We start from the raw sequence: 55,861 nt of genomic DNA, 5'->3' as shown, positions 1-55,861 counted from the left end.
CACCGGGACGGGGAGGCGGCGGCGGTGGGCGAAGTGGCCCGCCGCGACGACGGCCGTGATCACCAGGCCGCCCAGCACCAGCGCGCCGCGCGCCCCGGCCAGCTCCATGAGCAGGCCCAGCGCCGGCGGCCCGGCGAGGCTCCAGACCGTGCGGATGCTGCTCCACACGCCCAGCACCCGTCCCCGCAGGTGCGGGGGCGGGTCGGTCTGCAGGAGGGTCGTCCCGGCGGTGTCGGAGACCGACTCGACCACGGCCATCGGCAGGACGAGCACCAGCAGCACCGCCAGCGACGGCGACAGGCCCGCCGCCACCTGCAGGAGGCCGCCGGCCGCCGCGAGGACGCCGACGAGCCGCACGGACGGCCTGCGCAGCCGGGCCCCCAGGACGGCGCCGACGATGCCGCCGGCCGCGAGGACGGTGGACACGGTGCCGAACGCCCCGGCGCCGCCGGCGAGCGGCCCGGTGACCAGCACGGCGAGCGTGAGCCCGTAGTTGCGGCCGAACACGGCGCTGACGCCGGAGACGACGGCCAGGCCCACCAGGCGGGGGCGGCGGGCGAAGAACGCCAGTCCCTCCCGCACGGTCATCCGGCCGTCGTCGGACCGGGCGGCGGCCTCCTCGGCGGGCCCGCCGGCAGACCGGGCGGCGGGCGCCGCCGGGGCGGCGTCGCGCACGGGCCGCAGGAACGGGATCACCGCCGTCACGAACAGGAAGGACAGCCCGTTGGCCGCGTACGCCGCGCCCGTGCCCAGGAAGGCGACCGTGAGGCCGGCCAGGCCGGCGCCCGCGAGACGGCCCGCGTTGTGCACGAGGGAGCCGACCCCGATGGCCGACGGCACGTCCTCGGTGCGCACCAGGTCGTTGCCGAGCAGCGCGCAGGCGGGCCCGTCGACGGTGGCGACGAGACCGGTGACGGCGGCGAGCGCCATCAGCACGCCGAGGTTCAGCTGGTCGAACGCCACGAGGAGGGCCGTGGTGAAGGCGACCAGGCCGAGCAGCGCCTGGCTCACGGCGGCGGTCAGCTTGCGGGGCCAGCGGTCGACGGCGGCGCCGCCGGCCATGCCCATCAGCAGGCCGGGCGCGGCCTGCACGGACAGGGAGAGGCCGGTCGCGGCGGCGGAGCCGGTGATCTGCAGGACCAGCAGGTTCTGCACGGTCAGCTGCATCCACGTACCGGCGTTGGAGACGAAGTTCGCGACGGACCACCAGCGCATGCTGCGGTACCTCAGCGAACGCCAGGGCGAGGCGGTGGAGGACGGGGCGGGCGCGGTGACCGGGGCGGGCGCGGTGACCGGGGAGGGCGCGGTGACCGGGGAGGGCGCGGTGGCCGGGGAGGGCGCGGTGGCCGGGGAGGAAGAAGACACAGGTGAGGTGGGGGGCTCGAATGGCGGATCGCGGCGGGTTCTCGACGCCGGCTTCGCTGCGCGGCCGCTCCACCGGGACGGGTGCGCCGACCATCGTGGCAGCCGGCGGCCGCGCCCACCGTGACCTGCGCCTCCCCCGCCGCGGCCGGGCACCGCCGAGGGCCGCGCCGCCCTTGCGGCGAAAGGGCTCGGGCCCGGCCCGTGGGCTTGCTCACAGTGACCGTCCGGAGTGCCGGACGCCGTCGCGCGGGTCACAGTGAGGAGGTCAGTGCACCACACCCGAGGAAGGCGGAGGCTGCGGCATGGGCAGCGGTGGAGTGCGGGTCGACCTGCGCGGCAGGCAGGCCCTGGTGACCGGCGGAGCGCGGGGCCTGGGCGCGTCGATCGTCCGGCGGCTGGCCGGGGCGGGCGCGTCGGTCCTGGTGGCGGACGTGCGCAAGGAGCTGGCGCGGGAGCTGTGCGACGAGCTGAACGGGGTCGGCGGCGAGGCCCGCTTCGTGGAGCTGGACGTGCGCGACCCGGAGGCGGTGGCCGGGGTGTTCCGGGAGCTGGACGGCTCCGGCCGGGCCGTGGACGTCCTGGTCAACAACGCGGCCGTGGACGTGTCGAAGCCGATCGAGCACCTGACGGCCGACGAGGTGACGCGCGTGGTCCAGACGAACCTGCTGGGCCCGGTGTACCTGTGCCTGGAGGGCTACCGCCGGATGGTGGCGCGGGGCGGCGGCCACATCGTGAACATCCTGTCGACGGCGGCCAACCGCACCTGGACGGAGGCCGGCCCGTACGCGGCGGGCAAGTCGGGGCTGCGGGCGTTCACGCACACGCTGTTCAAGGAGGCGCAGCGGGACTGCCCGGGCATCGGGGTGACGGGCGTCGTGGCGGGCGGCATGGAGACGCCGTTCATCATGGACCGCTTCCCGGACACGGACGTGTCGATGCTGCAGAGCCCCGACGTCGTCGCCGACGCCGTGCTGTACGCCCTGTCGGTGCCGGAGGGCAGTGTGGCGGGCGAGATCGTGGTCGTACCGCGCCGGGAGCCGTCCTGGCCCTGAGCGGGACGCGGAGCCGGCCGCCGGGCGGGCGCGCGGCGGGCCCGGCGCGCGGACGGACCAGCGAGGCGGCCCCGGTGCGGGCGCCCCGGCGCGGGAGGGGTGTGCGGGCGGCGCCGCTCAGGCCGGCTTCAGCGGGTCGTGGCCGATGTTCATCAGGCCGTGGCGCCAGGCGGTGCCGCCGGCCTTCGGTTCCAGGTCCGGGTCGCGCTGGGAGCGGACGACGTCGCAGACGCGGCGCATGACGGCGACGTCGTCCTCGGTGAGGTCGGTGCGCCGCTTGCCGAGGATCTCCAGGACGCGGCGTCCGGTGTGCGGCCCGGCGCGGTCGGGGAGCTCCTCGGTCTCCTCGCCGGCGGCCCCGGTGCTCAGCCACTCCTGGAGTTCGCGCGAGGTCATGTTGACGACGGTGTGGAACTCGTCCCACAGCTCGGCGCTGATCTGGTCGGACGCTGCCATGGCGTGCCTCCCTGCGTTTCCGGCGGCTTCTTCGGACGTCGTGCCCTCGGGTGCCGTGCCCTCGGGCGCCGTCCCCCCGAGTTGCCGACGCCCGGGACGGCAAACCCGCGTCACGGCGTGGGCAGCGCCTGCTCGGCCCAGATGGTCTTGCCGGTGGCGGTGTAGCGGGTGCCCCAGTGCTGGGTCATCTGGGCGACGAGGAACAGTCCGCGGCCGCCCTCGTCGTCCGTGGCGGCGCGGCGCAGGTGGGGCGCGGTGTGTCCGGTGTCGGAGACCTCGCAGATCAGGGTGCGGTCGTGGACGAGCCGCAGCTGGACGGGGCCGGAGGCGTAGCGCAGGGCGTTGGTGACGAGCTCGCTGACGACGACCTCGGTGGTGAAGGCCAGCTCCTCCAGGCCCCAGGCGGCGGTCTGGCGGGCGGCGAGGGCGCGGGCCCGGCCGACCTCCTCGGGACCGGTGGCGAGCTCCCAGGTGGCGATGCGGTCGCCGTCGAGCAGGCGGGTGCGGACGAGGAGGAGCGCGGCGTCGTCCTCGAAGGGGCCGGGGAGGAGGGCGGTGACGGCCCGGTCGCAGAGTTCGGGCAGGGGGCGGTCGCGGTGGTGGGCGAGGAGGGCGGACAGCCGGTCCAGCCCGGCCTCGGGGTCGCGGGCCCGGTCGCGGACGAGGCCGTCGGTGAACAGGGCGACGAGGCTGCCCTCCGGGAGGTGGAGTTCGGCGCTCTCGAAGGGCAGGCCGCCCAGGCCGAGGGGTGGACCGGCGGGGACGGCGGGGACGGTGGCGGTGCCGTGCGCGGCGTCGAGGACGACGGGGGCGGGGTGTCCGGCGCGGGCCATGCGGCAGACGCCGGTGACCGGGTCGTACACGGCGTACAGGCAGGTGGCGCCGACGGCCTGGTCGTCGGGGACGTCGTCGGGGCCGCGGGCGGGGCCGGGCGGGACGGCGCCGGTGACGGAGCCGGGGGTGGCGGCCTCCTCGTCGGCGGCCTGCGTGATGAGGTCGTCGAGGCGGGCGAGGAGTTCGTCGGGGGCGAGGTCCTGGCGGGCGAGGACGCGGACGCTGGTGCGCAGCCGGCCCATGGTGGCGGCGGCGCCCAGGCCGTGGCCGACGACGTCGCCGACGACGAGGCCGACCCGGGCGCCGGAGAGGGTGATGACGTCGAACCAGTCGCCGCCGACGCCGGACTTGCCGTCGGCGGGCAGGTAGCGGTGGGCGAAGTCGACGGCGGTGATCCGGGGCAGGTTGCGGGGCAGCAGGCTGTGCTGGAGGGTCAGGGCGGCGGTGTGCTCGCGGGTGAAGCGGCGGGCGTTGTCGATGCAGACGGCGGTGCGGGCGACGAGTTCGTCGGCGACGGGCAGGTCGTCGGCGTCGAACGGGGTGGGGCGGCCCGCGCGGTGGAAGGTGACCACGCCGAGGGGGGCGCCGTCGGTGCGCAGCGGTACGACGAGGGAGGCGGCCGCGCCGCCGGTGAGGATCGGGCGCCCGGAGTCGAGGCAGCGCAGTTGCGGCGCGTCGGGCGGGTACGGGACCGGTTCGGGCGCGGGGTGGGCGCCGTCGGGTCCGGCGGCCGGGCCGTCGGGGGGCGCGGCCCAGACGCGGACGAGGCGCCCGGTGCGGGTGGTGGGCGGGTCGCCCCGCAGGACGGCGTCGACGAGGTCGACGGTGACGCCGTCGGCGAACCGGGGGACGGCGACGGAGGACAGTTCGCGGGCGGTGCGGCTCATGTCGAGGGTGGTGCCGACGAGCCCGCCGGCCCTGACGAGCAGGTCGAGTCGCTGCTGGGCGAGGTAGCGGTCGGTGATGTCGACGGTCTCCTCGCAGACGCCGAGGCCGGCGCCGCCGGCGTCCTGGAGCCGGTAGTACGAGCAGGACCAGACGTGGTCGTGGTCGGGGTCGACGGGCGGGCGGCCCCGGTAGTGCAGCTCGATGACGGCCTCGCCGGTGGTGAGGACCCGGCGCATCGTCTCCTCCAGGGTGGGCGGGTGGCCGGCGGACAGGACCTCGCCGGCGGCGACCATGTCGTCGGGGCCCAGGCCGACGTACTGGGAGGTGCCCATCTCCTCGTAGAGGGCGCTGTTGGTCCAGACGACGCGCAGGTCGGTGTCGTAGATGGCGAGGCCGACCGGGGACTGGGTGGCGAGGCCGCGGAGCATCGCCTGGAGGGCCTCCCAGTGCTCGGTCTCGTCGGCGTCGGCGACGGCGAGGAGGCGGGCCGGGCCGGCGCCGGCGTGGGAGAGCGGCAGGGTGGCGGTGACGACGCGGACGACCCGGCCGTCGCGGTGGCGCAGGTGGAGGACCTGGCGGCGGGCGCGGGCGGCGCCGGGCAGGTCCGCGGCGGCCCGGTGGACGCCGGGGCGGTCGACGACGAGGCCGTCGACGGGCCGGCCCAGGATCTCGCCGGGCGGGTAGCCGAGGAGCCGTTCGGCCGCCGCTCCCCAGCCGATGACGGTGCCGTCGTCGTCGAGCACGGCGGTGGCGGCCCGGGCGGCGTCGAGGGGGCCGCGGGGGTCGGGGCCCCCGGGCGGGTCCACCGGGCCGGCGGGGTGGGTCCCGTCGTTTCCCCTCACGGCCGGTCACCCCCTTCGGACGGGCCGGGCCTCGGCCAGCGGGCGGCGAGGAGCAGGGCGATGTCGTCGGGCCGGTCGCCGTCCTGGGCGGTCACGTCGATGAGCCGGTCGGCGGCGGCGGACAGCGAGGCGGGCCGGAGCGCGGACAGGGCGCCGCGCAGCCGCTCGACGCCGAGGTCGATGTCGGTGCCGGGCTGTTCGACGAGGCCGTCGGTGAACAGGGCGAGGACCCCGCCGCGGGGCAGGCGCAGTTCGGTGACGGGGTACGTGGCGTCCGCGTCGACGCCGAGGACGACGCCGCCGGACAGGTCGACGACCTCGGTACGGCCGTCCGGGTGGCGCAGCAGCGGCGGCAGGTGTCCCGCGCGGACGGCCTGGAGGAGCCCGGTGCCCGGGTCGAGGACGCCGTAGCAGCAGCTGGCGAACTGGCCGGGGTCGAGGTCGATGAGGAGCCGGTTGGTGCCGCTCATGACCTCGCTCGGGTCGTGCCCGGCGAGGGCGAAGGCCCGTACGGCGCTGCGGAGCTGGCCCATGGTGGCGGCGGCGGACACGCCGTGGCCCTGGACGTCGCCGATGGCGAGGGCGAGTCCGCGGGGCGTCTCGACGACGTCGTACCAGTCGCCGCCGACGTCCATGCCCTGGGTGCCGGGCAGGTAGCGGCCCACGGTGTCGACCTGGGCGAGGCGGGGCAGCCGGTGCGGCAGGAGGGCGTCCTGCAGGCCGCGGGCGAGCGCGGCCTCGGAGTCGTAGCGCCGGGCCCGCTGGAGGGCCTGGGCGATGAGTCCGGCGAGGGCGGTCAGGACGGTGCGCTCCTCGGGGCTGAAGCCGCGGGGCTGGTCGAAGCCGAGGATGCACGAGCCGACGGGGCGGCCGGAGGCGATGAGGGGGAGGAAGGCGCGGGCGCCGACGTGCGCGTCGAGGGGGATGCCGGGGTAGGCGGCGGCGAGGCGCTGCATGGACTCGAAGAAGAGGGGCCGGCCGGAGGTGAGGGTCTCGACGCCGGGCAGCCGGGCGTCGAGGCCGACGCCGTCGAACCGGTCGAGGAAGCCCTGCGGGAAACCGGTCTCCCAGGCGAGGTGGAGGTGGCGCTCGCTGAGCAGGTAGATCGCGAGCTGGCGGCCGCCGAAGGCGGGCAGCAGCTCCTCGGTGACGACCTCGGAGACCTGCCGGGCGGTGACGGCCTCGGTGAGGGCGATGGCGAGGGCGACGGGCCGGTACAGGACGGCGGCGCGGTCGGCCGGGGAGCCGAGTCCGCCGCCGGGCGCGGCGACGGAGCGGGGCGCGTAGGGGGGTTCGTCGACGGCGGAGAGGAGGACGGTCATCCCGTCGTGGCCCGGGTGGAGGGAGACCGACAGCCAGGACGAGGCGGTGCGGTGGGCGAGGAAGTGGACGGGGTCGTCGGAGATGAGGGCGGCGCGGAAGTGGTCCTCGTAGGCGGGGCGCCCGGTCCAGGGCAGCGCGTCCCACAGGACGCGGCCGAGGAGGGCGGGCCGGTCGAGGCCGAGGAGGGTCTCGGCCCGGCCGCTGACGTAGGTGACGCGGCCGAGGCGGTCGGCGGAGAGGACGCCGGCGGGGAGCCGGTCGGCGGCGGTCGCGAGGGCGGGGCCGGCGCCGGGGTCGACGAGGGTGCCGGCGAGGTGCGCGGGGCGGGGGCGCGGACCGCCGGCGGGGCCGGGCGGCTCGGGCCGGCGGGTGAGTTCGAGGAGGAGGGGGCGGCCGTCCCGGCCGCCCAGCCACAGGTGGCGGGCGGCGGGCCCGGGCTCGCCGGCCTCGGTGACCTGCCGGGCCACGGCCCACAGGCCGTAGACGTCCTCCGGGGCGAGGAGGGCCTCCAGGGCGGCGACCGTGCCGGGGAAGGCGCCGGGGTCGGTGCCGAGGATGCGGCACAGCTCGGCGTCGGCGGTGACGGCGCCGGTGTCGACGCGCCATTCGAGGCGTCCGGTCCGGACGGGGGGCGCGGCGCTCGCCGGGAGCTGGACGGGGGCGGGTTCGCGGTCCCAGGCGACCGGGGTGCCGGCCGCGTCGAGGTCGGCGAGCACGGCGCCGAGGCGGGTGGCCGTGGCGTGCATGCGCCGCCGGTCGGTGTCGTCGACGGGCCGGCCGGGGGTGGCGGTGCGCAGGACGACGAGCACCCCGTACCGGTCGCGGCCGGCCGAGACGGGCGCGAACAGGGAGCCGAAGGGGTACGGCAGTCCGGCCATGAGCTGCGGGAAGCGGCGCATGGCCTCCTCCGCGTCGGCGAGGTGGACGGCCCGTCCGGAGCGGAACGCCTCGGCGACGGGGAAGGGCCGGTTGACGTGCATCCGCCACCACGGCCGGAACAGCCGCACGGGCAGTCCGGCCAGGACGGCGAGGCGCAGCAGCCCCTTGGTGCGGGAGCGCAGGTAGACGCCGCCGGCGTAGCCGCCGACGGACCGGGTCGCGTCGGCGGCCGCGGGAGCGAGGGCCATGGCGAGCGTGTCGGTGACCACGAGCGCGTCGCGGACACGGCCGTCGTCCGTCCTGCTCCCCTCCCCGTCCGTCCCGGGGAGCCGGGGTGGGACGTGCCCGGGAGCGCCGTACCAGGTCACACAGTCAGGATGCGCCCGGTGGGGGGCGCGGCGCACTCCGGTGGGGGGCCGTCCGTCCTGTCTGGCGGTGGCCCGGCGTGAGCTATGTTGTGCGCAATTGGGACGAGAAGGAGGCGGATCGTGCCATCAGTGCCATCCGGGCAGCAGGCACGCGCGCAGGCGGCCGCGATCACGCCGGGGCGGCAGGCCCCGGAGCCGGAGCCGACGCCCGCCGAGCGGGTGCGGGCCCTGTTCACCGGCCACCGGCTGTCCCCGGGGCAGCGGCGCATCGCGCAGTACCTGGTGGACCACCTGACGGAGGCCGCGTTCCTGTCGATCACGGATCTCGCGGAGCGGGCCGGGGTGAGCCAGCCGTCGGTGACGCGGTTCGCGACGTCGCTGGGGTACGCCGGCTTCCCGGCGCTGCGGGAGGCGCTGCAGCCGCTCGCGCTGAGCGCGGTGGCGGGGGCGGCCGACGCGCGGGAGGAGATCCGGCGCAACGAGCTCCAGGCGGCGGTCGACGCGGAGATCGAGAACCTGGAGAGCCTGCGGCGGGTTCTGGCCGATCCGGGGCAGGTACTGGAGGTGGGGCGGAAGCTGGCTCGTTCCGTTCCCCTGACGGTGGTGGGGCTGCGGATCTCGGTGTCGCTGGCGGAGTACTTCGCGTACGCGGCGCGGCGCATCCACCCCGACGTGCGGGTGGTGACGCGGGGCGGGAGCGTCGCGTACGACACGCTGCTCCAGGCGCGGGAGGCGGGCGGCTCGTGGGTGCTGGCGTACGCGATGCCGCGCCACGCGAACGAGACGCTGGCGGCGGTGCGGGCGGCGCGGAGCACGGGGCTGCGTGTGGCGCTGATCACCGACCTGACCATGGGGCCGCTGGTGGAGGAGGCGGACGTGGCGCTGACCGCCCCGGCCGGCTCGCGGCTGGTGTTCGACTCGTACGCGGCGCCGGGGGTGCTGTCGGCGGCGGTCCTCCAGGCGATGGCGGACGCCGAACCGGAGCGCACGCAGGCGCGGTTGGAACGGTACGAGCAGGTCGCGATGCAGCACGACTTCTTCGTCGACGACTGAGGGCGGACCGGCGCGGGCGGTGCCGCGGCGGGGTTTCGGTGGGCCCGGTACGGTCGGGCGGCACCGATTTTTTTCGGCCACCGGGGAGCATGAAACTTTTCATGCCCTTGCCTACTCAACGGTATATATATTTACTGCTCGCACGGCACCGCCGCACCGATAGGCGCGACGCGGTGCCCGCTGACCGAACACGGGTGGGCGGCGCTCCCTCCTCGTGCCGCCCTGCGTGTTCGTTGCCGGGTGTCCCGCTCTCCCCTGCGGGCACCCGTGGCGGCCCCGGTCTACCCCTGGGCCGGGGCCGCCGAACCATCCGCCTCCCCCTCTCAGCCGGCCGCCGTGGCGGCCAGCCTGGCCCGCGCGGCCGCGAGCGCGTGCTCCAGCTTCCGGGTCCCGGTCGTCACGCAGAGCGTGTACGTCACGTCGTCCAGGCGGCGTTGCAGATCCGGCGCGATCGCATGTTCCTGCGCGGCGGCGCAGAGGGATTCGTACCGGGCAACGAGCTCTCGAAGCACAGCCGGATGCGCCAACAGCATGGGCGTACCTGCCTTTCCGACGCCATGAGGTGAGAGGGGGGACGGCGAGGCGCGTCTCCCTTGGGATGGTGCGAAGAGGTCGGGTGACACGGCGGCGTCCCGGACCGGGACATCGCCCCGCGCGGGATATGCCCGCACTGACCGACCTTCACACGACATTGTGATGCAACCGTGATGGGTTCGCCCTGCGGAGCGCCGAGCGGTGTGACAGGACGTGCGGGTGGTACTCGTCGGCCATGGCTGTGAACCCGATCGAGATGCAGAAGAACCTGGGCGGCGTCAGCTACCCCGCCTCCAAGGACGAGATCGTCCGGCAGGCGAAGGAGCACGGCGCCGGCAAGGAGGTCATGGACGCGCTGGCGTCCATGCCCGACAAGGAGTACGACTCCCCCGCGGCGATCAACAAGGAGGTCGGCAGGGATTCGTGACACCGGGGGCCTCCCCCTCCGCCCGCGCCGCCCCCGCGTCAGCCGGGGCGGCGCGCCGTGAGCAGGCGGCAGCGCGGCGCGCCGTCGTCGCGCACACCGAGCGCGGGCAGCTCCGCCAGTTCCACGGCGAAGCCGGCCCGGCGCAGGTCGGCGGTCACGTCGGGGAGCCGGAAGGTGCGGTAGTACATCACGAACCGCGGCCGCCACAGCGCGTTGCGCACCCGCATCGCCGCGTCGAAGCCCCACAGCGCCCAGTACGCCGGCGACCCCACCCGCGGCGGCGCGGCCACCGGGAACGCGAAGATCCCGCCCGGCCGCAGCGCGGCGTGCACGCGCGCGAAGAGCCCCGGCCGCTCGGCGGGCAGGAAGTGCCCGAACGCCCCGAAGCTGACGGCGAGGTCGAACTCCGCGCGGAACGGCAGCTCCCGCACGTCGGCGCGCACCCACTCCGGGACGGGCGGGCCCGGCCGCGCGGACGTCCCGCCCGGCCCGCCCCCGGGGTACCGGGCGCGGGCCCGGGCGAGCATCCCGGCGCTCAGGTCCACGCCGGTCACCCGCTCCCGGCACAGCTCCCGCAGGAGGTCCGTGCCGGCCCCGGTGCCGCAGCACACGTCGAGCCCGGCCCGGAAGGGCCCCAGCGGCCGCAGCGCCCCGGCCACGGCCTCCAGGACGGCGTCGGGGGTGCGGAAGGGGGTGTCGTCGAACTTCGGGGCGAGCAGGTCGTAGCCGCGCTCCAGGGACGAGAGCGCCTGCACGGCCAGCTCCCCGAAGGTGGGTCCGCCGGAAGTGAACACGGCCGCCGAGCCTAGTGCCTCCCGGCGCGGGTCACAGGGGGTCCGCGTCGAGCGCGTCGAGGAACAGCCCGGCGCCGCGCGCGGCGCCGTACGCGCCGGGGCCGGGGGGCGGCTGCTCGGCCCAGATGACCTTGCCCTGCCCGGTGTAGCGGGTGCCCCACCGCTCGGTGAGCTGGGCGACGAGGAACAGCCCCCGGCCGCCCTCGTCGGTGGTCGCCGCGTACCGCAGGTGCGGCGAGGTGCTGCTGCCGTCGGACACCTCGCAGGTCAGGCCCCGGTCGTGGATGAGCCGGACGCGCACCGGGGCGGAGCCGTAGCGGATCGCGTTGGTGATCAGCTCGCTGAGGACCAGCTCCGTCGTGAACGCCATCTCCGACAGCCCCCACGCGTCGAGCTGCTCGCTGGCGGCGGCGCGCAGCCCGGCGACGGCCTCGGGGTGGAACGGCACGTCCCAGTCGGCGACGCGGTCCGGGCCGAGGACCCGGGTGCGGGCGATCAGCAGGGCCACGTCGTCCTTGGGGTGGGCGGGCAGCAGCGCGTCCAGGACGGCGCGGCAGCTCTCCTCGGGGGTGCGGTCCGGGTGGGCGAGGGCCCCGCGCAGCAGCTCCAGGCCCACGTCGATGTCCCGGCTGCGCTCCTCGATCAGCCCGTCCGTGTAGAAGACCAGCTGGCTGCCCTCCTCCAGCTCCAGTTCGGCGGTCTCGAACGGGATGCCGCCGAGGCCCAGCGGGGGCCCGGCCGGCAGGTCGGGGAACTCGACGGTCCCGTCGGGGTGGACCAGCGCGGGCATGGGGTGCCCGGCCCTGGCCAGGGCGCAGTGGCGCGTCACCGGGTCGTAGACGGCGTACAGGCAGGTCGCCCCGGTCATGCCGGCGCCGCCGTCCGCCTCGGCGTCGTCCTGGTCGACGCGGCCGACGAGGTCGTCGAGGCGGCCGAGGAGCTCGTCGGGCGGCAGGTCCAGGGTGGAGAAGTTGTGGACGGCGGTGCGCAGGCGGCCCATGGTGGCGGCGGCGTGCAGTCCGTGGCCGACGACGTCGCCGACGACGAGCGCGACGCGGCTGCCGGGGAGCGGGATGACGTCGAACCAGTCGCCGCCCACCCCGGACTGGGCGGGCAGGTACCGGTGGGCCGCCTCGACGGCGCTCTGCTCGGGCAGGGCGCGGGGCAGCAGGCTGCGCTGGAGGGTCACCGCCAGCGCGTGCTCGCGGGTGTAGCGGCGGGCGTTGTCGATGGCGACGGCGGCCCGGGCGACCAGCTCCTCGGCGAGGGCCACGTCCTCCGCCTCGAAGGGCTCCGGCTTCTGGGAGCGCCAGAAGTTGGCGACGCCGAGGACGGCCCCGCGCGCCTTGAGCGGCACGGTGATCAGGGAGTGGATGCCGTACGCGACGATCCGCCCGGCCCGCTCGGGGTCCTGCGCCTGCCAGCCGGGGGCCCGGGACAGGTCGGGGACGAGTTCGGCGCGCCCGGAGCCGAAGCCGCGGGCCTGCGGTGTGGACGCGACGAAGGTGATCATGCGGCCGGCCGGGTAGAGCGGGTGGTCGTCGCGGATGCCCCGGGAGGCGGTGCGGCGCATGTCGCTGCCGGTGCCGGTGGGCTCCTCGCCGCGCAGCACCGGGTCGGCGAGGTCGACGGTGACGAAGTCGGCGAAGCGGGGCACGGCCACCTCCGCGAGCTCCTCGGCGGTGCGGACCACGTCGAGGGTGGTGCCGATGCCGACGCCCGCGTCGTACAGCAGGTTGAGCCGTTTGCGGGCGACCTGGGCGCGGCCGGACAGGGCGCGCAGCTCGGTGGTGTCGCGGATGGTGACGACGGTGCCGCCGTGGCCGCCGTAGGGGTCGGTGGGGCGCTGGTTGACGGCGAGGAGCCGGCCGGTCGCGGGGACGACCTCGTCGGTGGCGAGGCGGCCGGAGCACAGCAGGTCCGCCATGCGGGGGTCGAGGCCCGGCAGTTCGGAGACGTGCCGCCCCTCGGCGTCGGGCGGCAGCCTGAGGAGCCGTACCGCCTCGTCGTTGGCGAGGACGAGGCGGCCGTCGTCGTCGACGATGACGACGCCCTCGCGGACGGCGTGGAGGACGGCGTCGTGGTGCTCGTACACGCGGGTCATCTCGGCGGGGCCGAGGCCGTGGGTCTGGCGCCGCAGGCGGCGGGTGACGAGGGCCGTCCCCGCCGTCGCCACGGCGAGCCCGGCGGCGCTGGTGCCGAGGATGACGGGCAGCTGGCGGTTGACGACGCCGGTGACGTTCTGCACCTTGAGCCCGGCGGAGACGAGGGCGACGACCCGGCCGTCCGGGTCGGTGACGGGCACGACGGCCTGCACCTCGTCGCCGAGGGGGCCGTCGACGCTCTCGGTGTGGACCTCGCCGGCGAGGGACGGCTCGATGGTGCCGACGAACCGCTGCCCGATGCGCTCGGGCTGCGGGTGGGTGTAGCGGATGCCGTCGGTGTCCATGACGACGATGAAGTCGACGCCGGCCCTCCGGCGGGCGGTCTCCGCGGCCGGCTGGAGCTCCTTCGACGGATCGGGCCGCTCCAGGGCCTCCAGCAGGCCCGGCGCGTGGGCGAAGGTCTCCGCGACGGCGACGGACCGGGTACGGGCCTCGCGGTCGCCGTCGTACCGCGACTGGAGCAGCAGGGCGAGGAGCGCCCCGAGGACCAGCAGCACGACCAACGCCACCTGCAGGACGAACACCTGTCCGGCGACGCTGCGTGGACGCCTTTCGGCCAGCGACCGGACCGGGGTGCCCCGGAGCCGGTCGGAAAAGTTGACCACGTTCATTTGTAACACCGACGCCCATGTCGGGCGCCAGTGCGGAGTCGGGTCGTCGCCTCCGGAGCGCCCGGGAGGCGGGCTCCCTCCTCGGGGAGCGGGCCGGCGCGGGGGCCGGGCGCGCGCCGACGCGGGGGGCGGTGCGGGGATCGGCGCGGACGGGGTGCGCAGGGTGCATTTCTCGCCGTCCTGGCGCGGGTATGGTCCCTCAAAGGCCGGCGTGTGGGTGACTGGGGGCGCAGCGTGGCCAGACGGGAGTTCGAGGAGCGGGGCGTGCTCATCCGGCGGGGGTGGCGCCAGTTGACGACGGCCGGCCGGGTGCGGGTGGCGGAGGGCCGGCTGACCCTGCTGAACAGCAGGGGCAGCGAGATCGACAGCGCGCCGCTGTCGGAGGTGCGGGTGGTGGAGCCCTGGTACGTGCCGCGGGGGGTCGTCCGCGCGGTGCTCGGCGGGACCGTGTACCTGCTGCGGCTGGCCCCGTCGCGGGCCCGGGACGTCGCGGAGGCCGCGCACCGGGCCCGCGGTTAGCGGGCGCGGGTCAGTAGCACCACCAGGTGCCGTCCGGGGGCTGCGGGATCCAGCCGTACAGGCCGCCGTCGGCGGGGCCGCGCCGGTAGACGGCGGTGACCGTGTCGGCCCGGTAGGTCCGCACCCGTTCGGACCTGCCGTGCTGGTCGGTGCGTTCCAGCACGATCTCGCCCGCGGCGGTGCGTCCCGCGGCGTCCGCCTCGACGACGGTGTCCTCGCCGTGGGCCAGCCGCAGTCTGAAGACGGCCATGTTCGTTGTCGCTCCGTGCTCTCGGGGTCGTCGGGGCCTTCGGCCCGGGTTCAGATTCCGACGGGGACGGACGGCAGGTCCTCCCACACCTGCCGCAGTTCGGTGTAGCGGCGGTCGGGCAGCCGCTCGAGGACCTCGCGGACCTCGGAGCGGGCGCCGGCGGCGGCGATCAGCAGATCGCTGCGGCTGACCGCGCCGTTGGCGAAGACGGCTGCCAGGTGGTCGGCGATCTCGGTGCGGGTGACGTCGTCAGCCATGGCTCCCCCAGTGTGAGCGCGCGTGAAGGGTGGCGGCGTGGTGGTGCGTGGTGGTCTGGTGCGGCCGCGACGGGCGGCTCCCGCGCCGCCCCTGGCCGTACGCGGCGGGGTCGGCGAGCGGCACCAATCTAACGCAGCGGCGGAGTCCGACGGCAAGTCAGGACCCTTCTGGCGAAAGCGAGTTGCCCGAATTCCCCGCCCCTTGCCGAGCCCGTCGGACGCCGGCCGCCGGGCGTTAACCCGGGCATCGGGCGAGACCCCTGACCGTCCGCTCGGCGTGAGGGTACGATCGCGGTGAGTGACGATGCGTGGAGGCGGCGGGAGGGACGAGGGCCATGTCGACGGTGACGCGGCAGGAGATCACCGCTTGTACCCGGGGGGCGTTCGGTTCGGGCTGGGTGCGCAGGGACGACCTGTGCGCGGCCGCGCGCGCGGCGGACGCCCGGCCGGAGGTCCTCGCGCTGCTGGCGGGGCTCTCCCCGCACGTGCGGGTGTGCGGGCTGCCGGACCTGCTCCTGCTGCTGCCCGACCTGCCGGACGGGCCGCGGGTCCCGGGGGCCGGGGAGGCCCTGGGGGCCGGGGAGGCCCGCCGCGCGCCGGGGGGCGGCGCGCGCGGAGGGGCGCCCGCCGCCGGGTGACCCGGCCGGGCCGGCGCCGTCAGGCCCCCGGGACCGTCACGGCGGACAGGCCGGCCGGGGAGCCCGGGGTGGTGCCGTCGCCGGAGCCGGACGGCTGGGTGAGGATCGCCGTGAGGACCAGGCCCACGACGGCGACCGCGACGGCGACGAGGGCCAGGATCCTGCGCCAGTCCCGGCGCTCGTCGCGCCCCGCGCGGTGCTCCCCCTCCTCGGCTCCGGTCCCGCGCCCGTCCTCGCGGGCCGTCCGCCCGTGCGGCGCGGCGCCGGCGGCCGGATCCTCGGTGAGCTTCCGGGCGAGCGCGGACATCCGGGCGTCCAGGCCCGGGTCCTCACGGGCGAGGAGCCTCTCGATCTCGGCGAGGAGGCGGTCCTCGTCCCTCCCGGGTGCCATGGGGACCACCTCCACCTTCGGTGCGACGTGCCGGCGGGTACCCGCCGCCTTCCCCGGGTACCCAGCCGGCGCGTCAGTGTGCCCTCCGGGTGCGGGGTTCGCGCGGGACGGTCAGGACGGGGCAGTGCGCGTGGTGCAGCAGCGCGTGGACGACGTGTCCGACGCCCCGGCCGACGCCGAACGCGGGGCGGTGCGCGCCGACGGCGACCAGGTCGGCCTCCTGCGAGGCCTGGACGAGCAGCCCGGCGGTGGAATGGCCGCCCTCCACCTCGACGGTGACGGGCAGCCCGTCGAACTCGCCGCGGACCGCGTCGGCGAGGTCGTGCGTCTCGCGCAGCCGCTGCCGGGCGATGCCGTCGATGTCGTCGAGCATGGTCAGCGCGTCGCCCATGTGGACGAGCGGGTTCCAGACGGTGACCAGGCGCAGGGCCGCCCGGCGCAGTTCGGCCTCGCGGGCCACGTGCCGCACCCACGCGTGGTCGTGTTCGTCGCGCACGCAGGCGACGACGACCCCGGTGGCGGCGTGGTCGCGCTCTCCGCGCACCACGACGACGGGCGCCTGCGCGTGCGAGACGACGCCCAGGCCGACGGAGCCCAGCAGCAGTTCGCCGAAGCCGCCGAGGCCGCGGTGGCCGACGACGACGGTGCCCTCCGTACCGGCCTCGTCGTGCAGGGCGCGCACGGCGTCGCCCGGGGTGAGGCGGCGGACGACGGTCACGTCCGGGAACCGTTCCGCGACCGTGCCCGCCGTCTTCGTGAGCAGGTCGTGGCCGGCCGCGCGGGCCCGCTCGGCGGCCTCGTCGGTCGCGCGGCCCTCCGTGCCGGTGGCGTGCACGAGGTGCAGCGGCCGGCGGCGCCGGTACGCCTCCGCGGCCGCCCACAGGACGGCGGCCCCGGCCTGGGGGGAACCGTCGACACCGGCGATGACCGGCGCCCTGGTCGTGTCGTGGTTCATGGATCCTCCTGGGGGACTCGCGCGGACCGCGCACCGGTCCTCCGGCCGGGTTCCTCGTCCGCGCGGGTCTGGAACCCCCCTTCGGCCCGCGGCCGGATCCGGCGCCGCCCTCGTGGGGGCGGTCAGGTACCGGGCGTGCCGGGCGTCCGGTGGGTGTGGTGGACGCGGATGCGCCGGCCGGAGACGCGGGCCGGGGTGACGGCGACCCACAGGTCCCGTTCGGCGCCGGCCCACGGCGTGGTGAACGCCCGCTCCTCCAGCGCCCGGACCGCGCCGGGTTCGGTGACGGTGCGGGCGGTGCCGACGAGGAGGACGCTCCAGCCCTGGCTGAACGCCTCGTCGATGTGGTCCACCTCGAAGGCGACCTCGCCGCCCGCGGCCCTGCCGGGGAGCGACTCGGGCGAGGTGCGGAACGCGACGTCGTCGCCGGCGACGACGTAGTTGACGGGCAGGATGGCGGGGCCCTCGTGCGTGGTGACGGCGAGGCGGCCCACGCCGTGGGTGCCGAGCAGCTCCCGGCACTCGCCGGGGTCCAGCTCGACCAGCTCGGGGTGGTAGGCCGCGTGCCCCACGCCGGGCGGCAGGTCGGCGGCGCCTCCGGTGAGGGCGCCCACGGTGGTCTCCAGGGCGTCGGCGAGCCGCAGCAGGAAGCCCATGCCGGGGACGGCCGCCTGCTCCTCCAGGTACTGGAGGTAGCCGGGGGCCGACCCCGCGCGCAGGGCGACGTCCTCGCGGGACAGGCCGAGCTGTTCGCGGCGGGCGGCGACGCGGCGGCCGATGTCGCCCGTGTGGTGCTCGGGTCCGGACATGGCATCACGGTAGTCGCGGGGCCCGGTGCCCGCATGGCGGAGCCCTCCGGGCCGGTGGTGAGTAGGCTCGAAAGACACCGTCGTACCGGGTGGGGCGCGGGCGGGACCGGCCGGTCCTCCCCCGGTTCCCGGCCGGTCCCGCCGCCGGACGGTGCGGCGGACGGCGCTCGGTGCGCGGGCTCACCAGGAGGTTCACATGACCAGAGCTCCGAGGATCAACGCCCTGCCGGTTCCGCACCGCGAGCGGCTGATGTCCCTCTCCAGGGAGGCCGTGTTCGAGCCGGAGCACCGGCTCTTCGACGAGGGCCGGCCGGCGGACCGGTTCTGGATCGTCCGGACGGGCGCCGTCAACCTGGACTCGCGGGTGCCGGGCAGTCCGCGCCCGGCCGTGATCGAGATGCTCGGCCACGGCGAGCTGGTCGGCCTGTCGTGGATGTTCCCGCCGTACGAGTGGGAGCTGGGCGCGGTGGCGATGAGCCTGGTGCGTGCCTCCGAGTTCGACGCGGCGGTGGTGCGGGCGCTGTGCGAGGCGGACACCGCCTTCGGGTACGCCCTGACGCAGTGGGTGGGGCAGGTCCTCTCCCACCGGCTGCAGGCGACGCGGGTGCGGCTGCTCGACATGTACGCGCCGCACGGCAGCGGCGTGTTCTGACGGCGGCGCCCGCGGGACCGCCCTTCCCCGGGGGCGGGACGGGGACGCGGCCCGGGGCGGCGGGGACCGGCCGGAGCCGCCCCTTCCCCCGCCGCGGGGCGCGCCGCGGCGTGCCGGGCGCCGGGGCGGGGCGTCCCGCATGCTCGGATGGGGGTCCTACGGAAGGGGAAGGCGAGCGATGAGGCACCGCAGCGTGGCCGATCTGATGACGCCGGAGGCCGTGGCCGTGCAGCCCGGCACCTCCTTCAAGGAGATCGCGCGGCTGCTCGACGAGTACGGCATCACGGCCGTGCCCGTGGTGGACGGGGACCAGCGGCCGGTCGGTGTGGTGTCGGAGGCGGACCTGCTGCGCCGCCACACCTCCGGGGCGCAGGTGCCGAACACCGCCGAGGGGCTGATGACCAGCCCGGCGGTGGTGGCGCGGCCGGAGTGGAGCGCGGTCGAGGCGGCCCGGGTGATGGAGCGCCACCACATCAAGCGGCTGCCCGTGGTGGACGCCTCGGGGCGGCTCATCGGGGTGCTGAGCCGCAGCGACCTGATCCAGCTGTTCCTGCGGCGCGACCGGGCGATCCAGGAGGAGATCCTGGAGGACGTGGTGACCCGCACGCTGGGGCTGCCGCCGTCCGCCGTCACGGTCGACGTCAGCGACGGGACGGTGACGCTCAGCGGCACCCTCGCGCACCGGAGCCTCGTCCCGATCCTGGTGCGGCTGTGCGAGACGGTCGACGGGGTCGTGGCGGTGGACGACCGGCTCGCCCACGAGACCGACGACACGGAGGCCGCGACCCCCTGACGGGCGGGGCGCGGGCGCGCACGGGTACGGACGCGCATGTGTGCGGGCATGGGCGCGCGGGTGGGCCGTCCGGCGGCGTGCGGCGCGGCCGGGCGGCCTGCTCCCGCGGTGGGTCCGGTCCGGTGGGTCCGCGCGGGGCGCGGCGGCTCAGCGGGCCGGTGTCGTCCAGCCGTACGGGGCGTCCCGGTCGGCCTCGCCGGCCATCCCCGCGCCCGCCTCGCCGATGTCCTTGTACGCGAGGCGCATCAGCTGCCGGGCGAGGTCGCTCATCGCGCGGCTGGCGGCCAGCTCGTCGCCGATCAGCGGGACGTCCTCGTCCTCCGGGTTGCGCCGGGCGGATCCGTGGCCGGTGATCGTCGACTTGCCGGTGTCGAGGACGGCACGCGCCTCCGTGGTGCCCTCCTCCTCCAGCAGATCCATGTTGATCTTCCACTCCAGCGTCCGGGTCATGGTGTGCCTCCTCGACGCGTCAGACGGCCGTGGACCGATGGGGCACCGGTCCTGCCTCCAGGATCCACCGGCCGGGCCGCCGGGACGACCGGAGGGACCAGGGGCGTGGCCGGCCGGAGCCGCCGGGCGCCGGGAGCCGGGAGACGGCGTTCGGGGGACGCCGGCCGTCGCCGGCCGGGCCGCCGGTTTGGGGCCGAACGGACGGGGCAGGCGGGCCACCCGGTCCCTGCGGGCGGGCCGGGAGCCGTCCACACTGGGCGGGAGCAGGTCCCGACGCCGCGACGTACGGAGGACGACCCATGGCGCAGGTCCCGATGACCCGAGCGATCACCGCGGGGGTGGACGGCTCGCCCGAGAGCCTCGCCGCGGCCGTCTGGGCGGCGCGGGAGGCCGCGCTGCGCGGGCTGCCCCTGCGGCTCGTGCACGCCTGGCTGGGGCAGCCCCTCGACGTACCGCCGGACCAGGATCGGCAGGCGGAGGCGCGGCGCGCGCAGGGCGTCCTGGACGAGGCGGAGACGGAGGTGCGCCGCCTGCACCCGGACGTCCCGGTGACCTCCCGGCTGGTGGCGGACACCCCGGTGCCGGCCCTGCTGGAGGCCGGCGGGACCGCGGAGATGCTGGTGCTCGGCTCGCGCGGGCGCGGGGCGCTCCTCGGGTTCCTGCTCGGCTCCTACGGGCAGCAGGTGATCGCCACCTCGGCCTGCCCGGTGGTGGCGGTGCGCGCCCGGCGGGACGACGGGGCCGGGCCGCCGGCGGGCGCGGAGGCGGGTGAGGTCGTCGTCGGCCAGCAGGGCGGGCGCGAGGAGAGCGCGGCGGTGCTCGGGTTCGCGTTCGGCGAGGCGGCCGCCCGGGGCGTCGGCGTGCGCGCGGTACGGGCCTGGAGCCTGCCGTCGCTGTACGCGTACAGCCCCGGTTCGCTGGCGCTGGCGGACGAGGCGGGCGGTCTGGAGCCGTTCGAGCGCAAGGTGCTGTCCGACGCGCTGGCACCGTGGCGGGAGCGGTACCCGCAGGTGCCGGTGATCGAGCACGTGGAACTGGGCAGCGGCGGTCAGGTGCTGCTGTCGGTGGCCTCGGACGCGGGACTGATGGTGGTCGGCCGCCGGGAGCGGCAGGGGCCGCTGGGACCGCGGATCGGGTCGGTGGCGCACGCGGTCCTGCACCACGCGCCGTCCCCGGTGGCGGTGGTCCCGCACGAGTGAGCCGGGGTGCCCGCGCCGGGACCGTACGGCGCGGGCACCGGGCTCCACCGACCGCTCCCCCGCCGCACCGGCCCGCCCGGGCGCCGGCCGGGGGCGCGGGTGGCACGCTGGTCGTGGTGGCACCGCGGTCCGGCCGATCCTGGAGGGCGCACTGCCATGGTCCGCTACGTGTACGACTTCGCCGAGGGCGGCCGGGACCGGGCCGGCCTGCTGGGCGGCAAGGGCGCCGACCTGGCCGAGATGGTGCGGATGGGCCTGCCCGTACCGGCGGGGTTCACGGTCTCGACCGAGGCGTGCCGCGTGTACGCCACGACCGGCGCCCCGCCGCCGGAGCTGGACGGGGAGGTGTCGGAGCACCTGGCCCGGCTGGAGCGCGCGGCGGGGCGGCGCCTGGGGCAGGTGGACGACCCGCTGCTGCTGTCGGTCCGCTCCGGGGCGCGGCTGCCCGCACCGGGGGCGCCAGAGGCGGTCCTGGACGTGGGGCTGAACGACTACGCGGTCCTGGGGCTGGCCGGGACCCCGGCGCGGGAGCGGTTCGCGTGGGACTCCTACCGCCGCCTCGTCGAACGGTTCGGCACCGCCGTGATGGGCGTGGAGCCGGAGCTGTTCGGGGAGGTCCGGCACCGGGTCGAGGACCAGCACCACGTGGAGGACGAGCGGCTGGACGCCTGCGACCTGATCCGGGTCGTCGAGACGTACAAGGACCTCGTCAGGGAGCGGACCGGCGAGGACTTCCCGCAGGACCCGGCGGAGCAGCTGCGCCGGGCGGTGCGGGCCGCGTTCACCCGGTGGAACTCCGGGCCGGCGCGGGAGCGGCGGAGGCGTGCGGGCGTCCCCGACGACCTCGGCACGGCCGTGACCGTCCAGACGATGGTGTTCGGCAACCGGGGCGCCGACTCCGGCAGCGGCGTCGCCCTCACCCGCGGCCCGGCACCCGGCGGGCCCGGCGCGGGCGGCGCGTCCGGCGTCTACCTGCCGGACGCGCAGGGCGAGGACGTCACCGCCGGGGTGCGGGACCCGCTGCCGCTGGAGGAGCTGGACCGGCTCGCCCCGGCCGCGTACGCGGAACTGCGCGCGCACCTGCGGCGGCTGGGCGATCACTACGGTGACGTGCGCGCCGTCGAGTTCACCGTCGAGCGCGGCCGGCTGTGGGTCCTGGGCGTCCGGCCCGCCGGGCAGCCCGCGGGCAAGGCTCCCTGACGCCGCGTCAGCCACCGTCGGCGGCGGGTCCCTCCTCGTCCCCCACGTGCCGGACCGCCGGCGCGGCCGTCGTCAGGCCCGGGCGGCCCGCCGTCGTCACGGACTCCCGCAGGATCACGTCCGTCACCACCGCCGTCTCCGTGCCGGGCCGGTCCGTTCGGCCGGGTCGTCCGGCGTGGCGGCGTCGCGCGGCTCCCGACCCGGGCGGCCGGCTCCACACGCCGCTCCTCCGGCTCCGCGAGGGCGCGGACGGACCGCGCGATCTTTCCGTCCCCCCTGCCGTCCATCGCCGCTCCCGCCCCGTCGTCCCCGTCGGTCCCGGACGGGAGAGGGTGTGCGGGTCCTCGGGGCCACGGGTGCGGGTGGGGTGATGACGAGGGACACAACCGGCGGTGTACGGGCCCGGGGCGCCGCCGGAGGCGACCGGTCCGCCGTCCCGGGACCGGTCGGTCGGGGCACGGCGGCGGTGGGCGCCCGGGAGGGAGTCCCGGGTTCCCCCGCCCCGCCCCGGCGCCGGGAACTACTGTCGCGGGCATGGTCGATCACGATGTCCTCAGAGCCACCCGCGAGGCCTACGACGCCGCCGCCCCCGTCTATGCGCGGCAGTTCCGCGACTCGTTGGACGACAGGCCCCTGGACCGCGCGATGCTGGGCGCCTTCGCCGAGGCCGTCCGTGCGGGCGGGGACGGCAGGGTCGCGGACCTGGGGTGCGGCCCCGGCCACGTCACCGCCCACCTGGAGGGACTGGGGCTGGCGGCCTTCGGCGTCGACGTCTCTCCCGCGATGGTCGAGGAGGCCCGGCGGGCCCATCCGGGCCTGCGGTTCGAGGTGGGTTCGATGGCCGCGCTGGACCTCCCCGACGGCGCGCTGGGCGGCGTCCTCTCGCGCTGGTCCGTCATCCACGTCCCGCCGGGGGAACTGCCCGCCGTCCTGACGGAGTTCCACCGCGTGCTGGCACCCGGCGGGCACCTCCTGATCGGCTTCTCGGCGAGCGACGGCCCGTCCCGCCCGACGCAGGTCTTCGACCACGCGGTCGCGCCGGCCCACCGGTGGTGGCCCGACCACCTCGCCACGCTGCTGCGCGGGTCCGGACTGGCCGAGGTGGCCCGGATGGTCCGCGAGCCCCAGCCCACCGACCTGCGGCAGTTCCGGGAGGTCCACCTGCTCGCCCGCAGGGCCTGAGGGGAAGCCGTCCGGCCGTACGGGGGGCCGCGGCGGGCCGGGCTCCGGGGGCGTCCGCGGGGCCCGGCGGACCCGTTCCGGACTCCCCGCGCCCGCCGCCGGGGCCGGGCCCCGGCGGCGAGGGGCCCGGCCGGGCGTTTCGGGCCGGGGAGCGGGGGTTCAGCCGCGGCGGGGCACGACGACCATCGGGACGCGGTCGGGGTGGGCCACCGCGGAGGGGACCTCGCGGGGGGTGTGCCCGGGCACGGGCCGCAGCTGCCACCTGGCGAGGATGGTCGCCAGGGCGATCGTCGCCTCCGTCCAGACGAACGCGTCGCCGATGCACTTGCGGTTGCCGGCGCCGAACGGGATGTACGCGTGCCGTTCGACGGAGGCGCGGCGCTCCGGCAGCCAGCGGTCCGGGTCGAACCGGTCCGGGTCGGGGTACAGGTGCGGGTCCCGGTGCATGGCGTACAGGCTGAAGGCGACCTCCGCGCCCTCCGGGATGTGGTGGCCGCCCAGTTCGACGGGGGCGGTGGCGCGGCGCATCAGCATGGTGACGCCGTGGAGGCGGATCACCTCGTCGAGGACGCGGCGGACCGCGACCAGCCTGGGCACGTCCCCGATCTCCACGGGCCGGTCGCCGACGACCTCCTCGATCTCGGCGACCAGTTCGGCCTCCACGTCGGGGCGTCCGGCCAGTTCGTGGAAGGTCCACGCCAGCGAGGAGGCCGTGGTCTCGGCGCCGGCGAAGAGGATGGTGCTCAGCTCGTCGCGGACCTCGGTGTCGGTGAGCGACTCGCCGGTCTCCTCGTCGCGGGCGGCCAGCAGGACCGACAGCAGGTCGTTGTGGCCGGTCTCCCCGGAGCGGCGGGTAGTGGCGACGACCTCGTCGATGACCTTCCGCAGCCGGGCCGAGGCGGCGTCGAAGTCGCGGTTGGCGCGGATCGGCAGCCGGTCAAGGAGTTTCGGGGAGGCCGCCCGTATCAGCATGTTCTTCAGGACCACGGGGAGGTTCTCGCGGACCGCCTCGACGGCCGGGAGGCCGATGTCGGTGGAGAACAGGCTCTTGGCGAGGGTCTCGACGGCGTACCCCGCCATCGCCTGCTCCAGCTCGATCTCCTGCCCGGGTTCCCAGGAGTCGACGAGTTCGCGGGCGTTCTCGCTCATCACCGACGCGTACATCTCGATCCGCTGCGGGTGGAACATCGGCTGGATCAGCCGGCGGTGCCGGCGGTGCACCTCTCCGTTGGCGGTCGCCAGCCCGTTGCCGGCGAGGGGGCGCAGCCGGTCGAACATGCGCCCCTTCTCGAAGCTGCGCGCCTGACGGACGGTCACCTCGTGGACGAGCTCCGCGGACGTGACCACGTAGACGGGCATGGTCCCCAGGCGGACCTGGACGACGTCCCCGGCCTCCCGGAGGGACTTGAGGAAGCCGAGCGGGTCACGCCACAGCCTCCAGGCGTGCCCGAGGAGCGGTACGGCCCCCGGGGCTCGGGGGACGGTTTCCGAACCGACTGACACCACTGACACCGAAGAATCCTTTGCTCTAGTTCTGCGCGGTCCGGTGCGCCGGACGCCCGGGGGCGGGGTGCGCGTCGCCGCCGGGGGCGAGGAGGTTCCACCACCAGGAGACCGCGGGGATGTCGAGCGGTTCGCCGCTGCCGTCGACGGGGGTGTCGCGGAAGTACGCGGGCATGTCCGCCGGGTCATCGGGAGTCGTGTACCTGACAGAAGTGACGCCCCAGTCCTGGGCCCCGCGGATGAAGCTGCCGAGCGTCCGCAGGTACTGGCGCAGCTGCGGGCTGCCCTGCTCGGCGAGGGCCTCGGTGAGGCGCACGTACAGGCACATCACGCGGTCGCGCTGGGAGATGGCCACGTCGAGCGCCTGCTTCGGCGTCAGCCCCTCGTGCCACTCCAGGACGCGCAGCACGTTGAGGTAGTAGCCGGTGGCGCTCTTCTCCTTCTTCTCCTTGTGGTACGAGAAAATGTCGTTGTCCCAGGTGATGATGAAGGACGCCATCTCGGCCGCGGCGCGCACGGCCGTGCGGTCCCGCTCGTGGGGCTGGAGCTCGTAGCCGTGGCCGATCTCCAGCATGGGCAGGACGACGGACGTGGCGCCGTCGTAGAGCCGCATCAGCGTGTAGTCGTTGAGGTCCGGCACGGTGCCGGCGCGCCGGTGGGACGCCTCCCACACGACGGAGAAGAAGTACTCGCGCAGCGCGTCCACCCAGCGGGCCGCCTGGCCCGGCGTGCCGTACCGGTCCACCCGGAGCCGCAGGTCGCGCAGGCCCGCGGCGAGCGGGTCGTCCAGCAGCATCGGCACCTCGGGGTTCTGCGCGACCCTCAGCAGGCGGTGGAGTTCGGCGGCCAGGTCGCCGGGGCGGCGGCCGAGCTCGCCCTCCTCGCAGTGGCCGTCGTCGACGCCGAACAGCCAGAGGATGAAGTCCGCGAGGAGCGAGACGACCTCCTCGCGGCCCTCGGGGAGGATGCGCGCGGAGAAGGTCCCGATGGCCTGGGAGACGAGCCGCCCGCGCAGCTCCTCCGATCCGATGCGGAACGTCTCGGCCCACGCCGCCGTCTGGACGTCCGCCTCCGCGTGGCAGGGGTGGATCGCCGGCGGAATGGGCGAGAAGATCGGCGGCACTGTCAGACCGGGCCCCACTACGGCCTCCTCTCGTCGCGTCGCGACGTGTTCGCGTGACGCGAGAAGGCGTCAACGAACGCCACTTGCGCCACAGCAGTGATCAACTATGGCGCATAGTAGCCAGCCGATAACTTCGATCCAACGGGGAGATTGCCCCCTGGAAGGGGCAATTCCATGAATTTCAGCGGTCGGAACGGAAGAAGAGGCTCCACCAGGTCCTGCGGGCGGGCGCCGGGGAGCCCGCCGGGGGCTCCGTGCGCGGGGCGGGGGGCGGGACCTGCTCGGGCAGCGGCCCGGGCGCGGTCGACGCGAAGTCCTTCGGCGCGCTCGGGGCCCTCGGCGCCGCCGAGGCGGGCGGCGTGAACTCCACGGGCAGCGCCTCCAGACGCTTCGACAACCACGCGGCGGACCAGCGCAGTTCGCCCTCGGGCACGGCGAGCCGCATGTCGGGGAGGCGGGCCAGCAGCGTGTCGACGCCGGTGTCCGCGATGGCGCGGCCGATGTCCTGGCCGGGGCACTCGTGGGGGCCGCTGCTGAACGCCAGGTGCGCCCGGTTGCCGAGCAGCGGCTTGCCGAGGTCGGGGCGGATCTCCGGGTCGACGTTGCCGGCGGCGACGCCCAGCAGCAGCATGTCGCCCGCCCTGATCTGCTGGCCGCCCAGGACGGTGTCGCCGGTCGCCCAGCGGCCGGTGATCGCCGACAGCGGCGGGTCGTCCCACAGCACCTGCTCCAGCGCGTCCGGCAGCGTCATGTGCCCCCCGGCGAGGTTGGCGCGGAAGCGGCGGTCGGTGAGGACCAGGCGCAGCGTGTTGGCGATCAGGTTGACCGTGGTCTCGTTGGCGGAGATGAGCACCAGGCGCAGGTGCTCCAGCACCTCGTCGTCGCTGAGGTTCGCCTCGTGCCCGAGGAGCCGGCTCGCCAGGTCGTGGCCCGGTTGGGCCTTCTTGCGCTCGGTGAGCGTGCGCAGCGTGCGGACGACGAACTCGTTACTGGAGACGGTCGTCTCGGTGCCCTTCATCAGGTCCAGGGCGGCGTCGACCAGGTGGGGCCCGTACTCCTCCGGCATGCCGAGCAGCTGGGTCATCACCAGCATCGGCAGCTTCTCGGCGAACTCCTCGATGAGGTCCGCGCGGCCCTCGGCGGCGAAGGCGTCCACGAGCTGGTCGGTGTAGCGGATGACGTAGCGGCGCACGCCGCGCCGGTCGAACTGGTCCAGGGCGTCGCGCACCGCCGAGCGGAGCCGCTCGTGTTCGGCGCCGTCGCTGAAGACGCACATGGGCTGCCACTCGACCATCGGGCGCAGCGGCGAGTCGGCGGGGACGCGCCCCTCCCGGAACATCCGCCACAGCCGGGAGTCGTTGGAGAACCGCGACGGCGACCGCATCGCCTCCAGGTTCTCCCGGTGGCCCAGGACGATCCACGCCGGCAGGTCGCCGTGCAGGAGGACGGGTGCCACCGGGCCGTGCTGCCGGCGCAGCTCCTCGTACAGGGCCTGCGGGTCGCGTTCGGCCTCGGCGCCGTAGATGCGGCGCAGGGGGGTGGCGCCGATGCCGTGGGCGGGGCAGCCGGGAGGCGGGGTGAGGCCGGGGGCGGACTCGGCGTGGGGGGCGGTCATGACGCCTCCTGGGTCGTGGCGAGGGTCTGGAGGTAGCGCATCAGCGTCATCAGGACGTCCCGGCTGGAGCCGCGGTTCCGGGCGTCGCAGGGGACGATCGGGACGGACGGCGGCAGGTCGAGGGCGGTACGGAGCTCCTCGACCGGGTAGGCGGGCGCGTCCGGGAAGGTGTTGACGGCGACGACGAACGGCACGCGGCGCTCCTCCAGCCGGCCGAGCACGTCGAAGCTGACCTCCAGGCGGCGGGTGTCGACGAGGACGACGGCGCCGAGGGCGCCTTCGAACAGGCCGCGCCACAGGAACCAGAAGCGCTCCTGGCCGGGCGTGCCGAAGAGGTACAGGACCAGCTCCTGGTTGATGCTGATCCGGCCGAAGTCCATGGCGACGGTGGTCGACGTCTTGCCGTCGACGCCCGAGGTGTCGTCGACGCCGACCCCGGCCTGGGTCATCGTCTCCTCGGTGGTGAGCGGGCGGATCTCGCTGACGGAGCCGACGAAGGTGGTCTTGCCGACGCCGAACCCGCCCACGATCACCACCTTGACGGCCGTCGTGGCCGTCTCCGGCAGCACGTCCTCGCTGCGCGGCCCCCGAACCGCGCCGCCGCCGTGCTGCTCGGAGCCGTCGTGCTCAGAGCTTCTGAAGTCCATCGATCACTGCCTCAATCAACGCGCGGTCGGGGAGTCTGGCGGGGGGAATGGGTGCGCGGGCGACGATGCGGTTGTCGGCGAGGAGGTCGCCGAGCAGCACCGTGACGACGCTGACCGGGAAGCGCAGGTACGCGGAGATCTCGGCCACGGACAGCGGTGACTGGCACAGCTGTACGATCGCCGCGTGCTCCGGCTGCATCCCGGGCTTCGCGCCGGACCTCGCCACGATCAGCGTGACGAGGTCGAGTTCGGCGGGCGCCGACCCGCCACTGCGTCCCCCCGTGATCACATAGAGCCGCTCGGGACTGTTTTCCTCCCAGTCACCGCCGCCCGCTTCGCTCACCTGGCGCCCTGCCCGTCCTGTCGCGGCGGACTGCTCAGGTGTTCTCCGATCCGCAGCACGAGGTCGCGCATGCGCTGGCCCATCAGTCCGGCGTCGACCCCCTCGTCGGCGAGCACGGCCAGGTACGCCCCGGCGCCCGCGGCCATCAGGTAGAAGAAGCCGCCGTCCATCTCGATCACGACGAGCCGCATCCGGCCGTCGCTGTAGGGGAGTTCGGAGGCGACGGCGCCGGCGAGCGACTGGAGTCCGGCGCAGGCCGCGGCGAGCCGGTCGGCGGTGTCGTGGTCGGTGCCGTACTGGGCCATGCGCAGACCGTCGGCGGAGAGCACGACCACGTGTCGGGTTTGCGGCACGCCTTCCGCGAGGTCCTTGAGCATCCAGTCCATATCGGCCTGCTGCTTGATCATCGCTGAGAATTCCCCTTGCTTGCGTCGTTGGGCTCCCCGGACAGGCCGCTCTGGAAGGCGGCCAGCCACATTCCGGGCTGCACCTGAGGTGTCGGCTCCTGGCCGGGAGCCGGGGCCGCGGGCGTCGGCGACGCCTGGCCCGAGGATGCGGCCGGTGCGGCGGCTGCGGCCTGGGGCGGGTCCGCGAGCGGTTGCCTGCGGCGTCGCTGCGGCAGGCCGTTCGCGGTCCGCTCGACCACCGGCAGGCCCCCGGCGTCCACCGCCGGGCCCGTGGCGGGACGCTCCGCCGGGGCCGGGGCCGGGACCTGGGCGGGGACGGGGGCGGCGGGGGAGGCCGCCGGGACGGCGGCGCGGGGCACGGAGGAGGCACCGATGCCGTGGGCGAGACCGGAGGCGGCGGCGACGGTGGTGATCAGCTCCTGCGGGACGACGACGACGGCGCGGACACCGCCGTACGCGGAGGAGCGCAGCGAGACCTGGAAGCCGTACGCCTGTGCGAGTCGGCCGACCACGGCGAGACCGAGGCGCGGGGTCTCCCCCAGGTCGTTGAGGTCGATGCCCTGCTGGGCCTGGCGGAGCATCCGCTCGGCCCGCTTGCGGGCCTCCTCGCTCATGGACACACCGCCGTCCTCGATCTCGACGGCGATGCCGGACTGCACGTCGACGGCGGTCAGGTGGACCTTCGTCTGCGGCGGGGAGTAGCGGGTGGCGTTGTCGAGGAGTTCGGCGAGCGCGTGGATGAGCGGCTCGACGGCGGGGCCGGTGACGGCGACCTCGGTGACGGAGTGCAGCTCCACGCGCTGGTAGTCGATGATCCGCGACATGGCGCCGCGCAGCACGCTGTACAGCGGGACGGCCCTGCTCCACTGGCGGCCCGGGCGGGCACCGCCGAGGACGGCGATGGAGTCGGCGAGACGGCCGATCAGGGCCGTGCCGTGGTCGATGCGGAGCAGGTCGCCGAAGACCTCGGGACGGTGGCCGTGCCGGTCCTCCATCGCGCGCAGCTCCTGTGCCTGCTGGTGGACGATGGCCTGGACGCGGCGGGCGATGTTGACGAAGGCCCGCTGCGCGGACTCGCGCAGGTCCTCCTCCGCGACGACCGCGTCGACGACCACGCGGACGACGGCCTGGTGCTCCTCGGGGGCGGTGAGCGAGCCGAGGACGTCCTCGGGGAACTCGCCCTTCCGCAGCCGCTGGACGGCGTCCGGCAGCAGCGTCCCCGCCAGGTGGGCGGTCTCCGCGTGCCGGCGGGCCAGGGCGGTGTCACGGGCGGTGACGGTGCGGCGCAGTTCGGCGATCACCCGTCCCCGGCGCGCGACCTCGCTGCCCAGCGCGGCGAGGACGAGAGCGGACACCCCTCCGGCGACCGCGACCGGTCCCCGTGCGGAAGCCTCCACCATGGCCACCGAGACCCCGGTGGCGACGGCGATCAGAGCGGCGGGCAGCAGCCACACGAAAGATGCCGCGGACCGCGGGCTTCCACTTCCGGGCGACGATTCCTCACGGACCATCAGCACCCTCAAACCCATCGAACGAGAAAGATCACATGACAACGAGCGCCGAGCATAGTCCCTTTGAGCAAGGGGGTTTGACGCAGGGTCATGTCGTGGCCTGATGTTTGCGCAAGCTTCCGCTTCTCGTACGACAGGGGTGGTCGCGGCGACTCGGTCCTGTTCTCGGGGATCGCCGTGAACCTCCCGGTCCGGCGGCCCGAAGCGGCCGTCGGGGACGCCGGACCGCGGTTGTCCCGGGCCGTCCCGGGCCGGTGAGGGACCCGCGGCCGGTGCTCGGGATGGCCGGGGCCCGACCGCCGGAGGCGGTGGCGGTGGCGGTGGCGCCGTACGGCCGCCCGGAAGGGCCGCCGTACGGCGCGGGGGTCACGGCCGCGCGGAGGGGCGGCGCCTCACCAGTCGCCGTCGCCGACGGGCTTGCCGGGCGGCGCCGCGTCGCCGAGCGGCTGGACCTGGTGCGGCCCCGGCGGCGTCCAGGGCGCGTGGTCGTCGCCGAGCCAGTCCCCGACCGGCTTGACGCCGGACAGCGGCCCGGTCGGCGGCAGGTCGGTGGCGGACGCGTCGTCGTAGTCGTACCAGGGCAGTCCGGCGCGGGTGTAGGCGTCGCGGTCGACGGGGGACGGCGGGGGTTCCTCCCCGGTGATGCGGCGCCACTCCGGCGGCGTGACGAGGTGGACGAAGACGCGGCCCGCCGGTTCGGGCGCCCAGTCGGAGAGCGGCCGGTCGTCCCGGTACACCTCCTGGCGCATCGTGCCGCCCGCGCCCAGTCCCATCGCGACGGCGCGCCGCGGCGCGGCCGCGCGCGCGGGGGCTCCGGGGGCGGGGGCCGCGTACGGGGCGGGGGCGCCCGGCGCGGCCCCGAAACCGCCGCCGTACCCGCCGAACGCGGCCGTCGGGGCCGGCGGCGCGCCCGGCGGGTAGGGGGCGGAACCGTCCCAGGCCGGGGCGGCCGCGGCCCGCCGGGCCGACTCCTCCTGCTCGGCGCGCCACGCGTCGCGGGCCGGGCCGTCCAGCGGGAACGCCTGGAGCTGTACGCCGCCCCAGGTCTCCTCACCCGTCACCTGCCCCTCCACCGTGGCACCCAGCCCGAGGGGCACGGCGACGAACTGGCGCACGGTGCCGCGCCCGGAGTTGATGCCGTCGAGCCAGGGCTGCCGGGGCAGGACGACGTAGTTCTGCGGATCGCGGTCGAGGGTGCCGCTCCAGGGGCGGCCGGAGACCGCGCACACCTTGCCGACGCCGACCTGGAGCGCGGCGGGCTCCGCACTGCCGGCGAAGCTCAGCCACAGCGCCTCGCGCAGGTACATGGGGACGAGGACGCCGCCGCGCGCCCGCCACGCGGGCGGCACGGTGGCGGCGAAGTCCTCGACGCGCCGGACGGGGAACTCCCCGAGCCCCGGCGGCAGCGGATAGGTCCCGCTCTCCGGGAGGCGCAGCGTCCTGATGAACCGGACCCGCACCCCTCCGCCGAGCAGCAGGGTGTTCCCGTCGAGCCGTACGGCTGCCGCGGCCATCGCGCTCCCCTCTCTTCCCCGGGTCGGCCCCGGGTGGCTGGTTCCTTGCTCCGCTGCTATCACGGCGTCCGGCGCTCGGCGGTTCCGCGCGGGACGGCGGACGGCAGCGAGCGGGGACGGCAGCGAGCGGGGACGGGGGGACGGCGGCGGGTGGCGGCGGACGGCGGCGGGGGTGCCCTTCCGGGGCGGGCCCGCCGGCCGGGCACCTCCCGGCGGCGGACCGGCGGGCCGTCCGGAGTAGTCCAGCGGGTGGACCGCCCGCCCGGGGCGGATGGTGAGGAGGGAAGTCCGCCCCGCACCCCGCCGAGGAAACGGAGACACGCGCGTGATCGAGGACACCGTCGCACGACCGCCCCTGGGGCCGCCGCCCGTACGGTTCTGGCCGGCGCTGGACCTGAAGGCCACCGAGTTCGACCCGGTGCTCGAGGAGTTGATGCGGGAGGGGCCGGTGGCCCGCATCCAGCTGCCGCACGGCGAGGGCTGGGCCTGGCTGGTCACCCGGTACGAGGACGTGAAGGCGGTCACGAACGACCCGCGCTTCAGCCGCGCCCCCGTCCCCGGGCTGGCCGTCACCCGGCTCGCCCCGCACTTCAAGCCGAAGCCCGGATCGCTGGCGTTCGCCGAACCGCCGGACCACAACCGGCTGCGCCGCGCCATCGCGCCCGCGTTCTCGGCGCGCGGTGTGGAACGGCTGCGCGAGCGGGCGCGGGAGATGCTCGACGGGCTGGTGGCGAAGATGCTGCGGGACGGGCCGCCGGCGGACCTGGTCGCACGGGTGCTGGGACCGTTCCCGACCACCGTGATCTGCGAGCTGATGGGTGTCCCGTACGCCGACCGGGAGCGGATGAGCGGCTGGGTCCACGAGATCCTGTTCCCGGCGAAGGGAGCGGCGGTGACCGGCCGCGCCAAGGACGAGATGTACGCCTGGTTCGCGCGGGAGATCGCGGCGCGCACGGCGGACCCCGGCGACGGCGAGGACATCCTGTCGCTGCTGGGCGCGGCCGTCGCGGCGGGCGACATCAGCGCCGAGGAGGCGGTCGGGCTGGTGGGGCCGGTGCAGATCGGCGGGGAGGCCGTCACCAACAACTGCGGCAACATGCTGTACCTGCTGCTCACCCGGGAGCGGCTGCGGGAGCGGCTGTGCGAGGAGCCGGAGCTGCGGCCGCGCGCCCTGGACGAGCTGCTGCGGTACATCCCGCACCGCTCGTCGGTGGGGCTGGCCCGGATCGCGCTGGAGGACGTGGAGATCGGCGGCGCGCGGATCGCGGCGGGCGACGCGGTGTACGTCTCGTACCTGGCGGCCAACCGCGACCCGGAGGTGTTCCCCGACCCGGAGAGGATCGACTTCGACCGCGTCTCCAACCCCCATGTGTCGTTCGGGCACGGGCCGCACTTCTGCACGGGCGCGCTGCTCGCGCGGATGGAGATCGAACTGCTGGTGGAGGTGTTCCTGGACCGCTTGCCGCGGCTGCGGCTCGCGGTGCCCGCCGAGGAGGTGCCGTGGCGGCGCAGCGCGCTCATCCGGGGCCCGGAGGCGCTGCCCGTCACGTGGTGACGGCGTGTCCGGCCGTTCGGTTCCGCCCACCGGACGCGCAAGAGCGGGATTCGGACACGTGCCGCGCGGGGCGAAGGGGAGTGATTGACGCATAAAGGGGGCGACGGGCCCGCCAGACCGCTCCCGAGGGCCCGGCGGCCCGGATTGCGAGCGCCACCGTTCCCCCGGCGGGGGCCGGCGTCCGGCGGCGGACGCCGGCGGGCGCCGCCGGAGCCCCACGGTGACGGGCCGTCCGTTCAACGCTGAACAGCCCGAACGGTCGGTCCGTTTCCCCGCCCTCCCGTCTCCCGGGCCCTCGGCGGCGGGAGGGCCGGGCGGACGCGCGCCCCGTCGGCAGCAAACGCTTCCACGGCTTTGCAGCGCCGCCGCGGCCCGCGGCGTGTCCCGGAGGAACCGGCCATTCGGCACCCCCTTCCTCCGAACGCGCGTAGAGCGACCGAAAGACAGCCTTGTGGCAGAGGTGAACCGGACGCGAGGATTCCCAGCGTCACAAGTTGTCAGGCACATGCCGACACCCGGGAACCACCGGTCCGTCGGCGCGGCCTGTCGGGCCCGTCCACCCAACGGGCCCTCGACAATCCCCCACCGGAGGACGCAGTGAACTTCAAGCGCTTCACCCCCCGCGGCGGTTTCGCGAGAGGCGCGCGGCTGACCGCCATCGCCGCCGCTCTGGTCACCGCCACCGCGCTTGCCGCCCCGAGCGCCGGGGCGGAGACCGCCGACGCCACCCGGGCGACCGTCGCCGAACTCACCCAGGTCAGCGAGGCCGTGCTCGACGCCGACGTGCCGGGCACCGCCTGGTACACCGACGCCAAGTCCGGCAAGCTGGTCGTCACCGCCGACTCCACCGTCTCGGCGGCCGAGCTGGCCGAGCTGAAGAAGGCCGCGGGCGACCGCGCCGGCGCCGTGGAGATCAAGCGGACGCCGGGCACGTTCAACAAGCTCATCGCGGGCGGCCAGGCCATCTACGCCTCCGGCGGCGGCCGCTGCTCCCTCGGCTTCAACGTCCGCAACAGCAGCGGCGTGACGTACGCCCTGACGGCGGGCCACTGCACCGAGATCGGCAGCACCTGGTACACCAACTCGGGCCAGACCACGCTCCTCGGCTCCCGTGCCGGCACGAGCTTCCCGGGCAACGACTACGGCCTCATCCGCCACTCCAACGCGTCGGCGGCGGACGGCCGGGTGTACCTGTACAACGGCTCGTACCGTGACATCACCTCCGCCGGCAACGCGACCGTCGGCCAGACCGTCCAGCGCAGCGGCTCCACCACCGGTCTGCACAGCGGCCGTGTCACCGGCCTCAACGCCACGGTCAACTACGGCGGCGGCGACATCGTCTCCGGCCTGATCCAGACCAACGTCTGCGCCGAGCCCGGCGACAGCGGCGGCGCCCTGTTCGCCGGCTCCACCGCCCTCGGCCTGACCTCCGGCGGCAGCGGCAACTGCTCCTCGGGCGGCACCACGTTCTTCCAGCCCGTCACCGAGGCGCTGAGCGCGTACGGCGTCAGCATCATCTGATCCGTCCCCACCCCGGCCGGTGGCCCGCCTCGTGCGGGCCACCGGTCCGCGCGTTCCGGCACGCGGCCGGGACCCCTCACCGGGCCCTCACCGGCCGTTACGCGGAGGTCAGGGGCAGCAGGTCCGCCGACGGGCGCAACCCCTCCACCCGACCCCCCGTCACGACCGCCAGCTCGTAGGGGTGCCGCTCCCCCGGCTGCCACTGGCCGCCCGCCAGGCGGATCGTGGCGACGTTGGGCACCGGGCCCGCCGTCCAGTCGAGGGGTCCCGCGACCGTCTCCAGGCGGGTGCGGGACACGGCGGCCGCGAGGGACGCCGGTTCGGTGGGGTCGTCCGCCGTGGCGAGCGCGTGGTGGGCGACCTCGAACAGGGCGTACGCGAGCCCCAGCGGCTGGAGCCACTGGCGGCCCGTGGCCCGCTCGTACGCCGCCGCCAGGTCCGCCGCCCGTGTGCCGTCGAGCGAGGAGCGGTACGGGTGCGAGGGCGTCCAGTAGACGAGGGTCGCCACCCGGTCCTGGGCCGGCCGGTCCCCGCCGCCCGTCGTGGTCGGCGGGTAGGCGAGCCACCGGGAGCAGGTGATCAGCCGGGGTGTGCGTCCCCGCCCGGCCGCCAGCTCCCGGAACAGCCCCAGGTCGCGGGCGGTGGCGGCGCTGGTCACGATGTCGGCGCCGGCCTCCTCGAACGCCGCGACGTGGCCGTCGAGGGTCTCCGCCGGCTCCCGGTAGCCGCCCGGGTCCACCAGCCGGTGCCCGCGCGCCCGGGCCACCGGGGCGAAGCCCCGCTCGCCGTGGCGCGACCAGGAGCCCTGCGGGCCGTCGTTCCACAGGCAGCCGACCGTCCGGCCGGGGCCGGCCGCGCGCTCCCACAGGTCGGCGAAGGTCTCGGCGATGTCGTCGAGACCCCAGCAGAAGTGGTAGGTCCACGCGAACGGCCGTTCCTCGTCGGCGCCGCGCCCGAAGTAGTAGACCTGCCAGGGGAACGCCGACGACAGGCACGGCACCCCCGCCTCCTCGCACGCGTCGGCGACGGCGGGCAGGACCTGCGTGCCGGCGAGCGTCAGCACGATCCGGGCGTCCTCGTCCGCGGTCAGCTCCCGCACCGCCTCCCGCGCCCCCTCGGCGGTGGAGCGGCTGTCGCGCGCCACCAGCCGCAGCGGGTGGCGGCGCCCCCCGTTGCGCACGGCGTCCAGGCGCGGCCGCAGCAGGTCCAGCACGAAGGCGAGCGGGTCGCCCAGGCTCGCCAGCCGCCCCGTGCGCGCCACGACCACGCCCACCGTCAGGGTCTCTTCCCGATCCGTCACGACGTCTCCCTCACTCCCGGCAGGACAGCGGAATCTCCGCCTCCGCCCGTATCAACCGCCGGGCGGGCGGACCGTCACGCGCGGGGGCCCGGCCCCGGCCGCGCGGGGCGGCCGGGGCCGGGCCGGGAGGGGCGCCGGGAGGGGTCGGACGGGAGCGGTCAGGCGGGCGGGGCGCCCCAGGCGAGGGCGGTGCCCGTGTAGGCGGGGACGGTCCTCGCCTCGGTGTAGGCGGACGACGGGGCGCGGCTGTGGTCGTCGCGCTCGTCGAAGGGCGACCAGTCCGCCTTGCTCATCCGGAGCTGGATGTCGCCGGTGTCGCGGCCCGCCGCCAGGGTGCCGCCGGCGAAGCCGACCTCCAGGTAGGCGTCGGCACCCGCGACCGGGGCGGACAGCGGGACGACCCGCAGCCTCACCTGGGCGCAGCCCACCACCGCGTGGTCGCACCACGCGCTGACGGTGGGGGCGCCGCCGTCCCGGGTGAAGTAGTAGCGGGCGGTCACGGCGGACAGGTCGACGGAGGCGGCGGAGGTGTTGGCGATCCGCAGCTCGGGGCGGATCGCGTTGTCGGTCGGCGAGCCGTCGGTGGTCCGGTGGAGGACCTTCAGCCCGCCCGCGGGGCCGCCGCCGGAGGACGCGGTGGTGACGGCGAGGGAGGCGGAGGGCGCGGAGACGTTGCCGGCGGCGTCCCTCGCCCGTACGGCGTAGGTGTACCGGGTGGAGGGGGTGAGCCCCGTGTCGGTGTGCGCGGTGCCGGTGACCGGCGCGGTGGTGACCTTCGCCCCGTCCCGGTACACGTCGTAGCCGGTGACGGCCACGTCGTCGGTGGACGGCGCCCAGCCGAGGGTGACGGAGGCGGAGCCGGTCGCGGTGGCCGTCAGGCCGGAGGGGGCGGTGGGGGGCGTCGTGTCGTCCGGGTCGCCGCCCCCGTCGCCGTACACGTCGGTGAGGCTGAGGCCGGTGGTGCTCCCGGCGCCGCCGAGCGGGACCTGGTGGTCGAGGCTGACGAACTTGCCGCCGTGCTGCCAGAGGGCCGGCTTGAGCAGGGCGTACTTCTCCTCGTCCCAGCTCTTCCAGTCGTTCAGGAGCAGGCCGCCCGTGTCACCGGAGTTGGGGTTGAGGCACCAGAAGGTGTGGTGGAGGCGCTGCTCGGTGATCAGGTCGCGCAGGGCGGTCATCCACTTCTGGTTGGGTCCGCCGTCCATGAAGCCGCCCCACTCCCCGATCAGGAGGGGCGCGGTGTCCTCCTTGTGCAGGTAGAGCCAGTTGGGGTCCCAGACGTCCCGTTCGAGGGTGGTGCGGTTCCAGTCGCCGGTGAACCACGGCTGGGGCGCGACGAGGGGGCCGTAGTCGTGCGGCGAGTAGACGACCTGGTCGTTGCCGGCGCCGAGGTCGACGGGGTGGTCGCGCACGCCGCGGAGGTTGCCGCCCCACCAGGTGGAGTGGTAGTCGGCGGCGCTGGTCGAGGACCAGTTGCTCCCGTTCTTCGGGTAGATCTGGATGCCCTCGCAGAGGATGAGCAGGTTCGGGTTGATCGCCAGGATGCGCTTGCCGGCCGTCTCGCAGGCGTACTTGAAGTTGTCCTGGTCGGTGGAGCCGTCCCACTTGGCGCGCGGGCTCTCGCCGGCGCCGCCGTGCGGCTCGTTCTTGATGTCCATCGCCACGAGCGTGTCGTCGCCCCGGTAGCGGGCCGTCACCCACTCCCAGGCCGCGTGGAACTGCTCGGTGGTGATGGCGCCCTTCCACCACACCGGGTGGAAGTGGCCGGCGTTGTCGGCCTCGGCGCTGTGCACGTCGAGCATGACCTTGATGCCGTACTGCTTGCACAGCGCCAGCCAGTGGTCGAAGACCTCCAGGGTCGTCTTCCCCGCGATCTCCGGGTTGGCGTACGCGTTGACGGCGCTCGGCACGGAGGCCCGGCCCTCCTTCCACTCCAGGAGCAGCTGGGTGGAGATCGGCACGCGGACGATGTTGATGCCGCGCTGCGCCATGGAACGGGTGATCTCGGTGATGTTGGCGGACCACAGGCCGTGGAAGACGCGCTCGGTGGCGTTGAAGCCGAACCAGTTGGCGCCGGTGAGCCAGACCTCGTTGCCCTGGGCGTCGACGATCCGGTTGCCGCGGGTGTGCAGCCAGTCGTCGCCGGGGGCCGCGGCGGCCGTCCGCGCCTGCGCGGGCACGGCGGTGCGGGTCTCGGGGGCGGCGACCGCGTCGGCGGCCGGTCCCGCGGCCCACAGCAGCGCTCCGGCGAGCACGGCGGCGGCCAGCGCGCGTAACCGCCGGTGGCGTCCGGAGGGCAGGGTGGTGGGTGACTGTCCCACTGCGTCACGTCCCTACTGTTGAGTACATGTCAAAGCGGCTCGGAATGGGAGCGCTCCCATCGCGCGTTCATGAAGCCAGCCCCGAAAGGAGCTGTCAACCTCCCCCGCAGAAACCGTTCACGTCCGCGCGTCCGCTCCGGGTCCGCCGTTCCCGGCGGGGCGTCAGCCGTGCCCGGGCCCGCCCGGCCCGAGGCCGCCCTGGATCCGCTCCAGGTCGCCGGGACGGACCCGGATGACGAGCAGCGCGACCAGCGCGCCGACCACGGCGAAGACCGCCGCCAGGACGAACGCCGCCGACACGCCGGCCGTCAGCACCTCGTGCGCCCAGGGCGGCGGCAGCTCCCCGGTGCGCTGGAAGCGCAGCCGCTCCGGGACGCTCGCCCGGGACAGGAAGTCGGCGGTCTGGCGCCGCGCCTCGTCGCGGCCGGCCGTGCCGAAGACCGTGACCAGGAGGGACAGGCCGAGCGAACCGCCCACCTGCTGGGTGGTGTTCAGCAGGCCCGACGCGGCGCCCGTCTCGTGCGGGGCGACGCCGGACAGCGCCATCAGCGTCAGCGACACGAACTGCATGCCCATCCCGAGACCGAGGACCAGCATCGGGCCGAGGACGCTGCCCGCGTACGTCGAGTGGGCGTCCGTCAGCGTCAGCCAGCCCAGTCCGGCCGCGGACAGCAGCGCGCCGAGCACCATGAACGGCTTCGGGCCGAACCGCGGCAGCAGCTGCGAGGTGACGCCCGCGCCGACCGCGATGACGGCGCTGACCGGCAGGAACGCCAGGCCCGCCCGGAGCGGGCCGAAGCCGAGCACGTTCTGCACGAACAGCGTCAGGAAGAAGAACATCCCGAAGATCGCCGCGGCGAGGCTCAGCATCATCCCGTACGTCCCGGCCCGGTTGCGGTCGGTGAACATGCGCAGCGGGGTGACGGGCTGCCGCGACCGCCGCTCCACCAGGACGAACACCGCGAGGACGACCAGGGCCGCGCCGAACGACGCCAGGGTGAGGGCGTCGCCCCACCCCTCCTGCGCGGCGCGGATGAACCCGTACACCAGCAGGACCACGCCGAGCGTGGAGGTGAGGGCGCCGGCGACGTCGAAGTGCCCGGGCCGCCGCTCCGACTCCCCGATCCAGCGCGGGGCGACGAGGAGGATGAGCAGCCCGATCGGCACGTTGACGAAGAACACCCAGCGCCAGTCGAGCCATTCGACGAGCATGCCGCCCACGAGGAGCCCGATCGCGCCGCCGCCGGCCGAGACGGCGGCGAACACCCCGAAGGCGCGGTTGCGCTCGGGGCCCTCCCGGAACGTCGTGCTGACGAGGGAGAGCGCGGTCGGTGAGGCGATGGCGCCGCCCAGCCCCTGGAGGGCGCGCGCGGCGAGCAGCTGCCAGGAGTTCTGGGACAGCCCGCCGAGCAGCGACGCCAGGGCGAACAGCGCGACGCCGATCATGAACATCCGCCGCCGCCCCAGGATGTCGCCGGTGCGGCCGCCGAGCAGCAGCAGCCCGCCGAAGGCGAGGGTGTAGGCGTTCACCACCCAGGACAGCCCGGTGGTGGAGAAGTCCAGTGACCGCTGGATCTGCGGCAGCGCGATGTTCACGATGGTGATGTCGAGCACCACCATGAGCTGGCAGCCGGCGATGACCAGCAGGGCGATCGTGCCGCCGTCGCCCCTCTTCGGGGCGGCGGTCCGCGACACGGACGGGGAGCGGGGCAGGGTCATGGCGCACACGGCCCTCGGAAGGAGGGGGGTGGACCGGGGTCGTCCACCGTTCAACGCTAAGCCCGCGCTCCCCCGGTCACCACTCGGTCGGGCACCCCGCCGGGACGGCCCCCGGACGCGCCTCCCCCCTTCGGCCGCGGGGCGCCGGGAGGGCGGGGGCCGCTGCGGGGCGGCCGCCGCGGGGCCGGTACGGCCGGGGCCGCCGGACGGCGGTGTGCGCGCGGTCGCCGGGGGAACACGCCCGGTGTTAGAAATGGTCCATGAGGGGCAAGAGCGGACGTCTCGGGCGGACCGGGCGCCGGGGGCGTCTCCTGGGCGTGCGCAGCGTCGCCGGGCAGGTCCTCCTCCTCCAGGTCGTGGTGGCCCTGGTGCTGATCGTCGCCGCGGTGCTGGCCCTGTCGTTCCAGGCGCGGTACGACAGCGAGCGCGACGCGCAGAACCGGTCCCGCGCGGCGGCCGAGACCTTCGCCGACGCCCCCGGCACCCTCGCCGCGCTCCGGTCGGCCGACCCGGCGAGGACGCTCCAGCGGCACACGGTGGACGCCTGGCACGGCTCGGGCGTGGACTTCGTCGCCGTCATGACCACGGACGGCACCCGGATCGCGGACAGCGACCCGAACCTGGTCGGCACCCACGCGCAGGGCGTGCAGGAGGCGGCCCGGGGCCGGACCGTCACGGAGATCTTCGCGGGCACCCCGCACGACGCCGCGCGGGCCGTCGTCCCCGTGATGGACGACCGGGGAAGGGTCGTCGGCCTGGTGAGCGCCGGGGTGTCCATCGAGAACGTCGGTGACGCCGCCGCCCGGCAGCTGCCGCTGTTCCTCGGCGCCGGCGCCGTCGCGCTCGCCCTGGCGACGGCCAGCGCGGCCCTGGTGAGCAGGCGGCTGCGCCGCCAGACGCGCGGCCTCGGCCCGGCCGAGATGACCCGGATGTACGAGCACCACGACGCGGTCCTGCACGCCGTGCGGGAAGGGGTGCTCATCGTCGGGGACGACGGCCGGCTCACCCTCGCCAACGACGAGGCCCGCCGCCTCCTGGACCTGCCGGCCGACGCCGAGGGCCGCCACGTCACCGACCTGGGCCTGGCCGGGGACACCGCCGAGCTGCTCGCCTCGGGCCGCCCGGTCACCGACGAGGTCCACCTCGCGGGCGACCGCCTGCTGGCGGTCAACACCCGGCCGACCGACCCGTTCGGCGGCCCGTCCGGCACCGTCGCGACGCTCCGCGACACCACCGAGCTGCGGGCCGTGACGGGCGTGGCGGCGGTGGCGCGGGAGCGGCTGACGCTGCTGTACGAGGCGGGCGTGCGGATCGGGACGACGCTGGACGTCACGCGGACGGCGCGGGAGCTGTCGGAGGTGGCGGTCCCCCGGTTCGCGGACTTCGTGACCGTGGAGCTGCTGGACCCGGTGCTGCGGGGGGAGGAGCCGACGGAGGTCCACACCGTGATGCGCCGCGCGGCCGTCAGCGGCGTGCGGGACGACCACCCGCTCCAGCCGGTCGGGGACCTCATCCGGTTCGACGTGCCGACGACGCCGATGGCCGCGGCGCTGGCGCGGGGGGAGGCGGTGCTGGAGGCGGACCTGACCGTGGCGCACGGCTGGCGGGAGCAGGACCCGGCGGGCGCCGACGTGGCCCTCGCGTACGGCATCCGCTCGCTGGTGTCCGTGCCCCTCCAGGCGCGCGGGGTCGTCCTGGGCATGGCCAACTTCTGGCGTTCGGCGCCGTCCGAGCGGTTCGAGGACGAGGACGTGGCCTTCGCGGAGGAACTGGCGGCGCGGGCGGCGGTGGCCGTCGACAACGCGCGCCGGTACACGCGGGAGCACGCCATGGCGGTGACGCTCCAGCGGAGCCTGCTGCCCCGGGTGCTGCCCGAGCAGGACGCGCTGGAGACCGCCTACCGCTACCTGCCGGCGCAGGCCGGGGTGGGCGGCGACTGGTTCGACGTGATCCCGCTGCCCGGCGCGCGGGTCGCGCTCGTCGTCGGGGACGTCGTCGGGCACGGTCTGCACGCGGCGGCGACGATGGGCCGGCTGCGGACGGCGGTGCACAACTTCTCCGCGCTCGACCTGCCTCCGGACGAGCTGCTGGGCCACCTCGACGAGCTGGTGTCCCGGATCGACGAGGAGGAGGCCGAGGACACCGGCGCCGGGATCACCGGGGCGACCTGCCTGTACGCCGTCTACGACCCGGTGACGGGCGACTGCTGCATGGCGACGGCGGGCCACTTCGCACCGGCCGTGGTGCGCCCCGACGGGTCGGTGGACTTCCCCGACGTGCCCGTGTTCCCGCCGCTGGGCCTGGGGGGCGGGCCGTTCGAGACGTACGAGGTGCGGCTCCCCGAGGGCAGCCGTCTGGCGCTGTACACGGACGGGCTGGTCGAGCACCGGCAACGGGACCTCGACGCGGGCCTGCGGCTGCTGCGCGACACGCTCGCCGAGGCGCCGGGGCGGACGCCGGAGGAGACCTGCCGGGCGGTGTTCGACGCGATGCTGCCGCCGCACCGCGGTGACGACATCGCCCTGCTGGTGGCCCGCACCCGGCTGCTGCCGCCGGACCGCGTGGCGGACTGGGACGTGCCGCCCGACCCGTCGGCGGTGGCGCCGGTGCGGGCGGCGTGCGTGCGGCAGCTGGAGCGGTGGGGGCTCGACGAGATCGGCTTCACCACGGAGCTGGTGCTCAGCGAGCTGATCACCAACGCGATCCGGTACGGCTCCGCGCCGATCCACGTGCGGATGCTGCGCGACCGGAACCTGATCTGCGAGGTGTCGGACGGCAGCAGCACCTCCCCGCACCTGCGGCGGGCGGCCACCACGGACGAGGGCGGGCGCGGCCTGTTCCTCGTGTCGCGGCTGGCGGGCCGGTGGGGCACCCGGTACACGCCGAGCGGCAAGGTGATGTGGACGGAGCAGTCGCTGACGGGCGGGCCGGCGCCGCTGGAGGTGCCGGCGCTCTTCGACGACGCGGCGTGGTGACGCCCCGCCGGCGGGCCGCCGTCGCCATCATGCGGGGATGACCCACCGCACCCGGCGCGTCCTCCTCCCGCCCCCCCTCGCCCTGGTCGGGGCGCTCGGCCTGCTGTCGGGTCCGGGCCCCGCCCCCGTGCTCGCCACGGGCACCGGCGCGGACCCCGGCGCGCGGGCCGCCCTCGCCGAGGCGCGGACCGCCGCCCGGCTGGAGGAGGTCCGCCGCGACCCGGGCCGGCTGCGGGACTTCCTCCGCCGCCTGCCCAAGGGCGGGGACCTGCACCACCACCTCGGCGGCGCCGTCCCGACCGAGTCCCTGATCCGGCTCGCCGCCGAGGACGGGCTGTGCGTCGTGGCGCGGACCCTGACCGCCGTCCGCCCGCCGTGCGGGCCGGGCGCGCGGCCCGCCGCCGACGCCCGTACCGACGCGGTGTTCCGTACGGCGCTGCTGCGGGCCTGGTCCATGGAGGGCTTCCCGCCCGGGCGGCCCGGCCACGACCACTTCTTCGCCACCTTCGGCCGGTTCGCGGAGGTCATCCGCCGCCACCGGGGCCGGCAGCTCGCCGAGGTGGCCGACTCGGTGGCCCGGCAGCACCAGTTCCACCTGGAGACGATGGTCACCCCGGTCGAGGACGCGGCGCGCGGCCTGGCCGCCGCCACCGGCTGGGACCCCGACCCGGCGCGGCTGCACCGGGCGCTGCTGGCCGGCGGCCGCCTGGACCGGCTCGTCGCCGCCGCCCGCGCGGAGGCCGACGCCGCGGACGCCGGGTTCCGCACGGCCTCCCGCTGCGGCACGCCCCGCCCGGCGCCCGGCTGCCGGCTCGTCGTCCGCCGGATCTCCCACGCGCACCGCAACAGCCCGCCCGAGGTGGTCTTCACCCAGCTCGCGCTGGGGATGCGGCTGGCGTCGCGGGACCCGCGGTTCGTCGCCGTGAACCTGGTCGAGCCGGAGGACGGGGCCGTCGCGCTCCGCGACTACCGGCTGCACATGCGCATGGTGGCCCACCTGCGGCGCGCCTACCCGCGCGCCCGTGTGACGCTCCACGCCGGAGAGCTGCGGCCCGGCCTGGTGAAGCCCGCGGACCTGGCGTTCCACATCGGGGAGGCGGTGGAGGTCGCGGGTGCCGGGCGGATCGGCCACGGCGTGGACCTGGTCCACGAGGACGGGTGGCGCGGGCTGCTCCGCACGATGGCCCGCCGCGAGGTGGCCGTCGAGGTGCCGCTCACCAGCAACGCCCAGGTGCTGGGCGTCACCGGCGCCGACCACCCCTTCCCCGTGTACCGGGCGCACGGCGTGCCGGTGGTGCTCGCCACGGACGACCCGGGCGTGTCGAGGACGGACGCCGGCCACGAGTACGCGCGGGCCGCGACCGTCCACGGCCTCGGCTACCGGGAGCTGAGGGACCTGGCCCGCGCCTCCCTGGAGTACGCGTTCCTGCCGGGCCGGAGCCTGTGGCGGGGCAACCCGACGGCGCACGGCTACCGGCCGGTCCCCGAGTGCGCCGCCGCGCCCCCCGGCCACGCCTCCCCGGGCGCCGCCTGCCGTCGGCTGCTGGCGGCCGGCGCGAAGGCGGCCGTGCAGTGGCGCCAGGAGGTGGCGTTCGCGCGGTTCGAACGGCGGCACGGCGGCTGAGACGGGCCGGCGCCCGGCGGGAGGACGCCTGCCGCGGACCGGCGGCTGAGACGGGCCGGCGACCGGGGAGGCGCCGGCTACAGGTGGCGGCGGACGGCGGACGCCGCCCGCTCGTACGCCTTGCGGGCCTCCACGGCGGCCTCGCGGGAGGCGACCTCCGCGACCGGCACGTCCCACCAGGCGGCCGCGCCGGGCGCCTCCGGTCCCGGCGCGGCCGTCTCGACGTACACGCAGGTGGGCCGGTCGGAGGCGCGGGCCTCGGCCAGCGCCGCCCGTACCTCCCCGACGGTGCGGGGGCGCAGGACGTCCATGCCGAGGCTGGCGGCGTTGGCGGCGAGGTCGACGGGGAGCGGTTCGCCGGTGAAGGTGCCGTCGGCGGCGCGGTGGCGGTAGGCGGTGGCGAACCGTTCGCCGCCGGTCTGCTCGGAGAGGCCGCCGATGGAGGCGTACCCGTGGTTCTGGACGAGGACCAGGTTGATCGGGAGCCGCTCCTGCACGGCGGTGACGATCTCGGTGGGCATCATCAGGTACGTGCCGTCGCCGACGAGCGCCCAGACGGGCGTGCCGGGCGCGGCGAGCTGCACGCCGATGGCGCCGGGGATCTCGTAGCCCATGCAGGAGTAGCCGTACTCCAGGTGGTACTGGCGCGGGGAGCGGGCGCGCCACAGCCGGTGCAGGTCGCCGGGGAGGGAGCCGGCGGCGTTGACGACGACGTCCCGGTCCCCGACGACGGCGTCGAGGGCGCCGACGAGCTGCGTCTGGGTCGGTACGGCGCCCTCGTCGCCGGCCCGCAGGGCGGCGGTGACGACGCGTTCCCAGCGTTGTCTGCCGGTGCGGTACTCCGCCTCGTACGCGGGCGCGACGCGGTGCCCGGCGAGGGCCTCGGCGAGCGCCGCGAGGCCGGCGCGGGCGTCGGCGACGAGGGGGAGGGCGGCCATCTTGTGGGCGTCGGACGCGGTGATGTTGAGGTTGACGAACCGGACGCCGGGCCGGGCGAAGAGGGTGCCCGACGCGGTGGTGAAGTCGGTGTAGCGGGTGCCGACGCCGATCACGAGGTCGGCGGTGCGGGCGATGTCGTCGGCGGCGGCGGTGCCGGTGTGGCCGATGCCGCCGAGGTCGGCGGGGTGGTCGTGGCGCAGGGAGCCCTTGCCGGCCTGGGTGGAGGCGACGGGGATGCCGGTGGCGTCGACGAGGGCCTTCAGGGCGTCCTCGGCCTCGCTGTGGTGGACGCCGCCGCCGGCGACGAGGAGGGGGCGCTTCGCGGCGCGGACGGCGCGGGCGGCCGCGGCCAGTTCGCCGCGGTCGGGGGCGGGGCGGCGCACGGTCCAGACCCGCTCGGCGAAGAACTCCTCGGGCCAGTCGTACGCCTCGGCCTGCACGTCCTGCGGCAGGGCGAGGGTGACGGCGCCGGTCTCGACGGGGTCGGCGAGGACCCGCACGGCGCGGAGCGCGGACGGGACGAGCGCCTCGGGGCGGGTGACGCGGTCGAAGTGGCGGGAGACGGGGCGGAGCGTGTCGTTGACGGACACGTCGGCGTGGACGGGGTGCTCCAGCTGCTGGAGCAGCGGGTCGGCGGTGCGGGTGGCGAAGTAGTCGCCGGGGAGGAGGAGGACGGGCAGCCGGTTGACGGTGGCGAGGGCGGCGCCCGTGACGAGGTTGGTGGCGCCGGGGCCGATGGAGGTGGTGACGGCCTGGGCGGAGAGCCGGTTCAGCTGCCGGGCGTAGCCGACCGCGGCGTGCACCATGGCCTGTTCGTTGCGGCCCTGGTGGAACGGCATGGCCTGCTCGCCGGCCTCCAGGAGCGCCTGGCCGACGCCGGCGACGTTGCCGTGGCCGAGGATGCCCCAGGTGCCGGCGACCAGTCGGCGGCGCACGCCGTCGCGTTCGGTGTACTGGGCCGTCAGGAAGCGCACCAGCGCCTGGGCGACGGTGAGGCGGCGGGTGGAGGGGCTCATCGGTACCTCACTGCGCGGGGGCGGTGTACAGGGGGAGGCGGGGGTCGACGGGCTGCCCGGGCCAGGTGGCGCGGATCCAGGCGTGGTCGGGGTGGTCGCGGATCAGCCAGGCGCGTTCGCCGTCGGGGCCGGCCATGACGTTGAGGTAGTACATGGGGTGGCCGGGCGCGGCGATGGACGGGCCGTGCCAGCCGTCCGGGACGAGGACGGTGTCGCCGTCGCGGACCTCGGCGAGGAGGTCGGTGTCCCGTCCGCGGCCGGACGGGGAGATCCGGTGGTAGCCGAGGCCGGGGCCGCCGCCGTCGCGGGCGGCGATCTCGAAGTAGTAGATCTCCTCCAGCCGCGACTCCTCGCCGGGGCGGTGCTCGTCGTGCTTGTGCGGCGGGTAGGAGGACCAGTTGCCGCCGGGGGTGAGGACCTCGACGGCGATGAGCCGGTCGCAGTCGAAGGTGTCGGCCGCGGCGAAGTTGTTGACCTGGCGGGAGCAGGTGCCGGTGCCGCGCAGTTCGACGGGGACGGCGGAGGCGGGGCCGCGGCGGACGGGCAGGCGGCGCTCGCAGCGGGCGCCGGCGAGGGCGAAGCGGCCGCCGCCGCGGGACGTGATCGTGACGTGGGTGTCGCGGGGGACGTACGCGAAGTCGGTGACGGCGCTGAACACGTCGGGGCGGCCGGCGAGGGGGAGGGTCCGCCCGTCGGCCGTGACGGTGCAGCCGCCGGCGAGCGGCAGCACGATCCACTCGGCGTCGCCGGTGTCGTACGCGTGCCGGCCGCCGGGCGGCAGGCGCAGGACGCGCAGCGCCGCGTGGCCCCAGCCGGCGGACGCGGGGCCGACGTCGACGGTGTACGGGCCGTTCGCGGCCGTACCGGCGGGCAGGTGGTGGCGGCTGGTCACGGGGGTCTCCCTCACAGTGGTGTGGCGGCGGCCAGCAGGGCGTCCACCTCGGCGGCGGTCGGCATGGCGGAGGAGCAGGCGAGCCGGGAGGCGACGAGGGCGCCGGCGGCGTTGGCGTACCGGGTGGTCCGTTCCAGGTCCCAGCCGGCGAGCAGCCCGTGGCAGAGGGCGCCGCCGAACGCGTCGCCCGCCCCGAGTCCGTTGACCACCTCGACCTCGACGGGCGGGACCTCGGCGGTGGTGCCGTCGCGGTGGACGGCGAGGACGCCGGCGGGGCCCTGCTTGACGACGGCGAGTTCGACGCCGGTGGCGAGGAGGGCGCGGGCGCAGGCGCGGGGTTCGCGGACGCCGGTGGCGATCTCGCACTCGTCGAGGTTGCCGACGGCGACCGTGGCGTGCCGCAGGGCCTCGGCGTAGCGGGCGCGGGCCTCGGCGGGGTCGTCCCAGAACGCGGGCCGCCAGTCGAGGTCGAGGACGGTGGTGCCGGCGCCGGCCCGGGCGCGCAGGGCGGCGAGGGTGGCGGTGCGGCTGGGTTCGGCGCTCAGTCCCGTGCCGGTCGTCCACAGGACGCGGGCGGCGCGCAGGGCGTCGTAGTCCAGTTCGCCGGGGTGGATCTCCAGGTCGGGGGCCTTGGGGCGGCGGTAGAAGTAGAGGGGGAAGTGGTCGGGCGGGAAGATCTCGCAGAAGGTGACAGGGGTGGGGAGGGCGTCGACGGGGGTGACCCAGCGGTCGTCGACGCCGAACTCCCGGAGCGCCTGGTGCACGTACGCGCCGAAGGGGTCGTCGCCGGTGCGGGTGACCAGGGCGGCGGACCGGCCGAGGCGGGCGGCGGCGACGGCGACGTTGGCGGCGGACCCGCCGAGGAACTTCCCGAACGTCTCGACCCGCGCCAGGGGCACGCCGGTCTGGAGGGGGTAGAGGTCGACGCCGACGCGCCCCAGGGCGATCAGGTCGAAGGGGCCGCCGGCGTCCCGGCTCGCGGTACCGGGGTCCGGCCCGGGGCCGGCAGCGGGGTCCGGGCCGGGACGGGAGGCGGCGGCCGGGCCGGGGCCGGTGGCGGCGGCCGGGCCGGAGGTGGCGGCGGCCGGATCGGGGCCGGTGGCGGCGGGTTCGGGCATGCGTGTCGCTCCTGGTGCCGGCGGGGCGGTCGGGGCCGGGGTGTCCCCAGGTGTCCTCCCCCGGGCCCGCCCCTCCCATCCCCCGGTCGCACGGCGGGGTGCCGGACAGATGGCCCAAACAGCGCTCGCGGCCCGGCATCATGCCGATATCGTCGGCGACCACCGCCGAACCGCCCGCACCAGACCGTCCGGCACCGCCCGGGCCCCGGGTGAAAGGACCGCGCATGGACACCGCCGGCACCCCGTCCCTCGACCGCATCAGGATCGGTTCCGCGCCGGACTCGTGGGGGGTGTGGTTCCCCGACGACCCCCTGCAGGTGCCCTGGGAGAGGTTCCTGGACGAGGTGGCCGAGGCCGGGTACGAGTGGATCGAGCTCGGCCCGTACGGCTACCTCCCGACCGACCCGGCCCGACTCTCGGACGAGACCGCGCGGCGCGGCCTGAGGGTCTCCGCCGGCACGGTCTTCACCTCCCTGCACCGCGGCCCGGCCGTCTGGGACGCCACCTGGGCGCGGGTGGGCCCGGTCGCGGAGCTGGCCCGGGCCATGGGCGCGCGGCACCTGGTGGTCATCCCGTCGTTCTGGCGGGACGACCGGACCGCCGAGATCGTCGAGCCGCCCGAGCTGAGCGCCGGGCAGTGGGCGGACCTCGCCCGCGGCACGGAGCGGCTGGGCCGCGAGGTGCGCGAGCGGTACGGCCTCGGCATCGTCGTCCACCCCCACGCCGACACGCACCTCGACACCGAGGAGCACGTCGAGCGGTTCCTCGACGCGACCGACCCCGACCTGGTCTCGCTGTGCCTGGACACGGGGCACTACGCGTACTGCGGCGGCGACAGCGTCAAGCTGATCGAGACGTACGGGGAGCGCATCGGCTACCTGCACCTCAAGCAGGTCGACCCGGCCGTCCTGGCGGAGGTCGTCGAGAACGGCCTCCCGTTCGGGCCGGCCGTGCGGCGCGGGGTGATGTGCGAGCCGCCGTCCGGCGTCCCCGCGCTCGAACCGGTGCTCGCGGCGGCGCAGCGGCTCGGCGTGGACCTGTTCGCCATCGTGGAACAGGACATGTACCCGTGCCCGCCGGACCGTCCGCTGCCGATCGCGGCGCGCACCCGCCGGTTCCTCCGCTCCTGCGGTGCCTGACCGGCAAACCCGCCACGACCCCCGATCCCCCCGACCTCCCGGACCCCGGGGAAGGAGACTCCCGACCATGACCCAGCGCGCAACGCTCGGCGTGGCCGTCGTCGGCGCCGGCCGGATGGGCGCCGACCACGTGCGCCGCATCGACCGGGTGATCAGCGGGGCGCGGGTGGCCGCCGTCGCGGACGTGGACGCCGAGCGGGCGAAGGCCGTCGCGGACGGTGTCGACGGCTGCGCGGCGTACACCGACCCGGCCGCCGCGATCGCCTCGCCCGACGTGGACGCCGTGCTCGTCGCCTCCCCCGGCCCGGCGCACGAGGCGGCGCTGGCGGCGGCGTTCCGGCGCGGGCTGCCGGTGCTGTGCGAGAAGCCGCTCACCCCGGACGCGGCGTCCGCGCTGCGGGTGCTGCGGGCGGAGGAGCGGCTGGGCAGGCGGCTGGTCCAGGTCGGTTTCATGCGGCGGTACGACGCCGAGTACCTGCGGCTGAAGGCGCTGCTGGACGACGGCGGGCTGGGGCGGCCGCTGATGCTGCACCACCGGCACCGCAACGCCTCCTCGCCGCCCTGGTTCACCGGCGAGATGCTCCTCGGCGACTCGGTGGTCCACGAGATGGACGTCACGCGGTGGCTGCTGGGGCAGGAGATCACGGCGGTGACGGTGCTGCGGCCGCGGCCGTCGGGGAACGCCCCCGAGGGCGTCGACGACCCGCAGTTCGTGGTCTTCGAGACGGACGGCGGCGCGCTCGCCGACGTGGAGGTCTACGTCAACTGCCGCTTCGGGTACCAGGTGCAGGCCGAGGCGGTGTGCGAGAACGGCACCGCGCGGATCGGCGACGTGCACGGGATGCTCGTCAACACGGCCGGCCGGTGGGGCGGGGTGATCGCGCCGGGGTTCGTGGAGCGGTTCGAGGAGGCGTACGACCGGCAGGTGCGGGCCTGGGTGGACGCCGCCCTGAGCGGTGAGGTCACCGGTCCGAGCTGCTGGGACGGGTACGCGGCGGCGGCCGTCTGCGAGGCGGGGCTCCGGGCGCGGGCGGAGGGCCGCCGGGTGGAGGTCGGGCTGGTGGAGCGGCCGGCCCTCTACCGCTGACGTACGCGGCCGGGCACCCGGCGGGCCGGGGGCCCGGCGCGTCGGGTGCCCGGGGCCGGGTCAGTACGGGCCGTTGACGTTGTCGATGGAGCCGTACCGGTCGGCGGCGTAGTTGCACGCGGCGGTGATGTTGGCGACCGGGTCGAACGGGTCCAGGGACGTGCCCGGCACGTGGTAGGCGCTGAACGTGGGGTCGATGACCTGGAGGAGGCCCTTGGAGGGCGTCCCGGCGGCGGCGTTCGAGTCCCAGTTGTTGATCGCGAGCGGATTGCCGGAGGACTCGCGCATGACGTTGCGGTGAATTCCGTCGTACGTTCCCGGAATTCCGTTGCGGGACATGATGTCCAGCGATTCCTTGATCCAGCCGTCGAGGTTGTCGGCGTACGACTTCACCGCGACGGGAGTGACCACGGCGCGGGCCGCGGAACGGTCGGCGCGCTCCGCGGTGGACGCCTTCGCGGTGGGCTTCTTCGCGGCCGGCGCCTTGGCGCCGACGGTGAGCTTCAGGCCGGGCCGAATGAGTGACGGGTCGTCACCGATGGCCTTCTTGTTGTCCTCGTACAGCTTCTTCCAGCCGCCGCTCACGGAATGGTCGTCGGCGATGCCGGACAGGGTGTCGCCGAGGGCCACGGTGTACGTCACGGGCTTGGCGGCCTTGTCGGCGGCGGTCGGCGCGGCGGCGGGCTTCCCGGCGACGGCGACCACGGCGGGCGCCGCGCTCGGCGCGGCGGTGGCGGTGGCGGCGCCGGTCAGGGGCAGGGCGAGGACGGCTCCGCCGGTGCTCGCGACGACGAGCCCACGGCTGAGGCGGCTGCTCTTGGGACGACGGTGCTTACCCTGTGCGGGCATGGGGCGTTCCTCTCCGACGCCTGCGAGGTGAGCTGTCGGGTTCGGACGGGAGATGTCCGGCCGCGGTCGCCCGCGACTTCACCCCTAGCCGCCCCGGATTCCGGGACGGCGACTTACCTGGTTCCCCCGCTCCTGCCGAGCGTGAATGTGTGAGTGCCGGAGTCCGGAAGGCGGCAGGATTCGGCGTTCCCTCCGGATTGACGGTGACCGTAAACGAAATCAAGCGGGCGGAACAAGGCCCGGAATTCCGGCCGGTGATCCATTGGAGGCCCGCTCGGGGGTGAATTCCGCGGCCCCGCACGGCGACCGGGGAATTCCGCCGTCCGCCCGCCGTGACCGACATCACGGATTACGGCTTCCGTGCGGACTCCCTCCTCGCACCCCAAAAGACCCCAGATGCACCCCATTTGCCGTAAATGCCTAAATGGAATCAAACGGACACAAGCCCTGAACCGCCGCCGTTCGGGTGACCGGAACGCCCGAACGGCGTCCGGGGCGGGCGAGAGCGGTTGCGTCCCCCACCCGAGCCCCGAGGGTGGGGGAAGGGGAATCGAGCGAAAAGGGGCGAAACGTGCAGAAAGCACCGACGAGGTCGTCACCGCGCCGGATTCTCGCGACCGCGGTCGCGCTGCTGGGACTGGCCGCGGTCGCGGCGACGGTCCCCGCGCCGGTGGCGCGGGCGACGCGGGCCGTGCCCGCCGCGCCCGCCCCCGGCTCGGTCATCGCCGACTGGGCCCGGCTGACGGCGCAGATCGTCGACTCCGGGGGCCGCCTGACCCCGCCGGAGGAGGCGGTCTGGCACGCCTTCGTCTCGGCGGGCATGTACAACGCGGTGGTCGGGATCGAGGGCCGCTACGAGCCGTACCGCTGGAACGGGCGGGCGCCCCGCACCGCCTCCCCCGTGGCCGCCGCCGCGACCGCCGCCCACGACGTGCTGCTGCACTACTTCCCGCAGGCGACGGCCCGGCTGAGGACCGCCCACGCCGCCTCGCTCGCCGCGGTGCCGGACGGGCCGGCGGAGGAGGCCGGGGTGGCGTTCGGCCGCCGCGCGGCCGCCCACATCGTCGCGTCGCGCCGGGGCGACGGCATCGGCGCCCCGGTCCCCTTCCCAGCCTCCACCGCCCCCGGCGTGTGGCGCCCCACGCCGCCCGATTACCGGCCCTTCGCCACCGCGTGGCTGGCGCGGCTGCGCCCGCTGCTCATCGACCGGCCCGAGCGCTTCCGCCCCGGTCCGCCGCCCCCGCTGACGTCCTCCCGCTACGCCGCCGACCTGAACGAGGTGAAGGCGTACGGCGCGAAGGACAGCCCGGTGCGCACCCCGGAACAGACCGCCACGGCGCGGTTCTTCACCAACCTCGACCTGCAGGGCGCCCTGGCGGACCGTGCCGCGCGGGACGGCCTCGACCTGGTCGACACGGCCCGCCTGTTCGCCGCCGTGAACACCGTCCAGACCGACGCCGTGATCGTCGCCTGGGACGCCAAGCTGCACTACGGCACCTGGCGCCCCATTACCGCGATCCGCGAGGCCGACCGGGACGGCAACCCGCGCACCCGCCCCGACCCCGCGTGGGAACCGCTCCTGGAGACCCCCGCCCACCCCGACTACCTCAGCGGGCACACCACCACCGCCGGCGCCCTGACCCGGACGCTGACGCTGCTGTCCGGCAGCCCGGACCTCGACCTGCGCATCACGTCGATCACCGCGCAGGAGACCCGCCACTACACCTCCGCCCGCGCCTACGACCGGGACTGCGTGGACGCCCGTACCTGGGCGGGCATCCACACCCGTACGGCGAACACGGTCGGCACGCGGGCGGGCCGGCAGGTGGCCGCCTGGGCGCTCGCCCGCCACTTCCGCCCGCTGGACGGCTGACCCGCGGGCGGCGCCGGCGGCCCGTCAGAGGACGGCGTCGAAGGCGTCCCAGTACCGGGCGACCTGCACGCGCGCCCGGAACGGCGCCGCCGCGTCCCCGGTGCCCGCGTACCGCCACATGACACCGGCCCCGTCGCGGGCGAGCAGCTCCGGGTGGCCGTCCGCCGTGACGTCGCCGTACGCCACGAGCACGTCGTAGACGTTCCAGCCGGTGCCGATCTGCCTGCGGGCCTGGAACGGGGCGCCCGGGTCGCCGGTGCCCCGGTGGAGCCACAGGACGCCGGAGCCGTCGCGGGTGAGCAGGTCGGCCTTCCGGTCGCCGGTGACGTCGAGACCGCCGGTCAGGGAGGAGTAGACGCCCCAGCCGGTGCCGACCTGGCGGCGGGCCTCGAAGGGCCGCGCCGGGTCGTCCGTGCCCGGGTAGAGCCAGAGCGCGCCCGAGCCGTCCACGGCCAGCAGGTCGTGGCGGCCGTCGCCGGTCAGGTCGCCGGCGCCGCGGATCGACCGGTAGACGCCCCAGCCGGAGCCGACCCGCACCGGCGGCCTGAGGGCGGTGTGCGTCCCGCCGGCGAGCTCGTGGTACCAGAGCACGCCGGACGCGTCGCGCGCCACCACGTCGCCGCCGCGGCCGCGGACGTCGATCGGCGCGAGCTTGGTGAGGCGGTCGTAGTGGCCCCAGCCCGTGCCCAGGCCCTTGCCCCACTCGACGTCCAGCGGCCCGCCCTCCCCGTGGTGGTGGCTGTAGGCGCGCAGGGCGCCGTTCCGGTCGCGGGCGAGGACGTCCCAGTCCATCGGCACGGGCTGGACGCCGGCCACGTCGAACCGCCCGGCGGCGGTGGCGTCGGAGGCCCCCGACGCGGAGGCGAAGCGGGCGTCCACGACGACGTGCCAGGAGGGCACGGTGTCGGACGCGGAGACCCGGTAGGCGAGGGTGTGCCGGCCCGCCGGCAGTTCGCAGCGCACCGCGCCGCCGAGCAGGTCGTGCGCCGGATAGGTGCACGGCTGCTCCGCGCCGTCCGGGGCGCCGACGGTCAGGCCGATGGTCCACTCGTCGCGCTGGCCCCAGGGCCGCTGGTCGTCGGCGGTGGCGAAGCCGAGGGTCAGCACGCCGCCCTCCGCCGCGTCGACCGTCACCGTGTGGACGGCCTGGCCGCCCCGGGCGAGTCCGGGCGTGGCGAGCGCCACGGAGCCGGCGGTGCCGTCCGCGGCGTGCGCCGCCGTTCCGCCCGCCCCCGCCAGCCCCGTGGCCAGCAGCGCCCCGGCCGCTCCCGCGACGCCCAGCCGGCGCCGTCCTTCACGCAGAATCGTCCGCATACCGCGGTCCCTCCCCGAACCTCGTGCACGACGTGACCGATGCCGTCGGCGCGCCCGGCGCGACCGACGCCTCGTCGCACCCTACCCGCGCGGGAGGGGCCGGCTGACGCCCGGTCAGGCGGCGGGGGCCAGGTCGGCCAGCCCGAACAGGAGGGCGTAGCCGCGGGGCAGGCCGGCGAGGATCCGCCGGGTGAGGTCGCCGCCCGCGTACGCGCCGACGACGGTCAGGACGGTGGAGGTGGCCCAGCGGGCCTCGGCGGGGGTGAGCGGCGCGAGGGCGCGGGCGACGCGCTCGACGAAGCCGGGCGCGGTGACGGGCTCCGTGACCGGGACCTGGGTGACGAGGAGGGCGCCGGCCTCGGCGGGCAGGACCCGTACCAGTTCGCAGCGCTCGTCGCCGACGACGTGCCCGCCCAGCACCGTCAGCACGGCCCGCAGGACGCGCTCCGCCTCCGCGTCGGAGTCGTAGCGGCCGGCGGTGCGAATGCGGTCCACGAGTTCCTGCCACGTCATGCCGGAAAGCCTTTCCTCCCCGGTCGCCCGCGCGGGGCGACCGTGTGTGTCGTCTGTGGTGGTCAGGCCGCCCGCGGGCGGCCGAAGAGAAGGTCGTACCCCGGGGGGAGCTGGAGCAGGACGCGCCGTACGAGGTCCTCGCCCGCGGCGTCGGCGACGACGCTCAGCACGGCGCCGGCGTCCCACTGGGCGGTCTCCTCGGTGGCTCCCTCGATCCACGCCGCGGTGGCGCGGGTGAACCGCTCCGGGGAGAGGGGTTCGGCGGCCTGGAGGGGGTTGAGCAGGATCAGCTCGAAGGTCTCCGGCAGCCGGGCCGCCAACTCGGCGCGCACCTCCCCGACGAGGTGCGCGCCGAGCAGGGCCAGGACGACCCTGGCGGCGCGCTCCGCCTCGTGCGGGGAGGTGTACTCGCCGCGCTCCCGGACGGCCTCCAGGAACGGCTCCCATCGCATCCGCATCATGTGCCCCTTCCGGCCGGCGGAGGACGGATTCCTCCGTCCTCCGCGTGCGCTGCGAGCGGGGTCGGGTCAGCTCCCGAGCTGCTTGCGCGAGCCGTCACC

General features: G+C 75.8%; 49 protein-coding genes, 1 pseudogene and 1 riboswitch (2 of these 51 only partly in view). Of the genes and pseudogenes, 18 read left to right on the top strand and 32 right to left on the bottom strand.

Annotated features, from left to right (window positions below; translation table 11 throughout):
- Nucleotides 1–1,215, bottom strand: the 5' portion of a protein-coding gene (locus IE106_RS05010; RefSeq protein WP_229840052.1) for an MFS transporter. 60 nt of this gene lie to the left of the window's left edge; the window shows 1,215 of its 1,275 coding nt (coding positions 1–1,215); it begins with the start codon at nt 1,213–1,215; its stop codon lies beyond the left edge, outside the window.
- On the opposite strand from IE106_RS05010, the gene IE106_RS30140 reads away from it, so the two are divergent.
- Both IE106_RS30140 and IE106_RS05005 read left to right on the top strand, forming a co-directional pair.
- Complete coding sequence (locus IE106_RS30140) at nt 1,214–1,489, top strand: hypothetical protein (RefSeq protein WP_229840049.1); 276 nt, start codon at nt 1,214–1,216, stop codon at nt 1,487–1,489. The genes IE106_RS05010 and IE106_RS30140 overlap by 2 nt on opposite strands.
- A 178-nt stretch (nt 1,490–1,667) precedes the next feature.
- On the top strand, nt 1,668–2,417 hold the full coding sequence (locus tag IE106_RS05005; RefSeq protein WP_189530237.1) for an SDR family oxidoreductase: 750 nt from the start codon (nt 1,668–1,670) through the stop codon (nt 2,415–2,417).
- Nucleotides 2,418–2,534: 117 nt separating this feature from the next.
- Here the strand turns inward: IE106_RS05005 and IE106_RS05000 are convergent, their stop codons facing one another.
- The 3 genes from IE106_RS05000 to IE106_RS04990 form a co-directional block, all read right to left on the bottom strand.
- The gene (locus IE106_RS05000) at nt 2,535–2,873 is read right to left on the bottom strand and encodes a DUF3140 domain-containing protein (RefSeq protein WP_189530235.1); all 339 of its coding nucleotides are present in this window, start codon (nt 2,871–2,873) and stop codon (nt 2,535–2,537) included.
- A 110-nt stretch (nt 2,874–2,983) separates the two neighbouring features.
- Complete coding sequence (locus tag IE106_RS04995; RefSeq protein ID WP_229840047.1) at nt 2,984–5,437, bottom strand: SpoIIE family protein phosphatase; 2,454 nt, start codon at nt 5,435–5,437, stop codon at nt 2,984–2,986.
- A complete protein-coding gene (locus IE106_RS04990; RefSeq protein ID WP_373295902.1) occupies nt 5,434–8,007 on the bottom strand; it encodes a SpoIIE family protein phosphatase in 2,574 nt (857 codons plus the stop codon). Before IE106_RS04990 ends, IE106_RS04995 begins: the two co-directional genes overlap by 4 nt.
- A gap of 129 nt (nt 8,008–8,136) precedes the next feature.
- Here IE106_RS04990 and IE106_RS04985 point away from each other — a divergent pair, with 129 nt between their 5' ends.
- Nucleotides 8,137–9,060 carry a MurR/RpiR family transcriptional regulator gene (locus IE106_RS04985; protein WP_189531136.1) on the top strand — a complete coding sequence of 308 codons (924 nt, stop codon included), beginning with the start codon at nt 8,137–8,139 and terminating at the stop codon, nt 9,058–9,060.
- 323 nt (nt 9,061–9,383) lie between these two features.
- Here the strand turns inward: IE106_RS04985 and IE106_RS04980 are convergent, their stop codons facing one another.
- Nucleotides 9,384–9,593, bottom strand: a complete 210-nt coding sequence (locus tag IE106_RS04980) for a DUF5133 domain-containing protein (protein ID WP_189530233.1) — start codon at nt 9,591–9,593, stop codon at nt 9,384–9,386.
- 236 nt (nt 9,594–9,829) lie between these two features.
- Between IE106_RS04980 and IE106_RS04975 the strand changes: the two genes are divergently transcribed.
- A complete protein-coding gene (locus tag IE106_RS04975; protein ID WP_189530231.1) occupies nt 9,830–10,021 on the top strand; it encodes a DUF2795 domain-containing protein in 192 nt (63 codons plus the stop codon).
- Between the two features lie 38 nt (nt 10,022–10,059).
- Here the strand turns inward: IE106_RS04975 and IE106_RS04970 are convergent, their stop codons facing one another.
- The gene (locus IE106_RS04970; protein ID WP_189530230.1) at nt 10,060–10,815 is read right to left on the bottom strand and encodes a class I SAM-dependent methyltransferase; all 756 of its coding nucleotides are present in this window, start codon (nt 10,813–10,815) and stop codon (nt 10,060–10,062) included.
- A gap of 31 nt (nt 10,816–10,846) precedes the next feature.
- The gene (locus IE106_RS04965; protein WP_189530229.1) at nt 10,847–13,591 is read right to left on the bottom strand and encodes a SpoIIE family protein phosphatase; all 2,745 of its coding nucleotides are present in this window, start codon (nt 13,589–13,591) and stop codon (nt 10,847–10,849) included.
- A 234-nt stretch (nt 13,592–13,825) separates the two neighbouring features.
- Between IE106_RS04965 and IE106_RS04960 the strand changes: the two genes are divergently transcribed.
- Nucleotides 13,826–14,110, top strand: coding sequence for a hypothetical protein (locus IE106_RS04960; protein WP_189530226.1), 285 nt, complete (start codon nt 13,826–13,828; stop codon nt 14,108–14,110).
- A gap of 10 nt (nt 14,111–14,120) precedes the next feature.
- On the opposite strand, the gene IE106_RS04955 is transcribed toward IE106_RS04960, so the two are convergent.
- Nucleotides 14,121–14,360: a hypothetical protein gene (locus tag IE106_RS04955; protein WP_189530224.1), complete on the bottom strand. Its 240-nt coding sequence runs from the start codon at nt 14,358–14,360 to the stop codon at nt 14,121–14,123.
- Nucleotides 14,361–14,410: 50 nt separating this feature from the next.
- On the bottom strand, nt 14,411–14,617 hold the full coding sequence (locus tag IE106_RS04950; protein WP_189530222.1) for a DUF2795 domain-containing protein: 207 nt from the start codon (nt 14,615–14,617) through the stop codon (nt 14,411–14,413).
- A 335-nt stretch (nt 14,618–14,952) separates the two neighbouring features.
- On the opposite strand from IE106_RS04950, the gene IE106_RS04945 reads away from it, so the two are divergent.
- Entirely contained in the window at nt 14,953–15,255 is a 303-nt protein-coding gene (locus IE106_RS04945) for a hypothetical protein (RefSeq protein ID WP_189530221.1), read from the top strand.
- A 19-nt stretch (nt 15,256–15,274) separates the two neighbouring features.
- On the opposite strand, the gene IE106_RS04940 is transcribed toward IE106_RS04945, so the two are convergent.
- The 3 genes from IE106_RS04940 to IE106_RS04930 form a co-directional block, all read right to left on the bottom strand.
- Entirely contained in the window at nt 15,275–15,646 is a 372-nt protein-coding gene (locus IE106_RS04940) for a DUF3040 domain-containing protein (RefSeq protein WP_189530219.1), read from the bottom strand.
- Between the two features lie 73 nt (nt 15,647–15,719).
- The gene (locus IE106_RS04935; RefSeq protein WP_189530217.1) at nt 15,720–16,601 is read right to left on the bottom strand and encodes a universal stress protein; all 882 of its coding nucleotides are present in this window, start codon (nt 16,599–16,601) and stop codon (nt 15,720–15,722) included.
- 122 nt (nt 16,602–16,723) lie between these two features.
- Entirely contained in the window at nt 16,724–17,410 is a 687-nt protein-coding gene (locus tag IE106_RS04930) for a helix-turn-helix domain-containing protein (RefSeq protein ID WP_189530215.1), read from the bottom strand.
- A gap of 196 nt (nt 17,411–17,606) precedes the next feature.
- Between IE106_RS04930 and IE106_RS04925 the strand changes: the two genes are divergently transcribed.
- Complete coding sequence (locus tag IE106_RS04925; protein ID WP_189530213.1) at nt 17,607–18,062, top strand: cyclic nucleotide-binding domain-containing protein; 456 nt, start codon at nt 17,607–17,609, stop codon at nt 18,060–18,062.
- Between the two features lie 178 nt (nt 18,063–18,240).
- The gene (locus tag IE106_RS04920) at nt 18,241–18,855 is read left to right on the top strand and encodes a CBS domain-containing protein (protein ID WP_189530212.1); all 615 of its coding nucleotides are present in this window, start codon (nt 18,241–18,243) and stop codon (nt 18,853–18,855) included.
- A 147-nt stretch (nt 18,856–19,002) separates the two neighbouring features.
- Here the strand turns inward: IE106_RS04920 and IE106_RS04915 are convergent, their stop codons facing one another.
- The gene (locus IE106_RS04915; RefSeq protein WP_189530210.1) at nt 19,003–19,305 is read right to left on the bottom strand and encodes a DUF1876 domain-containing protein; all 303 of its coding nucleotides are present in this window, start codon (nt 19,303–19,305) and stop codon (nt 19,003–19,005) included.
- Between the two features lie 314 nt (nt 19,306–19,619).
- Between IE106_RS04915 and IE106_RS04910 the strand changes: the two genes are divergently transcribed.
- The 3 genes and pseudogenes from IE106_RS04910 to IE106_RS04900 all read left to right on the top strand — a co-directional run bounded on the left by IE106_RS04910 (nt 19,620) and on the right by IE106_RS04900 (nt 22,886).
- Nucleotides 19,620–20,504: a universal stress protein gene (locus tag IE106_RS04910; RefSeq protein WP_189531134.1), complete on the top strand. Its 885-nt coding sequence runs from the start codon at nt 19,620–19,622 to the stop codon at nt 20,502–20,504.
- A 156-nt stretch (nt 20,505–20,660) separates the two neighbouring features.
- Nucleotides 20,661–21,698: pseudogene (locus tag IE106_RS04905) on the top strand (PEP/pyruvate-binding domain-containing protein); the annotation flags it as partial.
- A 540-nt stretch (nt 21,699–22,238) separates the two neighbouring features.
- The gene (locus IE106_RS04900) at nt 22,239–22,886 is read left to right on the top strand and encodes a class I SAM-dependent DNA methyltransferase (RefSeq protein ID WP_189530206.1); all 648 of its coding nucleotides are present in this window, start codon (nt 22,239–22,241) and stop codon (nt 22,884–22,886) included.
- Between the two features lie 159 nt (nt 22,887–23,045).
- Here the strand turns inward: IE106_RS04900 and IE106_RS04895 are convergent, their stop codons facing one another.
- From IE106_RS04895 to IE106_RS04860, 8 genes are all read right to left on the bottom strand, one after another.
- Entirely contained in the window at nt 23,046–24,392 is a 1,347-nt protein-coding gene (locus IE106_RS04895; RefSeq protein ID WP_189531132.1) for a cytochrome P450, read from the bottom strand.
- A gap of 22 nt (nt 24,393–24,414) precedes the next feature.
- The gene (locus IE106_RS04890) at nt 24,415–25,530 is read right to left on the bottom strand and encodes a selina-4(15),7(11)-diene synthase (protein ID WP_189530204.1); all 1,116 of its coding nucleotides are present in this window, start codon (nt 25,528–25,530) and stop codon (nt 24,415–24,417) included.
- 163 nt (nt 25,531–25,693) lie between these two features.
- Entirely contained in the window at nt 25,694–27,127 is a 1,434-nt protein-coding gene (locus IE106_RS04885; RefSeq protein ID WP_189530203.1) for a cytochrome P450, read from the bottom strand.
- Nucleotides 27,124–27,774 (bottom strand): GTP-binding protein, encoded by a 651-nt coding sequence (locus tag IE106_RS04880; RefSeq protein ID WP_189530200.1) that lies wholly within the window; start codon nt 27,772–27,774, stop codon nt 27,124–27,126. The genes IE106_RS04885 and IE106_RS04880 overlap by 4 nt, the downstream gene beginning before the upstream one ends.
- Nucleotides 27,755–28,117 carry a DUF742 domain-containing protein gene (locus tag IE106_RS04875; RefSeq protein ID WP_189530198.1) on the bottom strand — a complete coding sequence of 121 codons (363 nt, stop codon included), beginning with the start codon at nt 28,115–28,117 and terminating at the stop codon, nt 27,755–27,757. Before IE106_RS04875 ends, IE106_RS04880 begins: the two co-directional genes overlap by 20 nt.
- Nucleotides 28,114–28,524, bottom strand: a complete 411-nt coding sequence (locus IE106_RS04870) for a roadblock/LC7 domain-containing protein (protein ID WP_189530196.1) — start codon at nt 28,522–28,524, stop codon at nt 28,114–28,116. The genes IE106_RS04875 and IE106_RS04870 overlap by 4 nt, the downstream gene beginning before the upstream one ends.
- Nucleotides 28,521–30,035, bottom strand: a complete 1,515-nt coding sequence (locus IE106_RS04865) for a sensor histidine kinase (RefSeq protein ID WP_189530194.1) — start codon at nt 30,033–30,035, stop codon at nt 28,521–28,523. The genes IE106_RS04870 and IE106_RS04865 overlap by 4 nt, the downstream gene beginning before the upstream one ends.
- Nucleotides 30,036–30,427: 392 nt before the next feature.
- The gene (locus tag IE106_RS04860; RefSeq protein WP_189530192.1) at nt 30,428–31,549 is read right to left on the bottom strand and encodes a hypothetical protein; all 1,122 of its coding nucleotides are present in this window, start codon (nt 31,547–31,549) and stop codon (nt 30,428–30,430) included.
- Nucleotides 31,550–31,874: 325 nt separating this feature from the next.
- Here IE106_RS04860 and IE106_RS04855 point away from each other — a divergent pair, with 325 nt between their 5' ends.
- Both IE106_RS04855 and IE106_RS04850 read left to right on the top strand, forming a co-directional pair.
- The gene (locus IE106_RS04855; protein WP_189530190.1) at nt 31,875–33,104 is read left to right on the top strand and encodes a cytochrome P450; all 1,230 of its coding nucleotides are present in this window, start codon (nt 31,875–31,877) and stop codon (nt 33,102–33,104) included.
- A gap of 597 nt (nt 33,105–33,701) precedes the next feature.
- On the top strand, nt 33,702–34,625 hold the full coding sequence (locus IE106_RS04850; RefSeq protein ID WP_189530188.1) for a S1 family peptidase: 924 nt from the start codon (nt 33,702–33,704) through the stop codon (nt 34,623–34,625).
- A gap of 97 nt (nt 34,626–34,722) precedes the next feature.
- Here the strand turns inward: IE106_RS04850 and IE106_RS04845 are convergent, their stop codons facing one another.
- The 3 genes from IE106_RS04845 to IE106_RS04835 all read right to left on the bottom strand — a co-directional run bounded on the left by IE106_RS04845 (nt 34,723) and on the right by IE106_RS04835 (nt 39,962).
- The gene (locus IE106_RS04845; RefSeq protein ID WP_189530186.1) at nt 34,723–35,925 is read right to left on the bottom strand and encodes an ABC transporter substrate-binding protein; all 1,203 of its coding nucleotides are present in this window, start codon (nt 35,923–35,925) and stop codon (nt 34,723–34,725) included.
- 158 nt (nt 35,926–36,083) lie between these two features.
- A complete protein-coding gene (locus tag IE106_RS04840) occupies nt 36,084–38,243 on the bottom strand; it encodes a cellulase family glycosylhydrolase (RefSeq protein ID WP_229840044.1) in 2,160 nt (719 codons plus the stop codon).
- A 162-nt stretch (nt 38,244–38,405) separates the two neighbouring features.
- The gene (locus IE106_RS04835; protein WP_189530184.1) at nt 38,406–39,962 is read right to left on the bottom strand and encodes an MFS transporter; all 1,557 of its coding nucleotides are present in this window, start codon (nt 39,960–39,962) and stop codon (nt 38,406–38,408) included.
- 260 nt (nt 39,963–40,222) lie between these two features.
- Here IE106_RS04835 and IE106_RS04830 point away from each other — a divergent pair, with 260 nt between their 5' ends.
- Nucleotides 40,223–42,937 carry a SpoIIE family protein phosphatase gene (locus tag IE106_RS04830; protein ID WP_189530182.1) on the top strand — a complete coding sequence of 905 codons (2,715 nt, stop codon included), beginning with the start codon at nt 40,223–40,225 and terminating at the stop codon, nt 42,935–42,937.
- Between the two features lie 37 nt (nt 42,938–42,974).
- Nucleotides 42,975–44,561: an adenosine deaminase family protein gene (locus tag IE106_RS04825; RefSeq protein WP_189530181.1), complete on the top strand. Its 1,587-nt coding sequence runs from the start codon at nt 42,975–42,977 to the stop codon at nt 44,559–44,561.
- Nucleotides 44,562–44,638: 77 nt separating this feature from the next.
- On the opposite strand, the gene iolD is transcribed toward IE106_RS04825, so the two are convergent.
- Genes iolD through iolC form a run of 3 tightly spaced genes read right to left on the bottom strand, consistent with a single transcriptional unit; the run spans nt 44,639 to nt 48,526 of the window.
- Entirely contained in the window at nt 44,639–46,516 is a 1,878-nt protein-coding gene (iolD, locus tag IE106_RS04820; protein ID WP_189530178.1) for a 3D-(3,5/4)-trihydroxycyclohexane-1,2-dione acylhydrolase (decyclizing), read from the bottom strand.
- 7 nt (nt 46,517–46,523) lie between these two features.
- Complete coding sequence (gene iolB, locus IE106_RS04815; RefSeq protein WP_189530176.1) at nt 46,524–47,408, bottom strand: 5-deoxy-glucuronate isomerase; 885 nt, start codon at nt 47,406–47,408, stop codon at nt 46,524–46,526.
- 11 nt (nt 47,409–47,419) lie between these two features.
- Nucleotides 47,420–48,526 (bottom strand): 5-dehydro-2-deoxygluconokinase, encoded by a 1,107-nt coding sequence (gene iolC / locus IE106_RS04810; protein ID WP_189530174.1) that lies wholly within the window; start codon nt 48,524–48,526, stop codon nt 47,420–47,422.
- Nucleotides 48,527–48,750: 224 nt separating this feature from the next.
- Between iolC and IE106_RS04805 the strand changes: the two genes are divergently transcribed.
- Both IE106_RS04805 and IE106_RS04800 read left to right on the top strand, forming a co-directional pair.
- Entirely contained in the window at nt 48,751–49,665 is a 915-nt protein-coding gene (locus IE106_RS04805; RefSeq protein WP_189530172.1) for a sugar phosphate isomerase/epimerase family protein, read from the top strand.
- Between the two features lie 67 nt (nt 49,666–49,732).
- A complete protein-coding gene (locus IE106_RS04800) occupies nt 49,733–50,752 on the top strand; it encodes a Gfo/Idh/MocA family protein (protein WP_189530170.1) in 1,020 nt (339 codons plus the stop codon).
- Nucleotides 50,753–50,812: 60 nt separating this feature from the next.
- On the opposite strand, the gene IE106_RS04795 is transcribed toward IE106_RS04800, so the two are convergent.
- Nucleotides 50,813–51,601 (bottom strand): transglycosylase SLT domain-containing protein, encoded by a 789-nt coding sequence (locus IE106_RS04795; RefSeq protein ID WP_189530168.1) that lies wholly within the window; start codon nt 51,599–51,601, stop codon nt 50,813–50,815.
- Nucleotides 51,602–51,605: 4 nt separating this feature from the next.
- A riboswitch (cyclic di-AMP (ydaO/yuaA leader) is annotated at nt 51,606–51,753 on the bottom strand.
- Between the two features lie 419 nt (nt 51,754–52,172).
- Here IE106_RS04795 and IE106_RS04790 point away from each other — a divergent pair.
- Entirely contained in the window at nt 52,173–53,474 is a 1,302-nt protein-coding gene (locus tag IE106_RS04790; RefSeq protein WP_229840043.1) for a vanadium-dependent haloperoxidase, read from the top strand.
- Between the two features lie 24 nt (nt 53,475–53,498).
- On the opposite strand, the gene IE106_RS04785 is transcribed toward IE106_RS04790, so the two are convergent.
- The 4 genes from IE106_RS04785 to IE106_RS04770 form a co-directional block, all read right to left on the bottom strand.
- The gene (locus IE106_RS04785; protein ID WP_189530166.1) at nt 53,499–54,788 is read right to left on the bottom strand and encodes an FG-GAP repeat domain-containing protein; all 1,290 of its coding nucleotides are present in this window, start codon (nt 54,786–54,788) and stop codon (nt 53,499–53,501) included.
- 114 nt (nt 54,789–54,902) lie between these two features.
- Nucleotides 54,903–55,301 (bottom strand): DUF2267 domain-containing protein, encoded by a 399-nt coding sequence (locus IE106_RS04780; protein WP_189530164.1) that lies wholly within the window; start codon nt 55,299–55,301, stop codon nt 54,903–54,905.
- 62 nt (nt 55,302–55,363) lie between these two features.
- Complete coding sequence (locus IE106_RS04775) at nt 55,364–55,759, bottom strand: DUF2267 domain-containing protein (protein ID WP_189531126.1); 396 nt, start codon at nt 55,757–55,759, stop codon at nt 55,364–55,366.
- A gap of 69 nt (nt 55,760–55,828) precedes the next feature.
- Nucleotides 55,829–55,861, bottom strand: the final stretch of a protein-coding gene (locus tag IE106_RS04770; RefSeq protein WP_189530162.1) for an Hsp20/alpha crystallin family protein. It continues 408 nt past the right edge of the window; only the last 33 of its 441 coding nucleotides appear in the window; its start codon lies beyond the right edge, outside the window; it ends in the stop codon at nt 55,829–55,831.

Source organism: Streptomyces roseolilacinus (genome assembly GCF_014649335.1).
GTDB lineage: Bacteria > Actinomycetota > Actinomycetes > Streptomycetales > Streptomycetaceae > Streptomyces > Streptomyces roseolilacinus.
Note: the sequence above shows the minus strand (reverse complement) of the source record. Positions and strands in the feature narration are given on the sequence as shown.

Bases quoted from the DNA above. Each gene is read 5' to 3' on its own strand.
- IE106_RS30140 (WP_229840049.1), top strand. From the start codon at position 1,214: ATGCTGCGGTACCTCAGCGAACGCCAGGGCGAGGCGGTGGAGGACGGG.
- IE106_RS05005 (WP_189530237.1), top strand. From the start codon at position 1,668: ATGGGCAGCGGTGGAGTGCGGGTCGACCTGCGCGGCAGGCAGGCCCTG.
- IE106_RS05000 (WP_189530235.1), bottom strand. From the start codon at position 2,873: ATGGCAGCGTCCGACCAGATCAGCGCCGAGCTGTGGGACGAGTTCCAC.
- IE106_RS04980 (WP_189530233.1), bottom strand. From the start codon at position 9,593: ATGCTGTTGGCGCATCCGGCTGTGCTTCGAGAGCTCGTTGCCCGGTAC.
- IE106_RS04975 (WP_189530231.1), top strand. From the start codon at position 9,830: ATGGCTGTGAACCCGATCGAGATGCAGAAGAACCTGGGCGGCGTCAGC.
- IE106_RS04965 (WP_189530229.1), bottom strand. From the start codon at position 13,591: ATGAACGTGGTCAACTTTTCCGACCGGCTCCGGGGCACCCCGGTCCGG.
- IE106_RS04955 (WP_189530224.1), bottom strand. From the start codon at position 14,360: ATGGCCGTCTTCAGACTGCGGCTGGCCCACGGCGAGGACACCGTCGTC.
- IE106_RS04950 (WP_189530222.1), bottom strand. From the start codon at position 14,617: ATGGCTGACGACGTCACCCGCACCGAGATCGCCGACCACCTGGCAGCC.
- IE106_RS04945 (WP_189530221.1), top strand. From the start codon at position 14,953: ATGTCGACGGTGACGCGGCAGGAGATCACCGCTTGTACCCGGGGGGCG.
- IE106_RS04940 (WP_189530219.1), bottom strand. From the start codon at position 15,646: ATGGCACCCGGGAGGGACGAGGACCGCCTCCTCGCCGAGATCGAGAGG.
- IE106_RS04935 (WP_189530217.1), bottom strand. From the start codon at position 16,601: ATGAACCACGACACGACCAGGGCGCCGGTCATCGCCGGTGTCGACGGT.
- IE106_RS04930 (WP_189530215.1), bottom strand. From the start codon at position 17,410: ATGTCCGGACCCGAGCACCACACGGGCGACATCGGCCGCCGCGTCGCC.
- IE106_RS04925 (WP_189530213.1), top strand. From the start codon at position 17,607: ATGACCAGAGCTCCGAGGATCAACGCCCTGCCGGTTCCGCACCGCGAG.
- IE106_RS04920 (WP_189530212.1), top strand. From the start codon at position 18,241: ATGAGGCACCGCAGCGTGGCCGATCTGATGACGCCGGAGGCCGTGGCC.
- IE106_RS04915 (WP_189530210.1), bottom strand. From the start codon at position 19,305: ATGACCCGGACGCTGGAGTGGAAGATCAACATGGATCTGCTGGAGGAG.
- IE106_RS04910 (WP_189531134.1), top strand. From the start codon at position 19,620: ATGACCCGAGCGATCACCGCGGGGGTGGACGGCTCGCCCGAGAGCCTC.
- IE106_RS04900 (WP_189530206.1), top strand. From the start codon at position 22,239: ATGGTCGATCACGATGTCCTCAGAGCCACCCGCGAGGCCTACGACGCC.
- IE106_RS04885 (WP_189530203.1), bottom strand. From the start codon at position 27,127: ATGACCGCCCCCCACGCCGAGTCCGCCCCCGGCCTCACCCCGCCTCCC.
- IE106_RS04880 (WP_189530200.1), bottom strand. From the start codon at position 27,774: ATGGACTTCAGAAGCTCTGAGCACGACGGCTCCGAGCAGCACGGCGGC.
- IE106_RS04870 (WP_189530196.1), bottom strand. From the start codon at position 28,524: ATGATCAAGCAGCAGGCCGATATGGACTGGATGCTCAAGGACCTCGCG.
- IE106_RS04865 (WP_189530194.1), bottom strand. From the start codon at position 30,035: ATGGTCCGTGAGGAATCGTCGCCCGGAAGTGGAAGCCCGCGGTCCGCG.
- IE106_RS04860 (WP_189530192.1), bottom strand. From the start codon at position 31,549: ATGGCCGCGGCAGCCGTACGGCTCGACGGGAACACCCTGCTGCTCGGC.
- IE106_RS04835 (WP_189530184.1), bottom strand. From the start codon at position 39,962: ATGACCCTGCCCCGCTCCCCGTCCGTGTCGCGGACCGCCGCCCCGAAG.
- IE106_RS04830 (WP_189530182.1), top strand. From the start codon at position 40,223: ATGAGGGGCAAGAGCGGACGTCTCGGGCGGACCGGGCGCCGGGGGCGT.
- IE106_RS04825 (WP_189530181.1), top strand. From the start codon at position 42,975: ATGACCCACCGCACCCGGCGCGTCCTCCTCCCGCCCCCCCTCGCCCTG.
- iolD (WP_189530178.1), bottom strand. From the start codon at position 46,516: ATGAGCCCCTCCACCCGCCGCCTCACCGTCGCCCAGGCGCTGGTGCGC.
- iolC (WP_189530174.1), bottom strand. From the start codon at position 48,526: ATGCCCGAACCCGCCGCCACCGGCCCCGATCCGGCCGCCGCCACCTCC.
- IE106_RS04805 (WP_189530172.1), top strand. From the start codon at position 48,751: ATGGACACCGCCGGCACCCCGTCCCTCGACCGCATCAGGATCGGTTCC.
- IE106_RS04800 (WP_189530170.1), top strand. From the start codon at position 49,733: ATGACCCAGCGCGCAACGCTCGGCGTGGCCGTCGTCGGCGCCGGCCGG.
- IE106_RS04795 (WP_189530168.1), bottom strand. From the start codon at position 51,601: ATGCCCGCACAGGGTAAGCACCGTCGTCCCAAGAGCAGCCGCCTCAGC.
- IE106_RS04785 (WP_189530166.1), bottom strand. From the start codon at position 54,788: ATGCGGACGATTCTGCGTGAAGGACGGCGCCGGCTGGGCGTCGCGGGA.
- IE106_RS04780 (WP_189530164.1), bottom strand. From the start codon at position 55,301: ATGACGTGGCAGGAACTCGTGGACCGCATTCGCACCGCCGGCCGCTAC.
- IE106_RS04775 (WP_189531126.1), bottom strand. From the start codon at position 55,759: ATGCGGATGCGATGGGAGCCGTTCCTGGAGGCCGTCCGGGAGCGCGGC.